This window comes from Mycobacterium sp. E787 (genome assembly GCF_001668725.1).
In the GTDB taxonomy this organism is placed as follows: domain Bacteria; phylum Actinomycetota; class Actinomycetes; order Mycobacteriales; family Mycobacteriaceae; genus Mycobacterium.
On record NZ_LZKL01000012.1, the window covers coordinates 1 to 55,854 of the forward strand.

Annotated in this window: 58 protein-coding genes, 2 tRNA genes and 1 pseudogene (1 of these 61 only partly in view); 29 read left to right on the plus strand and 32 right to left on the minus strand. The window is 69.0% G+C overall.

Going from position 1 to position 55,854, the window contains the following annotated elements:
• The 4 genes and pseudogenes from A5705_RS00605 to A5705_RS00620 form a co-directional block, all read right to left on the minus strand.
• Positions 1–1,012: pseudogene (locus A5705_RS00605) on the minus strand (ATP-binding cassette domain-containing protein); the annotation flags it as partial.
• A complete protein-coding gene (locus A5705_RS00610; RefSeq protein ID WP_068274542.1) occupies positions 1,009–1,884 on the minus strand; it encodes an ABC transporter permease in 876 nt (291 codons plus the stop codon). The gene A5705_RS00610 and the pseudogene A5705_RS00605, both read right to left, overlap by 4 nt.
• A complete protein-coding gene (locus tag A5705_RS00615) occupies positions 1,877–2,803 on the minus strand; it encodes an ABC transporter permease (RefSeq protein WP_068274545.1) in 927 nt (308 codons plus the stop codon). The genes A5705_RS00610 and A5705_RS00615 overlap by 8 nt, the downstream gene beginning before the upstream one ends.
• A gap of 1 nt (position 2,804) precedes the next feature.
• Positions 2,805–4,421, minus strand: coding sequence for an ABC transporter substrate-binding protein (locus tag A5705_RS00620; RefSeq protein ID WP_067884379.1), 1,617 nt, complete (start codon positions 4,419–4,421; stop codon positions 2,805–2,807).
• 426 nt (positions 4,422–4,847) lie between these two features.
• Here A5705_RS00620 and A5705_RS00625 point away from each other — a divergent pair, with 426 nt between their 5' ends.
• Positions 4,848–5,381 carry a hypothetical protein gene (locus A5705_RS00625; protein WP_156762984.1) on the plus strand — a complete coding sequence of 178 codons (534 nt, stop codon included), beginning with the start codon at positions 4,848–4,850 and terminating at the stop codon, positions 5,379–5,381.
• An 11-nt stretch (positions 5,382–5,392) separates the two neighbouring features.
• On the opposite strand, the gene A5705_RS00630 is transcribed toward A5705_RS00625, so the two are convergent.
• Positions 5,393–5,887: a DUF4232 domain-containing protein gene (locus A5705_RS00630; RefSeq protein ID WP_068274747.1), complete on the minus strand. Its 495-nt coding sequence runs from the start codon at positions 5,885–5,887 to the stop codon at positions 5,393–5,395.
• Positions 5,888–6,053: 166 nt separating this feature from the next.
• On the opposite strand from A5705_RS00630, the gene acs reads away from it, so the two are divergent.
• Positions 6,054–8,021, plus strand: a complete 1,968-nt coding sequence (acs, locus tag A5705_RS00635; protein ID WP_067884374.1) for an acetate--CoA ligase — start codon at positions 6,054–6,056, stop codon at positions 8,019–8,021.
• 13 nt (positions 8,022–8,034) lie between these two features.
• Here the strand turns inward: acs and A5705_RS00640 are convergent, their stop codons facing one another.
• On the minus strand, positions 8,035–8,730 hold the full coding sequence (locus tag A5705_RS00640; RefSeq protein ID WP_156738609.1) for a serine protease: 696 nt from the start codon (positions 8,728–8,730) through the stop codon (positions 8,035–8,037).
• A gap of 260 nt (positions 8,731–8,990) precedes the next feature.
• On the opposite strand from A5705_RS00640, the gene A5705_RS00645 reads away from it, so the two are divergent.
• Positions 8,991–9,521, plus strand: coding sequence for a phage holin family protein (locus tag A5705_RS00645; RefSeq protein ID WP_067884368.1), 531 nt, complete (start codon positions 8,991–8,993; stop codon positions 9,519–9,521).
• Entirely contained in the window at positions 9,522–10,499 is a 978-nt protein-coding gene (locus A5705_RS00650) for an alpha/beta fold hydrolase (RefSeq protein WP_067884365.1), read from the plus strand.
• On the opposite strand, the gene marP is transcribed toward A5705_RS00650, so the two are convergent.
• The 4 genes from marP to nth are packed head-to-tail and all read right to left on the minus strand — an operon-like array spanning position 10,492 to position 13,871.
• Positions 10,492–11,685, minus strand: coding sequence for an acid resistance serine protease MarP (gene marP, locus A5705_RS00655; protein WP_156738608.1), 1,194 nt, complete (start codon positions 11,683–11,685; stop codon positions 10,492–10,494). The genes A5705_RS00650 and marP overlap by 8 nt on opposite strands.
• An 11-nt stretch (positions 11,686–11,696) precedes the next feature.
• Positions 11,697–12,518 (minus strand): CoA pyrophosphatase, encoded by an 822-nt coding sequence (locus A5705_RS00660; RefSeq protein WP_067884407.1) that lies wholly within the window; start codon positions 12,516–12,518, stop codon positions 11,697–11,699.
• Positions 12,519–12,535: 17 nt separating this feature from the next.
• Entirely contained in the window at positions 12,536–13,174 is a 639-nt protein-coding gene (locus tag A5705_RS00665; protein ID WP_068274549.1) for a TlpA disulfide reductase family protein, read from the minus strand.
• 16 nt (positions 13,175–13,190) lie between these two features.
• Positions 13,191–13,871, minus strand: a complete 681-nt coding sequence (nth, locus tag A5705_RS00670) for an endonuclease III (protein ID WP_068274552.1) — start codon at positions 13,869–13,871, stop codon at positions 13,191–13,193.
• Between the two features lie 161 nt (positions 13,872–14,032).
• On the opposite strand from nth, the gene A5705_RS00675 reads away from it, so the two are divergent.
• Both A5705_RS00675 and crp read left to right on the plus strand, forming a co-directional pair.
• Positions 14,033–14,428 (plus strand): hypothetical protein, encoded by a 396-nt coding sequence (locus A5705_RS00675; RefSeq protein ID WP_067884352.1) that lies wholly within the window; start codon positions 14,033–14,035, stop codon positions 14,426–14,428.
• A gap of 97 nt (positions 14,429–14,525) precedes the next feature.
• Positions 14,526–15,200 carry a cAMP-activated global transcriptional regulator CRP gene (gene crp, locus A5705_RS00680; protein ID WP_036465140.1) on the plus strand — a complete coding sequence of 225 codons (675 nt, stop codon included), beginning with the start codon at positions 14,526–14,528 and terminating at the stop codon, positions 15,198–15,200.
• 68 nt (positions 15,201–15,268) lie between these two features.
• Here the strand turns inward: crp and A5705_RS00685 are convergent, their stop codons facing one another.
• From A5705_RS00685 to A5705_RS27600, 3 genes are read right to left on the minus strand one after another with little or no spacing between them, the layout of a single operon-like run.
• Entirely contained in the window at positions 15,269–16,063 is a 795-nt protein-coding gene (locus A5705_RS00685; RefSeq protein ID WP_068274556.1) for an MBL fold metallo-hydrolase, read from the minus strand.
• Positions 16,060–16,524: a RidA family protein gene (locus A5705_RS00690; RefSeq protein ID WP_067884349.1), complete on the minus strand. Its 465-nt coding sequence runs from the start codon at positions 16,522–16,524 to the stop codon at positions 16,060–16,062. Before A5705_RS00690 ends, A5705_RS00685 begins: the two co-directional genes overlap by 4 nt.
• A 2-nt stretch (positions 16,525–16,526) precedes the next feature.
• Positions 16,527–16,688 carry a DUF4177 domain-containing protein gene (locus A5705_RS27600; protein ID WP_007166633.1) on the minus strand — a complete coding sequence of 54 codons (162 nt, stop codon included), beginning with the start codon at positions 16,686–16,688 and terminating at the stop codon, positions 16,527–16,529.
• Between the two features lie 74 nt (positions 16,689–16,762).
• Between A5705_RS27600 and A5705_RS00695 the strand changes: the two genes are divergently transcribed.
• Positions 16,763–17,788 (plus strand): ArsA family ATPase, encoded by a 1,026-nt coding sequence (locus tag A5705_RS00695; RefSeq protein ID WP_067884348.1) that lies wholly within the window; start codon positions 16,763–16,765, stop codon positions 17,786–17,788.
• A complete protein-coding gene (locus A5705_RS00700) occupies positions 17,785–18,939 on the plus strand; it encodes an ArsA family ATPase (protein WP_068274559.1) in 1,155 nt (384 codons plus the stop codon). Before A5705_RS00695 ends, A5705_RS00700 begins: the two co-directional genes overlap by 4 nt.
• Before the next feature lie 483 nt (positions 18,940–19,422).
• Here the strand turns inward: A5705_RS00700 and A5705_RS00705 are convergent, their stop codons facing one another.
• Positions 19,423–19,773 (minus strand): WhiB family transcriptional regulator, encoded by a 351-nt coding sequence (locus A5705_RS00705; protein ID WP_067884344.1) that lies wholly within the window; start codon positions 19,771–19,773, stop codon positions 19,423–19,425.
• Between the two features lie 387 nt (positions 19,774–20,160).
• On the opposite strand from A5705_RS00705, the gene ponA2 reads away from it, so the two are divergent.
• The 7 genes from ponA2 to A5705_RS00730 all read left to right on the plus strand — a co-directional run bounded on the left by ponA2 (position 20,161) and on the right by A5705_RS00730 (position 26,224).
• On the plus strand, positions 20,161–22,590 hold the full coding sequence (ponA2, locus tag A5705_RS00710) for a transglycosylase/D,D-transpeptidase PonA2 (protein ID WP_067884342.1): 2,430 nt from the start codon (positions 20,161–20,163) through the stop codon (positions 22,588–22,590).
• 86 nt (positions 22,591–22,676) lie between these two features.
• Entirely contained in the window at positions 22,677–23,636 is a 960-nt protein-coding gene (locus tag A5705_RS00715; RefSeq protein ID WP_068274562.1) for a metallophosphoesterase, read from the plus strand.
• Positions 23,633–24,748 (plus strand): PLP-dependent cysteine synthase family protein, encoded by a 1,116-nt coding sequence (locus A5705_RS00720; RefSeq protein ID WP_068274564.1) that lies wholly within the window; start codon positions 23,633–23,635, stop codon positions 24,746–24,748. Before A5705_RS00715 ends, A5705_RS00720 begins: the two co-directional genes overlap by 4 nt.
• A gap of 60 nt (positions 24,749–24,808) precedes the next feature.
• Positions 24,809–24,882, plus strand: a tRNA-Pro gene (locus A5705_RS00725).
• Between the two features lie 169 nt (positions 24,883–25,051).
• The gene (locus A5705_RS26810; RefSeq protein WP_156762985.1) at positions 25,052–25,273 is read left to right on the plus strand and encodes a three-helix bundle dimerization domain-containing protein; all 222 of its coding nucleotides are present in this window, start codon (positions 25,052–25,054) and stop codon (positions 25,271–25,273) included.
• Between the two features lie 109 nt (positions 25,274–25,382).
• A complete protein-coding gene (locus A5705_RS28325; RefSeq protein WP_082956212.1) occupies positions 25,383–25,793 on the plus strand; it encodes a hypothetical protein in 411 nt (136 codons plus the stop codon).
• A gap of 26 nt (positions 25,794–25,819) precedes the next feature.
• The gene (locus tag A5705_RS00730; protein ID WP_067884336.1) at positions 25,820–26,224 is read left to right on the plus strand and encodes a YkvA family protein; all 405 of its coding nucleotides are present in this window, start codon (positions 25,820–25,822) and stop codon (positions 26,222–26,224) included.
• A gap of 61 nt (positions 26,225–26,285) precedes the next feature.
• On the opposite strand, the gene A5705_RS00735 is transcribed toward A5705_RS00730, so the two are convergent.
• The 5 genes from A5705_RS00735 to A5705_RS00755 form a co-directional block, all read right to left on the minus strand.
• Positions 26,286–26,885 carry a restriction endonuclease gene (locus A5705_RS00735; protein WP_067884335.1) on the minus strand — a complete coding sequence of 200 codons (600 nt, stop codon included), beginning with the start codon at positions 26,883–26,885 and terminating at the stop codon, positions 26,286–26,288.
• A gap of 86 nt (positions 26,886–26,971) precedes the next feature.
• A complete protein-coding gene (locus A5705_RS00740) occupies positions 26,972–28,381 on the minus strand; it encodes a cytochrome P450 (RefSeq protein WP_156762986.1) in 1,410 nt (469 codons plus the stop codon).
• 34 nt (positions 28,382–28,415) lie between these two features.
• Positions 28,416–28,718 carry a DUF4193 domain-containing protein gene (locus tag A5705_RS00745; protein ID WP_067884334.1) on the minus strand — a complete coding sequence of 101 codons (303 nt, stop codon included), beginning with the start codon at positions 28,716–28,718 and terminating at the stop codon, positions 28,416–28,418.
• 140 nt (positions 28,719–28,858) lie between these two features.
• Complete coding sequence (locus A5705_RS00750) at positions 28,859–29,131, minus strand: hypothetical protein (protein ID WP_067884331.1); 273 nt, start codon at positions 29,129–29,131, stop codon at positions 28,859–28,861.
• Between the two features lie 54 nt (positions 29,132–29,185).
• Positions 29,186–29,497, minus strand: coding sequence for a hypothetical protein (locus A5705_RS00755; RefSeq protein ID WP_369803397.1), 312 nt, complete (start codon positions 29,495–29,497; stop codon positions 29,186–29,188).
• Between the two features lie 161 nt (positions 29,498–29,658).
• Between A5705_RS00755 and A5705_RS00760 the strand changes: the two genes are divergently transcribed.
• Positions 29,659–30,363 carry an HAD family hydrolase gene (locus tag A5705_RS00760; protein ID WP_068274567.1) on the plus strand — a complete coding sequence of 235 codons (705 nt, stop codon included), beginning with the start codon at positions 29,659–29,661 and terminating at the stop codon, positions 30,361–30,363.
• Here A5705_RS00760 and A5705_RS00765 read toward each other — a convergent pair.
• Both A5705_RS00765 and A5705_RS00770 read right to left on the minus strand, forming a co-directional pair.
• Entirely contained in the window at positions 30,337–30,837 is a 501-nt protein-coding gene (locus A5705_RS00765; RefSeq protein ID WP_067884401.1) for a DUF6328 family protein, read from the minus strand. The two genes, A5705_RS00760 and A5705_RS00765, sit on opposite strands and share 27 nt — an antisense overlap.
• A 58-nt stretch (positions 30,838–30,895) precedes the next feature.
• Positions 30,896–31,264: an STAS domain-containing protein gene (locus A5705_RS00770; RefSeq protein ID WP_231964598.1), complete on the minus strand. Its 369-nt coding sequence runs from the start codon at positions 31,262–31,264 to the stop codon at positions 30,896–30,898.
• 152 nt (positions 31,265–31,416) lie between these two features.
• On the opposite strand from A5705_RS00770, the gene A5705_RS00775 reads away from it, so the two are divergent.
• The 6 genes from A5705_RS00775 to A5705_RS00800 are packed head-to-tail and all read left to right on the plus strand — an operon-like array spanning position 31,417 to position 37,023.
• A complete protein-coding gene (locus A5705_RS00775; RefSeq protein ID WP_067884323.1) occupies positions 31,417–32,310 on the plus strand; it encodes an STAS domain-containing protein in 894 nt (297 codons plus the stop codon).
• 22 nt (positions 32,311–32,332) lie between these two features.
• Entirely contained in the window at positions 32,333–32,722 is a 390-nt protein-coding gene (locus tag A5705_RS00780) for an STAS domain-containing protein (RefSeq protein WP_067884322.1), read from the plus strand.
• Positions 32,712–33,122: an ATP-binding protein gene (locus tag A5705_RS00785; protein WP_067884320.1), complete on the plus strand. Its 411-nt coding sequence runs from the start codon at positions 32,712–32,714 to the stop codon at positions 33,120–33,122. The genes A5705_RS00780 and A5705_RS00785 overlap by 11 nt, the downstream gene beginning before the upstream one ends.
• 46 nt (positions 33,123–33,168) lie before the next feature.
• Positions 33,169–33,741 carry a SpoIIE family protein phosphatase gene (locus A5705_RS00790; protein WP_082956213.1) on the plus strand — a complete coding sequence of 191 codons (573 nt, stop codon included), beginning with the start codon at positions 33,169–33,171 and terminating at the stop codon, positions 33,739–33,741.
• Positions 33,738–35,954: a SpoIIE family protein phosphatase gene (locus tag A5705_RS00795; protein ID WP_068274573.1), complete on the plus strand. Its 2,217-nt coding sequence runs from the start codon at positions 33,738–33,740 to the stop codon at positions 35,952–35,954. Before A5705_RS00790 ends, A5705_RS00795 begins: the two co-directional genes overlap by 4 nt.
• 43 nt (positions 35,955–35,997) lie before the next feature.
• Positions 35,998–37,023, plus strand: a complete 1,026-nt coding sequence (locus A5705_RS00800; protein WP_068274576.1) for an iron-containing redox enzyme family protein — start codon at positions 35,998–36,000, stop codon at positions 37,021–37,023.
• Here the strand turns inward: A5705_RS00800 and A5705_RS26820 are convergent.
• The 10 genes from A5705_RS26820 to selD form a co-directional block, all read right to left on the minus strand.
• Positions 36,965–37,228 carry a CDGSH iron-sulfur domain-containing protein gene (locus A5705_RS26820; RefSeq protein WP_082956214.1) on the minus strand — a complete coding sequence of 88 codons (264 nt, stop codon included), beginning with the start codon at positions 37,226–37,228 and terminating at the stop codon, positions 36,965–36,967. The genes A5705_RS00800 and A5705_RS26820 overlap by 59 nt on opposite strands.
• A complete protein-coding gene (locus tag A5705_RS00805; protein WP_068274579.1) occupies positions 37,225–37,914 on the minus strand; it encodes a HemK2/MTQ2 family protein methyltransferase in 690 nt (229 codons plus the stop codon). The genes A5705_RS26820 and A5705_RS00805 overlap by 4 nt, the downstream gene beginning before the upstream one ends.
• 110 nt (positions 37,915–38,024) lie before the next feature.
• The gene (locus A5705_RS00810) at positions 38,025–38,579 is read right to left on the minus strand and encodes a type 1 glutamine amidotransferase domain-containing protein (RefSeq protein WP_068274752.1); all 555 of its coding nucleotides are present in this window, start codon (positions 38,577–38,579) and stop codon (positions 38,025–38,027) included.
• Positions 38,580–38,593: 14 nt separating this feature from the next.
• Positions 38,594–39,763 (minus strand): zinc-dependent alcohol dehydrogenase, encoded by a 1,170-nt coding sequence (locus A5705_RS00815; RefSeq protein WP_068274581.1) that lies wholly within the window; start codon positions 39,761–39,763, stop codon positions 38,594–38,596.
• A complete protein-coding gene (locus A5705_RS00820) occupies positions 39,760–40,704 on the minus strand; it encodes an SRPBCC family protein (RefSeq protein ID WP_068274584.1) in 945 nt (314 codons plus the stop codon). Before A5705_RS00820 ends, A5705_RS00815 begins: the two co-directional genes overlap by 4 nt.
• Before the next feature lie 179 nt (positions 40,705–40,883).
• Positions 40,884–41,870, minus strand: coding sequence for an LLM class F420-dependent oxidoreductase (locus A5705_RS00825; protein WP_068274588.1), 987 nt, complete (start codon positions 41,868–41,870; stop codon positions 40,884–40,886).
• A 140-nt stretch (positions 41,871–42,010) separates the two neighbouring features.
• On the minus strand, positions 42,011–43,096 hold the full coding sequence (gene nrfD, locus A5705_RS00830; RefSeq protein WP_067884297.1) for an NrfD/PsrC family molybdoenzyme membrane anchor subunit: 1,086 nt from the start codon (positions 43,094–43,096) through the stop codon (positions 42,011–42,013).
• A 7-nt stretch (positions 43,097–43,103) separates the two neighbouring features.
• The gene (locus A5705_RS00835; RefSeq protein ID WP_068274591.1) at positions 43,104–44,075 is read right to left on the minus strand and encodes a 4Fe-4S dicluster domain-containing protein; all 972 of its coding nucleotides are present in this window, start codon (positions 44,073–44,075) and stop codon (positions 43,104–43,106) included.
• On the minus strand, positions 44,038–47,355 hold the full coding sequence (gene fdh / locus A5705_RS00840) for a formate dehydrogenase (RefSeq protein WP_197521223.1): 3,318 nt from the start codon (positions 47,353–47,355) through the stop codon (positions 44,038–44,040). The genes A5705_RS00835 and fdh overlap by 38 nt, the downstream gene beginning before the upstream one ends.
• Before the next feature lie 39 nt (positions 47,356–47,394).
• On the minus strand, positions 47,395–48,387 hold the full coding sequence (gene selD, locus A5705_RS00850; RefSeq protein ID WP_067884289.1) for a selenide, water dikinase SelD: 993 nt from the start codon (positions 48,385–48,387) through the stop codon (positions 47,395–47,397).
• 27 nt (positions 48,388–48,414) lie between these two features.
• Here selD and A5705_RS00855 point away from each other — a divergent pair.
• The 3 genes from A5705_RS00855 (at position 48,415) to A5705_RS00865 (ending at position 51,502) form a co-directional block, all read left to right on the plus strand.
• Positions 48,415–48,509 (plus strand) — tRNA-Sec (locus A5705_RS00855).
• A gap of 18 nt (positions 48,510–48,527) precedes the next feature.
• The gene (selA, locus tag A5705_RS00860) at positions 48,528–49,820 is read left to right on the plus strand and encodes an L-seryl-tRNA(Sec) selenium transferase (protein ID WP_068274600.1); all 1,293 of its coding nucleotides are present in this window, start codon (positions 48,528–48,530) and stop codon (positions 49,818–49,820) included.
• A complete protein-coding gene (locus A5705_RS00865; protein WP_068274603.1) occupies positions 49,808–51,502 on the plus strand; it encodes a selenocysteine-specific translation elongation factor in 1,695 nt (564 codons plus the stop codon). Before selA ends, A5705_RS00865 begins: the two co-directional genes overlap by 13 nt.
• 21 nt (positions 51,503–51,523) lie before the next feature.
• Here the strand turns inward: A5705_RS00865 and A5705_RS00870 are convergent, their stop codons facing one another.
• A complete protein-coding gene (locus tag A5705_RS00870) occupies positions 51,524–51,988 on the minus strand; it encodes a GatB/YqeY domain-containing protein (protein WP_068274606.1) in 465 nt (154 codons plus the stop codon).
• Here A5705_RS00870 and A5705_RS00875 point away from each other — a divergent pair.
• The 4 genes in view from A5705_RS00875 to A5705_RS00890 are tightly spaced (at most 13 nt apart) and all read left to right on the plus strand, a layout consistent with a single transcriptional unit that may run on beyond the window.
• Positions 51,987–53,342, plus strand: coding sequence for a hypothetical protein (locus A5705_RS00875; protein ID WP_197517008.1), 1,356 nt, complete (start codon positions 51,987–51,989; stop codon positions 53,340–53,342). The genes A5705_RS00870 and A5705_RS00875 overlap by 2 nt on opposite strands.
• 13 nt (positions 53,343–53,355) lie before the next feature.
• Complete coding sequence (locus A5705_RS00880) at positions 53,356–54,009, plus strand: DUF4129 domain-containing protein (protein ID WP_068274609.1); 654 nt, start codon at positions 53,356–53,358, stop codon at positions 54,007–54,009.
• Positions 53,991–55,163: a DUF4350 domain-containing protein gene (locus A5705_RS00885; RefSeq protein ID WP_067881715.1), complete on the plus strand. Its 1,173-nt coding sequence runs from the start codon at positions 53,991–53,993 to the stop codon at positions 55,161–55,163. Before A5705_RS00880 ends, A5705_RS00885 begins: the two co-directional genes overlap by 19 nt.
• Positions 55,160–55,854: the 5' portion of a MoxR family ATPase gene (locus A5705_RS00890; RefSeq protein ID WP_156762987.1), read on the plus strand. Its footprint extends 376 nt past the window's final position; 695 of the gene's 1,071 nt are visible here — the first part of the coding sequence; the start codon lies at positions 55,160–55,162; the stop codon falls past the right edge of the window. The genes A5705_RS00885 and A5705_RS00890 overlap by 4 nt, the downstream gene beginning before the upstream one ends.

Consider the following 55,854-nt stretch of genomic DNA (forward strand, 5'->3'; position numbering starts at 1 on the left):
GGTGGGCGGCAACAGGCCCAGCACCATCCGGCGCCAGCGTCGATTTGCCCGAGCCCGACTCCCCGGCGATTGCCAACGTGCTCGCCCGACGCACGCGGAACGACACGGCGTCGACCGCGCGAAATTCCGTGTGCCGCCACGGCGCCCCGCGTGACTCCCGGTAGACCTTGGTGAGCTCGGAGGCGGCAAGAAGATCGTCGGTGGGCCGAGTCGGGATGTGCGCCCGGGTCCGGGGAGTCAGCGACGGCGCGGCCGCCACCAGGCGCTGGGTGTATTCGTGGCGCGGCTCCCGTAGAATCGATTGCGCCGCACCGGTTTCCACCACCAGGCCCCGATGGACGACCACCACGGTCTCCGCCCGCTCAGCGGCCAACGCCAGGTCGTGGGTGATCAGCAGCAACGCGGTCCCGAGTTCCGCGGTAAGCCCCTGGAGGTGGTCCAGCACCCGCCGCTGGACCGTGACGTCAAGCGCCGACGTCGGCTCGTCGGCGATGAGCAGCTTCGGCCGTCCGGCCAAGCCGATCGCGATCAGCGCGCGTTGACACATGCCGCCGGAAAGCTGATGGGGATACTTGGCGGCCTGCCGCACGGGATCCGGCATGCCCGCCTCGGCGAGCAGCTCGAGCGCGCGCCGTCGCGCATCGCGACCAGAAGCGTTGGTCCGCAACGCTTCCCGGACCTGAAGCCCCACCTTCCAGACCGGGTTGAGGTTGGTCATCGGATCCTGCGGGACGTAGCCGATGTCGCGGCCCCTGATCGACCGCAGCACCCGGCGGTCAGCAGCGGTGATGTCGAGCCCGTCGAAGACGATGCGACCGGCCGAGATTCGTCCGCCGGGTGGCAGCAGCCCGAGGATCGCGGCGGCCGTGGTGGATTTCCCGGACCCGGATTCGCCGACCACCGCGACGGTCTGACCGCGCCGCACCGTCAGATCCACGCCACACACCACGGCCCGATCCCCGAAACTGACCTCGAGGCCCTCGACCGACAGCAGCGGCTCGCCGGGATTCATGCGCGCCGCCCCCGCGAGGCCGGGTCCAACGCGTCACGCAGGGCGTCGCCCATCATCATGAAGGCGAGCACCGTAATGGCCAGCGCGCCGGCCGGATAGAACAGGATGGGCGAGCCCGACCGCAGGCGGCTCTGTGCCAGATTGATGTCGCCGCCCCAGGACACCACCGACGCCGGTAGGCCGACGCCAAGGTAGGACAGCGATGCCTCGGTGACGATGAACACGCCGAAGGCCAGGGTGCACACCGCGAAGACCGGACCCAGGGCGTTGGGCAGCACGTGCCGAATCAGCGTTTGAAAGTTGCTCATTCCCAACGCCTTCGCCGCAAGCACATAGTCGCCGGCCCGCGCCTCGAGCACCGCGCCGCGGGCGACCCTGGCCACCTGCGGCCAGCCGAACAAGGCCAGGATGACCACCACGGTCCACACCCTGCGGTGGTGCATGACGCCCATGATCACGATGGCCGCCAGCAGCAGGGGTAAGCCGAAGAACACGTCGGTGATGCGCGAGACGACGGCGTCGATCCAGCCCCCGTAGAAGCCGGCCAACGCGCCCAGGGCGCCGCCCACCGCGAACACCAGCAGGGTGGCGCCGAGACCGACGATGACCGAGGCCCGCGCCCCGTAAACCGTTCGCGCGTAGATGTCGTGGCCTTGCAGGTCGGTGCCGAACCAGTGCGCGGCCGACGGGGGCAGCAGGCTCTGGCCCGGATCGGCGTAGCCGGGATCGATGCCGGTGAACAACGCCGGGAACAGGGCGACGGCAACGATGAGCGCGATCAGCGCGGCGGCGACGATGAACTTCGGGCGCCGCCGCAGCCCGCGCCAGGTGTCGCGCCAGAAGCCGTGGCGATCGGGGCTGCGTTCAGCCATAGCGGATCCGGGGATCGAGGGCGGCGTACAGCAGGTCCACCGCCAGGTTGGTGATCAGGTAGATGACCACCAGCACCGTCACTATCGACACCACCGTCGGCGCCTCCTGCCGGGTGACGGCCTGATACAGGACGCCGCCGACGCCGTGGATGTTGAAGATGCCTTCCGTCACGATGGCCCCGCCCATCAGCGACCCGAGGTCGGCGCCGAGGAACGTCACCACGGGGATCAGCGAGTTCCGCAGGATGTGCACCGTCACGACCCGGCGCCGCGACAACCCCTTGGCGGTGGCGGTCCGGACATAGTCGGTGTGCGCGTTGGCGGCCACCGCGGACCGGGTCAACCGCACCACGTACGCGAACGACACCGCGCCCAAGACGATTCCGGGCAGCAGCAACCGCCCGAAGGTCGCCCGCTCGCCCACCGTGACGGGCGCGATTCCCAGCCGCACACCGAACACGAATTGCGCCACGAAGCCCAGGACGAATATCGGGATCGCGATGATGACTAGGCCGGCGATCAGCACCGTCGAATCGAAAACTCCGCCCTCGCGCAGGCCCGCGACCACCCCGAAGCCGATCCCGAACACCGTCTCCACCGCCACCGCGATCAGCGCCAGCCGCAGGGTCACCGGAAAGGCATGGGCCAGAACGGCACTGACCGGCAACCCGGAATAGGAGCGCCCCAAGTCGCCGCGCAGGATGCCGCCCAGGTAGCGCAGGTACTGCACAGCGAACGGATCGTCGAGGTGGTAGCGCGCGCGCAGCGCGGCCGCCACCGCGGGAGTGAGCGGCCGGTCCCCGGCCATCGCCGCCACCGGATCGCCGGGCAGCAAGAACACCATGCCGTAGATCAGCAGGGTGGCGCCGAGGAAGACCGGCACCATGACGGCGATCCGCCGCGCGATGTACCAGCCCATCTCAGGCCTTCACGATGTTCTCGTAGTCGGGCAGGCCGTTCCAGGTGACGTGCACGTCCCTGACCTCCGCCGACCAGCCCACCACGCCGATGTTGTCCCACAGGGGAACGACGGGCATGTCGTGGAACAGGATTCGCTGCGCGGCGTTGACCAGGTCGTCCGACTGCGCAATGGTCGGCGCGGCCTCGGCGGCCGCCAGCGCCGCGTCGAAGTCGGGGTTCGCGTAGCCGACGTCGTTGGAGCCCGCGCCGGTGGCGAACAGCGGGGCGAGGAATTCGATCATGGACGGATAGTCGCCCTGCCACGCGGCGCGGAACGCTGTCGCGATGGTGCGGTTGGTGATCTGGGTGCGAAAGCCGGCGAAGGTCGGCTGCGGCGCGCCGACGGCGTCGATTCCCAGCACGTTCTTGATGCTGTTGGCCACCGCGTCCACCCATTCCTGATTACCGGCGTCGGCGTTGTAGGCGATGGCGTACTGGCCGGCCCACCCCGAGATCGCGTTGGCTTGCGCCCAGAGTTGCCGCGCGCGATCGGGATCGAAGTTCAACACGTCGTTGCCCGGCAGGTTCGGGTCGAAGCCCGGCAACGACCGGGCGGTGAAATCACGCGACGGCGTGCGGGTGCCCAGGAAGATCCGCTGGCAGATCTGCTCGCGGTTGACGGCGGCCGACAGCGCAAGCCGGCGCAGGCGCCCTTCCTCGCCGCCGAAGTGCGGCAGCCGCAGCGGGGTGTCGAGGCTGTGCTTGACCGCCACCGGGCCGCTGGTCACGTTGTCACCGAGGTCGCGTTTGTAGACCGGCAGCGCGCTCGGCGGAAGCGTGTCCAGCACATCGAGATTCCCGGACAGGAGGTCGGCGTAGGCGGTGTCGAGGTTCGCGTAGAACTCGAACCGCAAGCCCTTGTTGCGCGGTGTCCGGTTGCCGTGGTAGCCGGGATTGGGCCGCAGGTCGATCTTGACGTTGTGCTCCCAGGCCGGCCCGTCGGGACCGCCCGCGAGCTGGTACGGGCCGTTGCCAAAAGGGTTGCGGCCGAAGGCGGCCATGTCGCGGAATGCGGCGTCCGGCAGCGGGTAGAACGCGCTGTGGCCCAGCCGCAACACGAAGTCGATTGTCGGCGCCGTCAGGCGCACGGTGAACTCGAGATCGTTGACCACCCGCAGCCCGGACATGGTGGTGCGCTTGGCATCACGCCCGGCCACTTCGTCGAACCCGTCGATCGGGCTGAAAAAGCTTTGCTGCAGTTGGGCATTGGAGCTCAGGGCGCCGTAGTTCCACGCGTCGACGAACGAGTGGGCCGTCACCGGCGAGCCATCGGTGAATTTCCAGCCGGGCTTGAGGACCACGCGATAGTTGACGTTGTCGGTGGTCTCGATCGACTGGGCCACCTCGTTTGCCGGGTGCCCCGCGGCGTCATAGGACACCAGGCCGGCGAAGAGCCGGTCGATGATCCGCCCGCCGTTGCTGTCGTTGGTGCTGGTGGGAACCAGCGGGTAGGGCGGTTCCCCGCCGTTGACCAGCACCAGATCGGGAGTCAGGACGCCGCCACCGCAGCCGCCCAGGGACCCGGCCGCCAGCATCCCGGCGGCGATCACGGCCAGCGCGGCCCGCATCCGACGCATGCCAGCGACCCTAGTGACGGTCGCAAGCGCGGCGCAGCCGGGCGCAGCGGGCCGTCACCAACAGACCTAGTGACGGTCGCAAGCGCGGCGCAGCCGGGCGCAGCGGGCCGTCACCAACAGACCTAGTGACGGTCGCAAGCGCGGCGCAGCCGGGCGCAGCGGGCCGTCACCAAACGACCTAGTGACGGTCGCAAGCGCGGCGCAGCCGGGCGCAGCGGGCCGTCACCAAACGACCTAAAGCCTCCGGCGCCGATGGCCGAACGTGGCGCTCGCCGTGACTAGGATTGCGCTGTGACAGCGCAGGACGTCGGCGTTCAGGTCGGGTATCTGGCGGCGATGTTCGTGATTATCGCGATCGGATTCGCCTGTCTGTTGATCGGGTCACGCTCACGCAGTCGAGCGGCCCCGGGACGGCCGCGCCAACCCTTGAAGTCGGGCAACACGCTGATCGTCACCGGTGCCGTGCTGCTGGCAGCGGGTGCACTGGGAATCGCCGGAATTCTGCTGCGACCACACTTCCGGAGCCCGTTCGACACCGACAAGTCCATCCGGGTGGGTGAGTGCGTCGACCAAACCGCCTTTCTCACAATGCGTTTCAGTTCCAATCCGGGAAACGACTGTGCCAACCGGGCCAACATCTACGAACTCGCCTTCAAAGGTGGTGGCGAGGCCTGCCCGGACGGCAAACGCGGTGACTCCGTTTACAGCCGGTACACCGATGGGGTCACGCTGCTGTGCTTCGCGCTCAACCTCAGGCAGGGTCAGTGTTACCAGCCGGCCAGCGGCGCCGGGAACCTGACAATGCGGCCCGGCGACTGCGGAGAGCCGCAGCCGTCGCAAACCATGGTTGTGCAGCGCATCGACGGCAGCACGGACACGACGCGCTGCCCGCCCGGCGATAAGACGATCGTCTATCCCTCGCCGGCCCGCGTCTACTGCCTGGCGCCGGCCGGTTCCTGACCGCGCGCCGTTCAGCCGGCCGTAACGGGGTGGACCTGCAGGCGGCAGGCGTCGATGGTGGCCGGCACGTTGAACACCTCGATGATGCCGGGCGGGCTGACTGCCAGGTCGGTGTAGGTGGGACATGCGTTGCCCTGGTCGTCGTAGCCCACGCCCTCCACGATGGCTTGCGCTGAAGTCGACAGCGAGAGGACGGCGCTGGGCGGCACGTCCACCCCGGCCGGCAGGCCGCCCATGTACCCGCGCGGAGTGGGCTGGGCATGGATCGCCGGGCCGCCGGCGCCGGAGTCGACGACCGGGTAACCGGTGAGCGTGCACGGGTCCGCTCCGCCGGCGAGCGTGAACATCAACGTCAGCCCGCGGTGGCCCGCGGCACCCTGGGTGGGGGATGCGCTGACGGCGACCTGTTCGGACCAGCACGGCGTCGGTTGGTCGACGCTGTCGGCCGGTTCGGCCCAGGCGAGTGGCCCAGCCGGGGCGGTGGCCACGTAACTCGTTGCGGCCACGGCGAAGCTGGGCACCCATCGGCGAAGCCGCCGCCCGTGCGGTCTCGGCACATCGGTGATTATGCGCCTTGGGGGCGCAATTGAACCCCGATTGGGGAACCGCTTTTCACCTCGAAGGTCTAGGCTCACTGACGGTTGACGCGCCTGAAACATTAGGAGGAAACCAGTGACCGCCACGCGCACCGAGGGCCCGCCGTATCCGTCGTCGTATCCGCCGCCGGCGGAGTTCGCCGAGCAGGCCAACGCCGGTGAGGAGCTGTACCGCGAGGCCGACCTGGATCGGCTGGCCTTCTGGGCCAAACAGGCCCGTCGCCTCTCGTGGTCGACGCCGTTCACCGAGATCCTGGACTGGTCGGAAGCGCCGTTCGCCAAGTGGTTCGCCGACGGCGAGCTCAACGTCGCCTACAACTGCGTTGACCGCCACGTGGAGGCGGGGCTCGGCGATCGGGTGGCGATCCACTGGGAGGGTGAACCGGGCGACAGTCGCAGCCTGACGTATTCCGATCTGCAGGCGGAGGTGTGCAGGGCGGCCAATGCGCTGACCGAGCTCGGGCTGGTCGCCGGCGACCGGGTCGCCATCTACATGCCGTTGATTCCGGAAGCCGTGATATCGATGCTCGCCTGCGCGCGCTTGGGCATCATGCACAGCGTCGTGTTCGCCGGATTCACCGCGAAGGCGCTGCGCGCCCGAATCGCCGACGCCGAGGCCAAGTTGCTCATCACCAGCGATGGGCAGTTCCGCCGGGGCAAGCCCTCACCGCTGAAGGAAGCGGCCGACGAGGCGGTCGCGCCCGGCCCCGACGGCCCCAGCTCCATCCAGCGCGTTCTGGTGGTGCGCCGCACGGGGATTGACGTGTCCTGGAACGACGAGCGAGACCTGTGGTGGCACGACGTCGTCGACGCCGCGTCGTCCGAGCACGTCCCGCAGCCGTTCGGCGCCGAGCAGCCGTTGTTCCTGCTGTACACCTCGGGCACCACCGGCAAGCCCAAAGGGATCGTGCACACCAGCGGGGGGTACCTGACCCAGTGTTCCTACACGCACTACTACGTCTTCGACATCAAACCCGAGACCGACGTGTTCTGGTGCACCGCCGACATCGGCTGGGTCACCGGACACAGCTACGGTGTCTACGGTCCCCTCTCGAACGGCGTCACCGAGGTCCTGTACGAGGGCACGCCCGACTCGCCCACCCAGCACCGGCATTTCGAGATCATCGAAAAGTACGGCGTGACAATCTATTACACCGCGCCCACCCTCGTCCGCACGTTCATGAAGTGGGGCCGCGAGATTCCCGACGCGCACGACCTGTCCAGCCTGCGGCTGCTGGGGACGGTCGGTGAACCGATCAACCCGGAGGCATGGCGCTGGTACCGCAACGTGATCGGCGCCGAGCGCCTCCCGATCGTCGACACCTGGTGGCAGACCGAGACGGGTGCCGCGATGATCTCCCCGCTGCCCGGCGTGGCCGCGGCCAAACCGGGTTCGGCGATGCGGCCGCTGCCGGGCATCTCGGCCAAGATCGTCGACGACCACGGCGATCAGATCCCGCCGGGCAACGACAAGGGCGAGCACGCCAGCGGCTACCTTGTCCTGGACCAGCCCTGGCCGTCGATGCTGCGCGGCATCTGGGGCGACCCGGAACGGTACGTCGAGACCTACTGGTCCCGGTTCGCCGAGCAGGGCTGGTACTTCGCCGGCGACAGCGCCTACTACGACTCCGACGGCGCCATCTGGGTGGTCGGCCGCATCGACGACGTGATGAACGTGTCGGGCCATCGCCTGTCGACCGCCGAGGTGGAGTCGGCGCTGGTCGGCCACGTCGCGGTGGCCGAGGCGGCCGTGGTCGGGATGACGGACGAGACCACCGGGCAGGCCATCTGCGCGTTCGTCGTCTTGTGCGCCGACTTCGAGGTGCACGACGGGATCGTCGACGAGTTGCGCGTCGAGGTGGCGCGGGAGATCTCGCCGATAGCCAAGCCACGGGAGGTCCACGTGGTGCCCGAGCTGCCGAAGACCCGCAGCGGCAAGATCATGCGCAGGCTGTTGCGCGACGTCGCCGAGAACCGGGAGTTGGGTGACACGTCGACGCTGTTGGATCCCGGAGTCTTCGACGCGATCAAGGCCGGAAAGTAGGGCGGCGAGCGGATCAGGCCGGCAGCGGCACGAACCCCGCGCCGGGGCGGTGCTTGGCGTTGATATCGGCGAGGTCGGCGTTGATCGACATCACCACCGCGGGCGTGTGCAACGGGATGTATTTGATGATGCACGTCGGCAGGTTGTCGCTGAACGCGCCGTGAATCATGCCGACCAGCAGGTTGTTGACGGTCACCGGCGCCCCGGAGTCACCGGGTTGGCCGCACACCTGCATGACGATGGTGCCCGGGTCCTGGCCCGGCCCCCAGGTGACCCCGCATGAGTTGCCGGTCGTTCGGCCCTGCTTGCAGGCGATCTGGCCGAAGGCCGGATCCGGGCCGATGCCGCTGATCAGGAAGCCGTTGTAGTTGGCCACCGGCGCCACCTTGGCCGGATCGAATTTGATCACCGCGTAGTCGAGGACGTCGTTGCCGGCGACCATGACGCCCAGCGGGCCCCTGTTCTGCGCTCCCTCGGCGGCGACCTGCGCGCCGGGACCGCCGCAGTGCGCGGAGGTGAAGCCGATCATGTCGCCGGCGGTATCGGTGCCGATCGTCGTCAGGGTGCACATGGTGTCGCCGTTGATGACGATGCCGGCCCCACCGCCCATCGGAACCCTGTCGTCGGCGGCCGCACGGGCGGGCACACCCATAAGTGCGACCAGTACGGCCACGATCGCCGCCCGGTAGCAACGGTAGGCCGTCTGCAAAGCAACACTCCCATCGCGCGGTCGGGCATCCCCAGTGGCCCGGTCAGTCTAGTCGGCTATGGTGTCCGGTTCGCCATGGTCGGTGTCGTCGCCACGCCGCTTTCCCTATTCCTTTCCCGCTCAAGGGGATCCATCAGCTTATTTCCCGGCGTCCGGCTTCGCTGCGGGGACGCCGGGCGGGAGTGGGCTTCGGCTGCCCTCGTCTGGCATGCCGCCGCATGGCAACATAAGCCGCGACGAGAACACCGAGAGGACGGCCTGTGAGCAAAGTCGATCGCAACAACGGCGTGCCCAGCACGCTGACCACGATTCCGTTGGCCGACCCGCACGCCAGGCCCGCCGAACCGTCGATCGGGGACCTGATCAAGGACGCCTCAGCCCAGGTGTCGACCCTGGTGCGCGCCGAGGTCGAACTGGCCCGCTCCGAGATCACCCGGGACGTCAAGAAGGGCCTGACCGGCAGCGTCTATTTCATCGCCGCGCTGGTGGTGCTGTTCTACTCCACGTTCTTCTTCTTTTTCTTCATCGCCGAACTGCTCGACACCTGGCTGTGGCGCTGGGTGGCCTACCTGATCGTGTTCGGGATCATGGTGGTGTTCGGCGCCCTGCTGGGGCTGCTGGGCTTCCTGAAGGTCCGCCGCATCCGCGGGCCGCGGGAGACGATCGAATCGGTCAGGGAGACGCGCACCGCGCTCACACCCGGCCACGACAAGCCCGCCGGGGAACCCAGGGAACTTCCCGAGTCCTCCGGCGGCAGGCACGAAAAACCCGCGGATCCCTCGGGTTGGTAGATGCCGGCACCAGATCCGTCGGTCACTCGCATCGACGGGCCGTGGCGCCACTTCGACGTGCACGCCAACGGCATCCGATTCCACGTCGTCGAAGCCCTGCCGGACCGACAGGATCATGCGGTTCCGCCCTCGGAGCCGGCGACGGCGCGGCCGCTGGTGATGCTGCTGCACGGTTTCGGATCGTTCTGGTGGTCCTGGCGCCATCAGCTGCGCGGGCTGACCGGTGCGCGGGTGGTCGCGGTCGACCTGCGCGGCTACGGCGGCAGCGACAAGCCGCCCCGCGGCTACGACGGCTGGACGCTCGCCGGCGACACGGCGGGGCTGATCCGCGCGCTCGGGCATTCGTCGGCGACGCTGGTTGGCCATGCCGACGGCGGGCTGGCCTGCTGGGCCACCGCGCTGCTGCATTCGCGGCTGGTGCTCGCCATCGCGCTGATCAGCTCGCCGCATCCGGCGGCGCTGCGCCGATCCACGCTGACGCGCCGCGACCAAAGTTACGCGCTGCTGCCTACATTGCTGCGATATCAATTGCCCGTCTGGCCGGAGCACCTGCTGACCCGGGACAACGCGGCGGAGATCGAACGCCTCGTCCGGATTCGAAGCTGCGCCAAATGGGTTGCTTCCGAGGACTTTTCGCAGACCATTGGCCACCTGCGGACGGCAATCCAGATCCCCGGCGCGGCGCACTGCGCGCTGGAGTACCAGCGGTGGGCGGTGCGAAGCCAGCTACGCGGCGAGGGCCGGCGATTCATCCGGTCGATGTCCCAACAGCTCGGCATGCCGCTGCTGCACCTGCGCGGTGACGCCGATCCCTACGTGCTCGCCGACCCGGTGGACCACACCCAGCGCTACGCGCCGCAGGGCCGCTACCTATCCATCGCGGGCGCAGGCCATTTCAGCCACGAGGAGGCGCCCGAGGAGGTCAACAGGCACCTGTTGAAGTTCCTCGAGCAGGTGCACCGGCGCGGCGTCAGCTGACGCAGGCCCCGGTAGCCACCTGTTGGGTGTCGCCGATCTTGGAAAGCTGGGAGGCCACCTCGTCGGCCGTCAGCACGAACCCGGTGTCGGGATCGTCGACGGCCGCGCCGAACACCACGCCGAGCACGTGACCGTTCAAGTCGATCAACGGCCCGCCCGAATTGCCTTGCTCAACATTGGCTCTGATGGTGTACACGTCGCGGGTGACCGGCGCCGGGTCCCGGTAGATGTCCGGGCCGCTGAGCCTGATCGCCTCCCGAATCCTGGCCGGCGTCGCGGTGAAGTTGCCGCCGCCCGGATAACCCAGCACCACAACGCTTTCGCCGCTCTTCGCCTCGCCCTGGGCGAAGGCCAGGGGCGGCGGCGGCAGGTTCGGGACGGCCAGGATCGCGATGTCCACCGACGGGTCATAGGACACCACGGTCGCGTCGAGGGGATTGCCGCTGGCGTAGATCTGCACGTTGTTGGATCCGGCCACCACGTGCGCGTTGGTCATCACCCGGTCGGGAGCGATCACAAATCCGCTGCCCTCCAACACTTTCTGACAGCTCGGCGCCAGGCTACGCACCTTGACGACGCTGGGCGCGGCGGTCGTCACCACCGGATTGGCGGCCAGGGCCGGGTCCGGAGACGCCACCGGGATCACCGGGGTGCGGCTGAACGGCTCGAGCACCGCCGGCAGCCCGGAAGTGTTCAGCAGTGCCGAGAGCCGCTTGGGCACCGTCTTGAGCCAGGGCGGTGCCAGCTCGTTGACTTGGGCCAGCACCCGCGAGCCCTTGACCGCGGAAGCCAGCTCTGGCTGGTCCTTGGACTGCGTCAGCGGCGTGGCCAACAGCCACGCCGCGGTCAGCACCACGACGAGCTGGACACCGACGCCGATGACCGAGTCGATCGTTCTTATTGCGCGACTGCGGATTGCGCCGCGAACGGCGCGCCCCAGCACCACGCCGGCGACCTCACCGACGACGACCAGCGCGAGGATCAGAAACAGCGCGGTGAACAGTTTGGCGCGCGGTGCGGCGATATGGCTGACGATGTGCGGCGCCAGCAGCACGCCCGCGATGGCGCCCAGCAGCACCCCGACGAACGACAGCAGCGAGCCCAGCGCACCCGAGCGCCAGCCCGAGATCGCCGCGATGAACGCGACCGCCAGGACGGCGATGTCCAGCCACTGCGACGGGGTCATCGAATTGATGTTCATCGGCGGGGCCCGCCCTCGTTGCCGACCAGCACCATCGCCTCGTCCAGCTCGCGGATGTCGGTGGTGTCCCAGGGCTCGGACCAGCCGGCCACATCGAGCACCGCGGAAATCACCTGACCGGTGAATCCCCAGACCAACATCTGGTTCAACAGAAACGCCGGCCCGGCCCACCGGCGGCCGAGGTTGCCCCGGTACACCATCAGCCGGTTCTCCGGATTGATGAAGGCGCGCACCGGAACTCGCGACACGATGGCCGTTTCCGTCTCGTCGATGACGCCCACCGGCCCGGGATCCGGCGAATAGGCGAGCACCGGGACGACGTGAAACCGCGACGGCGCGATGAAAGTGCGCTCCATGGTGGCCAGCGGATGCAGCCGATTCACGTCGAGCCCGGTTTCCTCGCGCGCCTCGCGCAGCGCGGTCGCGACCGGGCCCTCGTCGCCGGGATCGGAGGCGCCGCCGGGGAAGGCCGCCTGCCCGGCGTGATGGCGCAGCGTCGAGGCCCGCACGGTCAGCAGGAGATCGGCGTCGTCGGGCAGCCCGCCGCCGGATGGCCCGGACTCCGGACCCGAGAACAACACCAAAACAGCCGCCTCGCGATCGTCACCGAGCAGCGTTGCCATCGAGGACGCGGCCTTGGCGGCGGTCACCATCGCCAGCACGCCTGCCGGCAGCCGGTGCCGGTACGCCTCGGGGATCTGGCCCACGTTGTCCACCAGCGGACGCAACCAGGACGGTGACGCGTCGGGTCTGAGCGAAACCGGCGCCCGCCGATGGGTTTGGCCCCCGTCAGGCGGGGGTGTGCCCCCAGCGCTCACCGGCACCTCCCTCGGCCTCAACCCGCGTCGTTTCCGACGGCAGCCGCGATCTCGTCGGCATTGGCAAAAGGCCGCGGCAGCATTTGGGCAACGCTACCGTCCGGCCGGAGGACGACCGTCGCGGGCATCACATTTACCACACGCAGCGCGGCCGCGACCCGACGACGGCCGTCCTGCAGGGTCGGGAGCCGAACGCCCAACTCCGCCAACCGCAGTAGCGCAGCCGTCTCGTTCTCGTCCTGGTGCACCGTCACCACCATCACGTCCGAGCCGACCCGTCGCTGATACTCGGCCATCGCGGGAAGCTCGGCGGCGCAGGGACCGCACCAATAGGCCCACAGGTTGAGGACCACCCGGTGTCCGGCCACCGCGCGCGCGACGTCGACGGCCGAACCGTCGGCGGCGCATTCCACCGTGACACCGCGCAGCGCCGCCGGGCCGGCGCCATCCCCGGCGGCCGGACACGGCGGCAGGTCGGCGCGCCGCCGGGGACCCGCCAGCGCGGACGGGGTGTCGGCGTCGCGGTGTTCCCGCAGCGCCGGCGTCTGGGTGGTGGCGGTCGGTGCGGAATCATCGTGCAACTGGGCCACCAGGGCCACCACCAAAGCCGCCACCACCGCGAGGATCGCGACGGTCCAGCGCGTCGTGCGGGTCACGGCCTCGCGCCCGGTATCAGAGCCCCACCAGGGCCAGCAAGTGCTCGGTCTCGGGACCCTGCACGAGGGGCGCGGCGAGCAGCGGTTCCGTCGGCCCGAGGCCAAACGAAGGGCAGTCCTTGGCAAGGACGCAGGCGCCGCAGGCGGGTTTGCGGGCATGGCACACGCGGCGGCCGTGGAAGATCACCCGGTGGCTCAGCATCGTCCACTCCCGGCGTTCGATCAGGTCGCCGACCGCGTGCTCGATCTTCACCGGGTCCTTTTCAGCGGTCCAGCGCCACCTGTGTACCAGCCGCGAGAAATGGGTGTCGACGGTGATTCCCGGGATGTCGAAGGCGTTGCCCAGGATGACGTTGGCGGTCTTGCGGCCCACCCCGGGCAGGGTGACCAGCTCCGCCATCGTCGACGGCACCTCGCCGTCGAACCGTTCGACCAGGGCCTGTCCGAGACCCATGAGCGACGCCGCCTTGTTGCGGAAGAAGCCGGTGGGGCGGATGAGGTTCTCGAGTTCGTCGCGGTCGGCCTGCGCATAATCCAGCGCCGTGCGATACCGCTTGAACAATGCGGGTGTCGTCAGGTTGACCCGTTTGTCGGTGCTCTGCGCCGAAAGGATGGTGGCCACCGTCAGCTCCAACGGCGTCGTGAAATCGAGTTCGCAATGCGCATGCGGAAAAGCTTGCGCCAGTGCCCGATTCATTCGGCGCGCGCGACGAACCAGCCCGACGCGCGTTTCTTTGGACCAGCGGTCGGCGGAGGCACCGTCGGGCGAGGATGGCGTTGACTTCGTGCGCCCGGATGCCTTTGCCGCTGTCACCTACGACAGAGTACTGATTTCGTGATCTCACTGAGACCTAAGCCATGTTTACTCTCCTTGTGTCATGGTTGCTGGTGGCGTGCGTTCCCGGGCTGCTGATGCTCGTGGCGCTCGGCTTGGGGCGGCTGGAATCCGACCTTGCCCGCGACGCCGTCACGGCGATCGACGTCGACGATTTCCTCGACCATGCCGAGCCCGTCGACGTGCACACGTTGGCCCGCGAAGGCATGCCCGAGGCGCTGGAATACCTGCATCGGCGCCAGGCGCTGCGGCTGGCCGAGTCGCCGCAGTCCGGCCGGCACGGGGGGCCGCGGCACGCCGCGCCGGAGTTTGCCATCGCTTTCGGTGAGCGCGACGAGCCCGGATTACCGACGCGACTGGGAGCCCACTCCCACGTCAATCCGCAATTTAGGGGGACCGGACACGTCAATCGTGTGTAGCGTGGCAGGTTGGACACACTTCGCCTACCTCTAGACTTACGTCACACGAGCAGGGTTGGCCTGCCCGCACACATAATTGGAAAGCTGAAGAGGCAACGTGGACGAGATCCTGGCAAGGGCCGGAATCTTCCAAGGGGTTGAGCCCGGCGCGGTCACCGCGCTGACCAAGCAATTGCAACCCGTCGACTTCCCGCGCGGGCACACGGTTTTCGCCGAGGGCGAGCCGGGCGATCGGCTCTACATCATCGTCTCGGGGAAGGTCAAGATCGGGCGACGTTCGCCGGACGGCCGGGAAAATCTGCTGACGATCATGGGCCCGTCGGACATGTTCGGCGAATTGTCGATCTTTGACCCGGGCCCACGGACGTCCAGCGCGACCACGATCACCGAGGTGCGGGCGGTGTCGATGGACCGCGACGCGCTGCGGGCCTGGATCGCCGATCGGCCCGAGATCGCCGAACAGTTGCTGCGGGTACTGGCCCGGCGGCTGCGGCGGACCAACAACAACCTGGCCGACCTCATCTTCACCGACGTCCCCGGTCGGGTGGCCAAGCAGCTGCTGCAGCTTGCGCAGCGCTTCGGCACCCAGGAGGGCGGCGCGATGCGGGTCACCCACGACCTGACGCAGGAGGAGATCGCCCAGCTGGTGGGCGCTTCCCGGGAGACGGTGAACAAGGCCCTGGCCGATTTCGCCCACCGCGGCTGGATTCGCCTGGAGGGCAAGAGCGTGCTGATTTCGGACTCCGAGCGGCTGGCCCGGCGGGCTCGCTAGCGTTCCTCGGCCACCAGACACAAAAGCACCCGACACGCCGAGAAAACGGGAGCCTTTGCGTCTGCTCGCTACTGAGTGCGCAGGTAGTCCAACTGCGCCTGCACCGACCACTCCGCCGCGTCCCAGAGTTTCTCGTCGACGTCGACGTAGACGTGTTCGACGACCTGGCGGGTGGTGGCGTCGTCGCCGAGGTCCCGCACCGCCGCGCGCACCTGTTCCAGGCGTTCGCGCCGGTGTGTCAGGTAGCCGGCCGCGACGGCTTCCAGGTTCGGCAGGTCCGGGCCGTGGCCGGGCAGCACCCGGCGGCGCCCCAGGCCGCGCAGCCGCCGCAGGGATTCCAGGTAGTCGGCCAGGCCGCCGTCCTCCTTGTCGATGACGGTGGTGCCACGGCCCAGCACGGTGTCGGCCGTGAGCACGGCGTCGTCGAGGACGAACGACAGCGAGTCGGCGGTGTGCCCGGGCGTGGCCATCACCTTGATCTTGAGGCCGGCCGCATCGATCACCTCGCCGTCGGTCAGGTGACCGCCGAGGCCGCGCAGAAACCCGCTACCGGCGGAACGGACCGTCGCGCCCGTGCGTTCGACCAGCTTGTCGATGCCGTCGGTGTGATCGCCGTGGCGGTGGCTGATCAGCACCAGGGAGATGCGACCGACCGCGGCGACCCGGGCGATGTGCTCGTCGTCCTCGGGGCCGGGATCGACGACGACCATCTCGTCGCTGCCCGGGCCGCGGAGCACCCAGGTGTTGGTCCCGTCCAGCGTCAGCAGGCCGGGGTTGTCGGCCAGCAGGACCGAGACGGTCTCGGTGACCGCCCGCAACCTGCCGTACGCGGGATGGGTCGGCGACTCGGCAATCTCGGTCACGGGCCCGCGCCGACCTCCACGATCAGCTCCACCTCCACCGGCGCGTCCAGCGGCAGCTCGGAGACGCCGACCGCCGAACGCGCGTGCGCCCCCGCGTCGCCGAACACCTCGGCGAGCAGCTCGGATGCCCCGTTGACGACGCCCGGCTGGCCGTTGAACCCCGGGGCCGACGCGACGAAGCCGACCACCTTGACCACCCGGGTGACGTCGTCGATGCCCACCAGCGAATCCACCGCCGCGAGCGCGTTGAGCGCGCACATCCGCGCCAGCGCCTTGCCGTCGTCGGGGCTGACCTCGGCGCCGACCTTGCCGGTTGCCGCCAGCCGTCCGGCCTCCATCGGCAGCTGGCCCGAGGTGTAGACCAGGTTGCCGGTTCGTACCGCGGGCACGTATGAGGCCAGCGGCGCCGCCACCTCCGGAAGGTTGACCCCGAGCTGCCCCAGCCGGGCGGAGGCACTCATCTTTATTTGGGGCGCTTCAGATACGCGACATGCTGTTCGCCGGTGGGCCCGGGCAGCACGGACACCAGCTCCCAGCCGTCGGCCCCCCACTGATCGAGGATCTGCTTGGTCGCGTGCGTGAGCAGGGGGACCGTGACGTATTCCCATGCGGTGGGTTGGCTCATGACGCGAGCTTATCGGTCGGCGCTGAACGGCTCTGGCCAGCCCGAGCGGCCTGCGGCGGCCGGGCTAGCATGCGATGGTGGCATCCACTCCTGGCGGCGGCAACTCGGTCGGCTGGCCAACGCGCCTGTCGAAGGCCCGCTTGCATTTCGTGACCGGCAAGGGCGGGACGGGTAAGTCGACGGTGGCGGCCGCGCTGGCACTGACGTTGGCGGCGGGCGGCCGCAAGGTCCTGCTCATCGAAGTCGAAGGCCGCCAAGGGATTGCGCAGCTTTTCGACGTCCCGCCCCTGCCCTACCAGGAACTCAAGATCGCCACCGCCGAGCGCGGCGGCGAGGTCAACGCCCTGGCGATCGACATCGAGGCCGCGTTCCTCGAATACCTGGACATGTTCTACAACCTCGGCATCGCGGGCCGGGCGATGCGCCGCATCGGTGCCATCGAGTTCGCGACGACGATCGCGCCCGGCCTGCGCGACGTGCTGCTGACCGGCAAGATCAAGGAGTCGGTGGTGCGCCTGAACAAGGGGTCCAAGGATCCGGTCTACGACGCGGTCGTCGTCGACGCGCCGCCGACGGGGCGGATCGCCCGGTTCCTGGATGTCACCAAGGCGGTGAAAGACCTGGCCAAGGGCGGCCCGGTGTTCTCGCAAGCCGAGGGCGTGGTGCGCCTGCTGCACTCCGAGGCGACCGCCATCCATCTGGTCACGCTGCTGGAAGCGCTGCCCGTGCAGGAAACGCTGGAAGCCATCGAGGAGCTCGCGGAGATGGAGCTGCCGATCGGCAGCGTGATCGTGAACCGCAACATCCCGTCGTTCCTCGAGCCACGCGATCTGGCGAAGGCCGCCGAGGGCGATGTGGACGCCGACTCGGTGCGGGCGGGGCTGGAGATGGCCGGAATCAAGCTCGACGACACCGACTTCGCCGGCCTGCTGACCGAGACGATCCAGCACGCGACCCGGATCACCGCGCGGGCGGAGACCGCGCAGCAGCTCGATGCCTTGAAGGTGCCGCGCCTGGAGCTCCCCGCGATTTCCGACGGCGTCGACCTCGGCAGCCTCTATGAGCTGTCGGAATCGCTTGCACAGCAGGGAGTTCGATGAGTATCGCCCCGACAACCCTTGACATGGCGGCGATCCTGGCCGATCGGACCAACCGCGTGGTCGTGTGCTGTGGCGCCGGCGGCGTGGGCAAAACCACCACCGCGGCGGCAATGGCGCTGCGCGCTGCCGAATACGGCCGAACGGTATGCGTTTTGACGATCGATCCGGCCAAGCGGCTGGCGCAAGCGCTCGGAGTCAACGATCTCGGCAACACCCCGCAGCGGGTGCCATTGGCGCCCGAGGTCTCCGGCGAGCTGCACGCGATGATGCTCGACATGCGCCGCACCTTCGACGAAATGGTGGTCCAGTATTCGGGACCCGGTCGGGCACAAGGGATTCTGGACAACCAGTTCTATCAGACCGTGGCGACTTCGCTGGCCGGCACGCAAGAGTACATGGCGATGGAGAAGCTCGGTCAACTGCTGGGCCAGGATCGCTGGGACCTGGTGGTGGTGGACACTCCCCCGTCGCGCAACGCGCTGGATTTCCTGGATGCGCCGAAACGACTGGGCAGCTTCATGGATAGCCGATTATGGCGGCTACTCCTCGCGCCCGGCCGAGGCATTGGCCGATTGGTCACCGGCGCAATGGGTTTGGCGATGAAGGCGCTGTCGACGGTGCTCGGTTCGCAGATGCTGGGCGACGCGGCGGCATTCGTGCAGTCGCTGGACGCCACCTTCGGCGGCTTCCGCGAGAAGGCCGATCGCACCTACGCGCTGCTGAAAAGGCGCGGCACCCAATTCGTGGTGGTGTCGGCCGCCGAGCCGGACGCGCTGCGCGAGGCGGCCTTCTTCGTCGACCGCCTGTCGCAGGAGGCCATGCCCCTCGCGGGGCTGGTCTTGAACCGCACCCACCCGACGCTGTGTTCCCTACCGGTCGAGCGGGCGATCGATGGAAGCGAGACGTTGGACGCCTCGGATTCCGAGGCCGCCGCGCTGGCCGCCGCGGTGCTGCGCATCCACGCCGACCGCGCGCAGACCGCCAAGCGGGAGGTCAGGCTGCTATCCCGCTTCACCGGGGCCCACCCGCACGTGCCGGTCATCGGGGTGCCGTCGCTGCCGTTCGACGTCTCGGACCTGGACGCGCTGCGCGCGCTCGCCGACCAGATCACCGCCGCCGGCGACGAGGCGGCTCGCGCAACGAGCCGCTGAGGAGCGGCGAATCCCGGCCCCGCCGGCGACGAGGCGGCACGCGCAGCGAGCCGCTGAGGAGCGGCGAATCCGAAAACCGCCGGCGACGAGGCGGCTCGCGCAACGAGCCGCTGAGTAGCGGGGAATCCCGGCGCGAAATTCACGGCGGGCACACCACCGGAAATGCGTCGCAGCATTCACGCTCGGCAATTATTGGCCGGGTCCGCTGAATTAAAGCCCCTATTGCGCACACGCCAATTAGGGCCCGCTCGGAGCTATTTGACACGGGCCAGTCTTTTTTGGAACGACTGTTTTCGTTGCTGCCGAATCCCTATTGGGCACAAGCTAGCTCGTATTGAACACGCGTCAGCCCGCTATTGGACGCCTACCAGCCAGGACGGCACAGGAGAGCCGTAACAAAAAAGTAATGATGAAAACCCAAGTTTTCAGGACCAGGGGACGGATTAATCGCGCGGTAGCGAGATACGCGCTCGAACCACTATGTCAGCCAGCGGTGCGGCCGCGGCGCTTTTCGAAGAAGTCCGACCACGAGACGACCTCGGGGTGCTGCTTCAGCAAGGCCCTGCGCTGGCGCTCGGTCATGCCGCCCCACACGCCGAACTCGACCTTGTTGTCCAACGCGTCCGCGCCGCACTCCTGCATCACCGGGCAGTGCCGGCAGATCACCGCCGCCTTGCGTTGGGCGGCGCCTCGAACGAACAGTTCATCGGGGTCAGTGGTCCGACACAGCGCTTGCGAGACCCAGGCGATCCGATCTTCGGCGTCAACACTGCGGAGTACCCCCTGTGCAGCCGCAATGTTTGTTCTACGCGCGGCCGGCCGTGAACCTGACACGAGCTGTTCCCTTCCTTCCGGCCACTCGTCGCGGCCGCCCTCCTCAGGTGCAGACCCACTGCTTGCGATCTACGCCACACCATGCATTTCGGTGTTACCTGAATCTCACCGTGTGTCTAAGTTAGGTGGTCAGGTGGCAATTGCGCAACAGTCTGATAACGGTTTTTTTGGGACGAGCGTGCAGTCTTTCGAAAGCAGGATAAATCCGGCCACGGGAGCGCGCACTTCGTCCCGGTTGACCACCAATGACGGAGTCGCAAATTTTCTGTCCAGTCCGATCGTAAGTTCGCTGGTCATGGTGCGGCAGGGTCTGTGGTCACGCCATGTGAGGGCCTTTGGTCAACTCGCGGCGTGGCCTGGTCACCGGGGGCCGCTAACCTAGTACGCATGTCAGACCGCCCCCCGGCCGCTCTCACCATTCTCAAGCTCGCGGGGTGCTGCTTGCTGGCCAGCGTCGTCGCCACGGCACTGATGTTTCCGCTCGCCGGCGGAGTCGGGCTGATGTCCAATCGGGCCTCCGAAGTCGTCGCCAACGGGTCGGCGCAGCTGCTGCAGGGCGAGGTGCCGGCCGTGTCGACGATGGTCGACAAGAAGGGCAACGTCATCGCCTGGCTGTATTCGCAGCGCCGGTTCGAGGTGCCCACCGACAAGATCGCCAACACCATGAAGCTGGCGATCGTCTCGATAGAGGACAAGCGGTTCGCCGACCACAACGGGGTGGACTGGAAGGGCACCCTGACGGGCCTCGCGGGGTACGCGTCCGGCGACGTCGACACGCGCGGCGGCTCGACCATCGAGCAGCAGTACGTGAAGAACTATCAACTGCTGGTGACCGCTCAGACCGACGCCGAGAAACGCGCGGCCGTCGAAACCACGCCGGCGCGCAAGCTCCGCGAGATCCGGATGGCGCTCACGCTGGACAAGACCTTCAGCAAGCCCGAGATCTTGACCCGGTACCTCAACCTCGTCTCGTTCGGAAACGGCTCGTTCGGCGTGCAGGACGCGGCGCAGACCTACTTCGGCATCAACGCGTCCGACCTGAACTGGCAGCAGGCGGCGCTGCTGGCGGGCATGGTGCAGTCCACCAGCGCGCTGAACCCGTACACGAACCCCGACGGCGCCCTGGCCCGGCGGAACCTGGTCCTGGACACCATGATCGAGAACCTGCCGCAGGAGGCCGACGCCCTGCGCGCCGCGAAGGCCACGCCGCTGGGCGTGCTGCCGCAGCCCAACGAGCTGCCGCGCGGCTGCATCGCGGCAGGCGACCGCGCGTTCTTCTGCGACTACGTCCAGGAATACCTCTCGCGCGCGGGGATCAGTAAGGAACAGGTGGCCAGGGGCGGCTACCTGATCCGCACGACGCTGGACCCCGACGTGCAGATCCCGGTCAAGGCGGCCATCGACAAATTCGCCAGCCCGACCCTGCCGGGCATCTCGAGCGTGATGAGCGTGATCGAGCCCGGCAAGACCTCCCACCACGTGATGGCCATGGCCAGTAACCGCAAGTACGGGCTCGACACCGAGGCCGGCGAAACCATGCGACCGCAGCCGTTCTCCCTGGTCGGCGACGGTGCCGGGTCAATCTTCAAGATCTTCACGACGGCCGCGGCGCTGGACATGGGCATGGGCATCAACGCCACGCTCGAAGCGCCGCCGCGGTTTCAGGCCAAGGGCTTCGGCAGCGGCGGGGCGAAGGGCTGCCCCAAGGACACCTGGTGCGTGGTCAACGCGGGTAACTACCGCGGCTCCATGAGCGTGACCGACGCGCTGGCCACCTCGCCCAACACCGCGTTCGCCAAGCTGATCACCCAGATCGGAGTCGGGCGCGCGGTCGACATGGCGATCAAGCTCGGGCTGCGCTCCTATGCGAATCCCGGCACCGCCCGCGACTACAACCGCGACAGCAACGAGAGCCTGGCCGATTTCGTCAAACGGCAGAACATCGGCTCGTTCACTCTCGGCCCGATCGAGGTAAACGCCCTGGAGTTGTCCAACGTCGCGGCCACGCTGGCCTCGGGCGGTGTGTGGTGCCCGCCGAACCCGATCGACAAGCTGATCGACCGCAACGGCAATGAGGTCGCCGTGACCACCGAGACCTGCGATCAGGTGGTCCCCGAGGGTCTGGCGAACACCATGGCCAACGCGATGAGCAAGGACGCGGTGGGCAGTGGCACGGCGGCCGGTTCGGCCTCCGCGGCGGGCTGGGACCTCCCGGTGTCGGGTAAGACGGGAACCACCGAGGCCCACCGCTCGTCCGGCTTCGTGGGTTTCACCAGCCACTACGCGGCCGCCAACTACATCTACGACGACTCGACCAACCCGACCGATTTGTGCTCCTCCCCGCTTCGTCATTGCGGCGAGGGTGACCTGTACGGCGGTAACGAGCCCGCGCGCACCTGGTTCACCGCGATGAAGCCGATCGCCCTCAACTTCGGGCCGGTGGCATTGCCGCCGACGGACCCCCGTTACGTCGAGGGTTCACCCGCCGGCCGGGTGCCGGCCGTCACCGGCCTGGACGTCGACATGGCGCGCCAGCGCATCAAGGACGCCGGCTTCCAGGTCGCCGACCAGACGAACTCCGTGAACAGCAGCGCAAAGGCGGGCGAGGTCGTCGGAACGACGCCCAGCGGCCAAACGATCCCGGGCTCGATCATCACGATTCAAGTCAGCAACGGCATCCCGCCCGCGCCCCCGCCCCCGCCGGAGGGCGCGCCACCGGTGGTCGGGTCACAGGTGGTCGAGATTCCCGGCCTACCGCCGATTACCATTCCGCTGCTGGCCCCGCCACCGCCCCCGGGAGCGCCGCCGCCGCCATAGTATTGAGGCGCCGTGGCGCGAAAGATTGAAGCACCGTGGCGCGAGCTATACGCGACCAGAACCCAACCGGCAGTAGGCTGCCCTTCATGGCTGAAGTTACGCCCGTCCTGATGCGCACCGGCGCGGTCGCGGTTGCCTCGACCCTGGCCGGCATCGGCTATGCCGCCTTCGTGGAGCGCAATGCGTTCGTGCTGCGCGAGATCACCATGCCCGTGCTGTCCCCGGGATCCACGCCACTGCGGGTGCTGCACATCAGCGATCTGCACATGCTGCCCAGCCAGCGTCGCAAACAGGCGTGGCTGCGCGAGCTGGCCGCCTGGGAGCCCGACCTGGTGGTCAACACCGGCGACAACCTGGCGCACCCCAAGGCGGTGCCCGCGGTGGTGCAAACCCTGGGCGACCTGTTGTCGCGGCCGGGCGTCTTCGTCTTCGGCAGCAACGACTACTTCGGGCCGCGCCTGAAGAACCCGTTGAACTACCTGACCAACCCGTCGCACCGGGTCCGCGGCGAGCCGCTGCCCTGGCAGGACCTGCGGGCGGCGTTCACCGAGCGCGGCTGGCTCGACCTCACCCACACCCGCCGCGAGTTCGAGGTGGCCGGCCTGCACATCGCCGCCGCGGGCGTGGACGACCCGCACATCGACCGGGACCGCTACGACACGATCGCCGGCCCGGCCAGCCCGGCGGCCAACCTGCGGCTCGGCTTGACCCACTCGCCCGAGCCGCGGGTGCTGGACCGCTTCGCCGCCGACGGCTACCAGCTCGTCATGGCCGGGCATACCCACGGCGGCCAGCTCTGCCTGCCCTTCTACGGCGCTTTGGTGACCAACTGCGGCCTGGACCGCTCCCGGGCCAAGGGACCGTCCCGATGGGGCGCCAACATGCAGCTCCATGTCTCGGCCGGCATCGGCACCTCGCCGTTCGCACCCGTGCGATTCTGCTGCCGGCCGGAGGCGACGTTGCTGACACTGATCGCCACCCCGATGGGCGACCGCGACACCACCAGCGATCTGAGCCGTTCGCAGCCAACCGCTTCGGTGCGTTGAGCGATCGGACCCGGATCGCGGTCCGCACCCTGCCGCGAGGCTGGACGGACAACGCGATCCGGCTGATCCAGGCCGACGCCCGGCGCAGCGCCGACACCCACCTGCTGCGGTATCCCCTGCCGTCGGCCTGGGACACCGGCGGCCCCGATGCGCAGGTCGCGCTGTACCTCAAAGACGAGACGACGCACATCACCGGCAGCCTCAAGCATCGGTTGGCGCGTTCGCTGTTCCTGTACGCGCTGTGCAACGGGTGGATCGGCGAGGGCACCACGGTGGTCGAGGCGTCCTCGGGGTCGACGGCGGTGTCGGAGGCGTATTTCGCGGCCCTGCTGGGGCTGCCGTTCGTGGCCGTGATGCCGGCGTCAACCAGCGCGGCAAAGGTGGCACTGATCGAATCACAAGGCGGCCGTTGCCATTTCGTCGCCGACTCGAGTCAGGTGTATGCCGAGGCCGAGCGTATCGCCCATGACACCGGCGGGCACTACCTGGACCAGTTCACCAACGCCGAGCGCGCCACGGACTGGCGCGGCAACAACAACATTGCCGAGTCCATCTTCGAGCAGATGGGCGAGGAGCAATACCCGATTCCGGAGTGGATCGTCGTCGGGGCCGGCACCGGCGGCACCAGCGCGACGATCGGCCGCTACATCCGCTACCGGCGCCACGCTACGCGGCTGTGCGTCGTCGATCCGGAGAACTCCGCGTTCTTCCCCTCCTATTCCGAGGACCGCGACGATGTCGTGATGCCGATGTCCTCCCGGATCGAGGGCATCGGACGGCCACGCGTCGAGCCGTCGTTTCTGCCCGGCGTGGTCGACCGCATGGTCGCCGTGCCCGACGCGGCGTCGATCGCCGCCGCTCGACACGTCAGCGCCGTTCTGGGGCGCCGGGTGGGGCCGTCGACGGGCACCAACCTGTGGGGCGCGTTCGGGCTGCTGGCCGAGATGGTCGCCGAGGGCCGCGGCGGGTCGGTGGTCACGCTGCTCGCCGACAGCGGCGACCGCTACGCCGACACCTATTTCAGCGACGAATGGGTCAGCGCCCAGGGTCTCGACCCGACCGGCCCGGCCGAGGCGCTGGCGGAATTCGAGCGCACCTGCGCGTGGACCTAGCCCGTAGCCTGCGGTTTGGTCAGCCGGCGGGCCGGTGCGATAGGCTGTCGTGGCTTCAAGCGGGGTGTGGCGCAGCTTGGTAGCGCGCTTCGTTCGGGACGAAGAGGCCGTGGGTTCAAATCCCGCCACCCCGACCGTTAGGTCACGAGTGTGATCGGCCGCAGCACGTTTGCTGATCCCCGATATCAAGAGACTTATCGGTCACCGGTACCCGACCCGGGCGGCGACGGCACCTGCGGCAACGCGCAGCGGCTTGGTGAACTCCAGGTGTTGCTGCGGCGACTACTAGGTTAAGCTCCATAGGTGGATGGGGCTGCGGGTGTGCTCCAAGAAGAGCGGGCACAGATCGAGGCGGTTCAGCGTCGTCTTGCCCAGAAGTACGCGCAGCTTCCGCACGCTCACGTCGCGGCGGTAGTCGAGCAAACCTACGGGCGGTTCCAGCAGTGCACGCTACGCAATTTCGTTCCACTGCTGGTAGAGCGCCGCGCCGGAGAAGAACTGGCTAACTCCACTTTGGACCGCTAGGCGATGCCCGGACGCCGGCCCGGTGAGCAGCCGGAGACCATGCGGCGCTATGCGAGCAGCGAATCCCATTGGGGAGGCGCCGAATTGGAGTTTTGGCGAAGGAGCAACAATGAATATTTTGCGAGGCGCACTGCATGCGGCCAGCAGCACGGTTGACGCGAGCGTCGCGGCGGCAGGAGCGGTTGGAGGCGCGGCCGTCAATGGAGTGGTGGGCGGCGTCCGCGGAGCGGTCAGCGGCGTCCAAAGCGGATTGCGCACCGGCAGTCGGTCCCTTCCCGCGGCGGCGCTAGCGGTCGCTGCGGTCGGCGCGGCCGGCCTGGTGGAGTGGCCGCTGCTGTTACCGGTTGGCGGAACGCTTTTGGGCGTGCATTATCTGACGCACCGATCCGACGGCCAGCGCAAGCCAACCCCCGCTCGACGCGCCACCTCGCGCTCCAGAACCAGAGGGCGCTCGGGCTCGCCCAAGTCAACGCCACACACGGCGGCAAGGTCGCGCCCCGCTCGGTCGCCGCGACCCTAGCGGTTCCGAGCGACGGATAACGCGCGGTGTGGTCGATACTCGCCGGTGCCCTCAGCGGCATCATGCTCGCCTGGCTCATCCTGGCTGCCACCATCTGGGTGGCCAAACCCGACGACCTCAGCCTCGGCGACATAATCCGGTTGCTGCCCGACCTGCTGCGACTGCTCAAGCGCGTGGCCACCGACCGCGCGGTGCCGCGGATGGTCCGCATCGAACTGATGCTGGTGCTGGGCTATATCTTCTCGCCCATCCAACTGATACCGGATTTCGTCCCCGTCATCGGATTCCTCGACGACGCCGTCCTGGTCGCGATCATGCTGCGCGTCGTCGTGCGCACCGCCGGTCCGCAGATGCTGCAAAAACATTGGCCTGGCACGCCCGAGGGACTGCGGGCGTTGAGTCGCGTCTGTGGCGTGGCCCAACAGGGCTGAATGACGCGCGGTCGGGTCATGTGCCGAATCATCTTGTGAGCACTCGATATCCGAAGCGGTCTTACGTGCGGTGTCGCTTTGCGAAGCCGCTTGTCGGCCCGGCGGCCCGCGCCCAGATGTGCAATTGCTCGCGCCCGACGAGACGGCATTGATGCGTGGCCGCCAACTGGCGAGCCGCCTTGGTGAACGCCCGGTTTGTCACGACGACCGGCTGGTTGCAGCCGTGGTGCCGGGCGCCGGAGACGACCTGCTGCACGGCGGCCACACCGACGGCCTTCGCCTGCCGCTTGCATTGGATCGCCATGCGGGCGCCGTCCCTGGTGGCGATCAGGTCCACGCCGTAGTCGCCCGTGGTGGCGGTGTGAGTGACGCCCCACCCCGCGGTGCGAAGCCGCGCGGCGACGAATTCCTCGAACTCGACGCCCGACATGTCATCGACGGCCGCCAGATCCGACATCGCGTACCGGAGGTCGCGCCTGCGCCGTCGCTCATCCCGGTAGCGGTCCCGTCGAACACCGAGCCACAACAGGGCCGGCACCGTCAGGACGAGGCCGCCGAGTCCCGCCGAGAATCCCGCGACCACGCTACCGGTCGCGTGCTGGGTGAAAAACCAAGGGAGAGCGAACCCCAACAGCAGGAAGGACCCGAGTATCTTCTCCATGACTCCCCACGGTGCCGACGCGGACTCGCCGATGAACCTAGTGGATGGGTACGACAATCACACGCAGGCGCACAGCGACGAGCCGGTTATCGCGCGCCCGCCTGAATGGGGCGCAGGCGCACCCTGGTGCCGCGGCGCGGCGCCAGCATGATGGAGCGGCGCACGATCCTCTCGGGCTCGTCGTCGACGGCGCTGAACTCGCCCTCGCGCAGCAGTGTGTGCAGCACGGTGACCAACTCGCGCAGCGAGAACGCTGCGCCCAGACAGCGTTTGACGCCGCCACCGAACGGCACCCACGCAAACGTCTCGGGCCGGCTGCCGAGGAATCGCTCCGGCCGGAACTCGTTCGGGTGCTCGTAGATCGCGGGATTGCGATTGATCGCGATGATGTGCACGACGATGCGGGTGCCGGCGTCGACGAGGTAGCCGCCGATCGGAAAGGGTTGCGCCGCAACGCGCGCCGTGAACGGCGCCGGCGGCCGTACCCGCAGCGTCTCGTGGATCACCGCGGTCGTGAACGCCTCCCCCCCGCTCTGTGCTTCGGCTTGCACCCGTCGCAGCGCATCGGGGTGGTGCAGCAGCAGATCGAAAACCCACGCCAACGTGGTCGCGGTGGTTTCGTGCCCCGCCAGCATCAGGGTGATCAGATCGTCACGAATCTCGCTGTCGGACAGGCCTTTCCCGTCTTCGCCGCGGGCGCGCATCAGCAACGCCAGGATGTCGAGTTGCTCGGTCAGGCGCGGATCGCTTCGCCGCCGCGCGATGAGCGGCAGCACCACGTCGTCGATCTCCCGGTTGGCGCGGGCGCGCCGGGGCCACACCCGCAGCGCGCCCAGGTGGCGCAGGGCGTAGCGGAGCGTCAACTGCTCGGAAACGCCGAGCTTCAACAGACTTTCGAAGGGCCTACCCACGCGCCGAACCTCGTCGGGTTCGTCAACGCCGAAGATGATCCGGACGATCACGTCGAGGGTCAGTGCCCGCGCCGCCGTGAGCATTTCGAACGGCCGGTCAACTGGCCAGCTGTGCATCGCGGCGCGGGCGCAGCTCTGCATGATCGGTACGTAACTGCTCAGCGCGGCGCCGTGCAGCGGGGGCGTCAAGAGTTTGCGCCGCCGTAGGTGCTCCGGCTCCTCCTGCACAAACATCGATCCGGATCCGTAGATGGCGGCCGCGGGCCCGACACCCTCGCCGCCCAGCAGCACGTCCGGGGCCGCGGTGAACACCTGCTTGACCAGTTCCGGGTCCGACACGATCGCGACGTTGCCCAGGCTGAGCACGGGCATCGTCATGATGGGCCCGTACCGACGGATCAGCCGCAGCATCCGGCGCTCGCCGCCGATTAGGTAGGCGACCGCATACGCGGCGGCGAACGCCGAGCGAAGCGCGCGCGGGGCGGGCAGGCCCGGCGGCCGGCTCAAGGCATCCGGCGTACCGTCCGGGCGAGTCGCGGATGCTGCCACGCTGACGACAGAAACACGGTGTCCCCGGTTGGTCAAGGTGCGACGATCGGTCCCCCGGTCGCGCCCGGTGCTATGCGCAGTCCGCGCAGACGGAAAGTCCCGAGCCCGACTTGCGCATGCGGCTCCGGTGCTGCACCAAAAAGCAGCTCGAACAAGTGAACTCGTCGGCCCGCTGGGGGATCACCGTCACCGACAGCTCCTCGCTCGACAGGTCCGCGCCGGGCAGCTCGAAGAAGAGCACATCGTTGGGGTCCTCGTCGACAACGGCCGTCGACGAGAGGGGCAGGGTGGGCGCCAGCTCGCGCAGTGCGGCGGGGTCCTGAGTCTCGACGTCGGATACACGGCGTGCGTCGTAATCGCTTGCGGTCGCCATGGGTGTTCCTTCCTGCTGAATGACGGGTTGACGCACTTGCCTGTACTCACCCGTGGCTGAGTCGGTACCCCGATCCGGCACCCGTCACACCTATCCGGTTCACAAAAATTGCGGCCACGACAATTGCGTTCTCGATGAGCTCAGCCGCGCAGGCGGATTGGGCCGCTGACCACCGGCGCTGAGCCGGTAGCCCAGGTCGAACCGGCGGCCCGACGTTGACTATGGGACACCCAGGCCAGCCCGCACCATGGCGACGCGACCGCCAATACCAGCCCCATGATTGCCAACGCGGCGTGCCCGGTCAGCAACGCCAGGACGCCGGCCAGGACGCCGACCGCCCAGAGTGCCGCCGCCACGCGGCCGGGGATCCCGAAATCGATCCCCGTGTGCACCCTGTTGGACGTGTCGAGCATCTCGACGTTTTACCCGGTCAGGCCCGAATTCAAACCTCTCGGCTGGCCGGCCGGTCAGCTTGCCGGCGGCGGCGCGGGCTCATCGGAATTCTCGGCGTGCCAGCGCAGCTCGGCGTCGCGGACCCGGCGATGGGAGTGCAGCAACCAGGCCGTCGCCACGGCGCCCAGCACGGCGGCCACTGTCACGGCCACGGCGCCGCCGGTGACGTGCCCTGTCGCGAACGCGCACAAGCCGATCACCAGGGCGACCACGGCGACAACGGCCCCGGCCACACCGACGGTGTGGGGGCCGTGCGTGAGCGTCTCGCCCGCGTGCTGACGAAATGTGCGTGCGTGGTCAACCGGGTCAGCCTTTTGGGTCCTCAAGTTCACTCCTTGTAAAATGCTTGCTGCCAAGGTTTTTCGGCGACACACCGATTCGCCGTTTCACAACGTGGTGCCGCTTACGGCCTCCCGCAACGCGTACCCGCCGACCGGAGCGTGAAACGATTGGTGTCAGCCCGGCGCGGCGTGGGTATGCCGCGCAGATGACAACCGCCGGGGCCGGTCACGGCACGCCCGCCGTCCTGTTCGATGTCGACGGAACTCTCGTCGATTCCAACTATCTGCACGTCTATGCCTGGCAGTGCGCGTTCGAAGACGAACACATGCCCGTAGCCGCCTGGAAGATCCACCGCTGCATCGGCATGGACGGCTCCAAGTTGGTGCGCACGCTGTCCGACGACGCGCCGGCTGATGTGCAGGGCCGGCTGAGCGATGGTCACAGCCGCTATTACCGCGGCCTCATACCGCTGCTCGCACCGTTGCCCGGCGCCCGCGACTTGCTCCGGCACGTCGCCGGCCTCGGCCTGCAAGTGGTGCTGGCCAGCTCGGCGCCCGGTGACGAACTCGAGGCGCTGCGAAAGGTGCTCGACTGCGACGACGTCATCGCCGAAACGACCTCGTCACGGGACGTCGACACCGCCAAACCCGAGCCCGGCATCGTGCAGGTCGCGCTGGACCGCGCCGGTGTGGGCGCCGATGACGCGGTGTTCGTGGGCGACGCCGTCTGGGACGCACACGCCGCGGCGGCCGCGGGGCTGCCGTGCATCGGACTGTTGAGCGGCGGCATTTCGGGTGCCGAACTGCAGGCGGCCGGGGCGACACCCATTTTCGCGGATCCGCAGGATCTGCTCGATCAACTGGGATCCACCCGCATCGCGGCGCTACATACCGCGGGTGCGAAGCACTAGGGGCAGCACCCACCAAAAGAACGTAAACAACGCCAGCGCACAAATTCCCGCTATCAACGCCGGCCGGTTTCCGGCCACAGAGGCGAAAACAATGACGGTCACACCGGTCAGCGCCGCGCCCAGCAGCGCCAGCCCGGCGTAGGCGCACCGGTGCGCGGCCGACACCAGGACTTGGAGACGGTGCCGCCGGAACAGCAGCCGGTGAATGCCGACCGGGGCGATCAGCAGCACCGTCGCTCCCACCGAACACCCGACCGTCGCCAGGTACACGATCCGCATCGGCTGGCTGAGAATGTCGAAGCGTTGCTGGAACGGCAACGTCAACAGGAAGCCGGTGAGCAGCTGCACCCCGGTCTGCACCACGCGCAGCTCCTGTAGCAGGCTGGTCCAATTGCGGTCCAGCCGTTCAATTTCGGTCTCACCACGCTTATCGCGGTCCCACCGCTGGTCGTCCTCGGGATGATCGACGTCCATGGTGGTGATCATCGCACCGGCGGCCGCGAACCGATACGAAGGCTCGCGGTGGCTGCCTTCAGCGGTTGAGGTTGCCGTCCCGGACCGCGGTCAACGCGTCGTCCAGCGTCGGGTAGAGCGGGAAGGTTTTGTCCAGCCCGGTCAGATGAATCGGTCTCCTCGTCGCGGGTCCGCGCGCAACCACGCCGAACTCGGTGGATTTACCGAGCTTTTCATACGTCGCGGCCAGGATCTTCAAGCCGACCGAGCCGAGAAACTCCACTGCGGAGAGGTCGATGACCAGTGCTGCCGGGCCGTCCGCGACCACAGCGCCGATGGCTTGTTCGAGCGCCGGCGCGGTGACCAGATCGATTTCGCCGCTGACGCTGACCACCGACACGCCATCGTGGTCGGTAACCAGCGTGGTAATCGAATCAGGAGCTGACAATGGCGATCCTTTGTCCCGGGCGTAAGCGTGCTGCAAGCGTAACCTGCCGTGCGAACTGCGAGAAGAATATGCCCTCGACACTTGCGACGCGACAACTCAGACTAGTCTCCCCTTTAGGCACTGCGGAGCGTGACGCGGCAACGGGAGGCCAGATGTCAGATTCGTCGTCGGATTTCGGGAGCACGACCACCGCCGCGCAGACGGTCAGCGAGGGCCTGTTGCCCCAACTGGTCCAGCACCTGCGTCAGAATCGCACCGTCCTGCGGGAGGAATGGGCCCGCAGGATCACCGAGGCGCAACTGCTGACCGCGATGACCCCCGAGGAGCTGTTCTCGGAGGCCACCGCCGTCTACGACAACTACGTCGAGGTGCTCGAGACCGGTAGCGTCGAGGCGCTGCAGGCCTACGCGCGCGACCTGTCGGAACGCATCATCCCACGGGGCGTGGAGACCGACGAGGTCCTCGGCATCGTGTTGCTGCTGCGCGACGTGCTGGCCCGCTCGCTGTTCGAGAAGTACCAGACCGACTTCGAGATGCTCAACCGGGTGCTCGACGCCTACGAGCCGGCTGCCAACCGCATCGCCAACACCGTGGGCGTCAGCTTCGTGCAGGAACGCGAGCGCATCATCCGGCAGCAGCAGGAGGCGATCCGTGAGCTGTCCACCCCGGTGCTGCAGGTGCGCGAGCAGCTGCTGATTCTGCCGATCATCGGGGTCCTCGACAGCCAGCGCGCCCGCCAGGTGACCGAACAGTTGCTGAGAGCGATCCGCGCCAACCGCGCGAAGGTCGTCGTCATCGACATCACCGGTGTGCCGACCATCGACTCCACGGTGGCCAACCACCTGGTGCAGACGGTCGACGCGTCGGGCCTGATGGGCGCGAGCGTCATCATCACCGGCCTGTCCTCGGAGATCGCCCTGACGCTGGTGACGATCGGGCTGGACCTGTCCAAGATGAACGCCGTCGGCGACCTGCAGGGCGGCATCGAAGAAGCCGAACGCCTGCTGGGCTACGAGGTCACCCGCACCGGCGAGACCACCGGGTAGACATCATCAGCGCGAGCACCCCATGCCAGTCCCCATCCTGAAACAGGGCGCGATCCTGATCGCAACGGTGCAGTCCGCCCTGACCGACTCCGAGACCGAGCGGCTGCGGCTCGACCTCATGGAGCGGGTCAGCAGGTTTCGCGCGCAGGGCATCATCGTCGACGTCACCGCCATCGACGTGATGGATTCCTTCGCGGCCCGGTCGCTGCGGACCATCGCGCACATGACCCGGCTGCGGGGCGCGGACACCGTCATCGTGGGCCTGCAGCCAGAGGTCGCCTTCGCGATGGTCCAACTCGGGCTGGCGTTCGACGACATGAACACCGCGCTGGACCTGGAAGAGGGCCTGGCCCTGCTGAACCGGCAACTGGGACTGCGGAAATCGACGATCGGGCGCGATAGTGGCGGCTGACGTTGTCGTCGACATCAACAATTCCGACGACATCGTCGCCGCCCGCAGAGCCGGACACGAGCTCGCCCTGGATCTCGGATTCTCGCTGACCGACGTCACCATGATCGCCACGGCGATCTCCGAAGTCGCCCGCAACATCACCAGCTACGCGGGTCGGGGCACGGTTCATCTCTGGGTGACCGACCGGGACGGCCGCAAGGCCCTGGTGGTGCGCGCCGAGGACGACGGCCCGGGCATCGCCGACATCGAGCGCGCGCTGGAGGACGGCTACTCGACCGGTCGCGGGTTGGGGCTGGGGCTCCCCGGAGCGCGACGGCTGATGGACCGGTTGGTCATCGACTCGACGCTGGGCCGCGGGACCGTCATCGAGATGTGGAAGTGGGTTCCCGCCCGTGCATGAGAATGGGCGCTTCGGGCCGATCGAGTGGGCAAGGGCGGGTCGCCCGATGCCCAGCGAGTATCTGTCCGGCGACCAGGGCATCGCGGTCGACCTCGGCGGTGAGGCCGCACTGTTCGGCGTGGTGGACGGGCTCGGTCACGGCCCGGAAGCCGCCACGGCCGCGCTGCGCGCCGTCGACGCGGTCAAGCGCGCGAGTTCCGAGCGGCTCGAGGTTCTGGTCCAGCTCTGCCATCGCATGCTGGGCGGCACCCGGGGTGTCGCCATGACCTTGGCGCGAGTGGATTTCGCGGCCAACACGCTGACGTGGACGGGCGTCGGCAACGTCACCGCCGATCTGGTGGCCAAGGCCCCGACCGGCATCGAGATCCGGGCCAGCGCGCGGCTGACGGCCGGGATCGTCGGCTACCGCATCCCGGAAATCAAGCCCGCCCAGACGCTTTCGATCCGTCCCGGCGACCTGCTGGTTATCAGCACCGACGGCATCGCGGAGGATTACTTGGACCACATCGACTTTGCGGCGCATGCCGTGGTCATCGCCGAAGACCTGCTCGGTAAGCACGCCAAGGAAACCGACGATGCCATGATACTGACCGCGCGTCATCGCGGAGTTTCGACATGAGCGGTAACCACGAGTTCCACGCCGAGTACGCGGCCGCGCTGCGCGCCTATCTGGACGCGCGCGACGAGGACCGCCTGTCCGTCGGCCATGAGCTCGGACGCCGTGCCTTGGAACAGCAGATCAGCATGCTCGACATCATCGAGCAGCACGTGCGGCTGGTTCTCGAGATCGCCAGGGACTACCCGGTCGAGGCGCCGGTCGCCCTCGAATTCCTCTTGCAGACGTTGGCGCCGCTCGACGTCGCAACCCGGGGATTCCTCGACGGCACCAGGCTATACGCGCGGGAGCGGGCCCGTGCCGAGGGCCTGGCCGATCGCGACAAATTCCGCACCGCCCTGGTGAATTCGCTGCAGGAGGGCTTCTTCGTCGCCGATCACGAAGGCTCGGTGGTCGAGATGAACAACGCCCTCATCGAGATCCTGGGCTACCCCGCGGCGGGCCTGCCCTACCGATGGCCGCACCCGTGGCTGGTCGACAAGAAGACCGCCCGTGAACAGCAGTCCCTGGTCCGCAGCAACGGCAGCGCCGAGTACGAAACCCCGATCCGGCATCGGGACGGCCATCTCGCGTGGGTGATGGTCAGCATCAACGCGGTCACCGAGGCCGGCAGCGATCGAGACGTCTACGTGGGAACGATCCGGGACGTCACCGCGGAACGGGCGTTCGCCGCGCGGGAGAGCGCGGTCCTGCGGCTGGCCACGGCCGTGGCCGTGGCCAAGAGCGTCGCCGAACTGCTGTCGATCACTCTCGACGAGTGCCGGACGGCGATCGACGTTCACCGCGTGATCGCCGTTTCGTGGCCCGCAGGCGGCGGCGATCCGACCGTCCAGGTGGCCGGAGAAGCTTCCGGAACGTCTTGGCGCGCAATCGATCCCTGGTTGCGCGGCACGTTCGAGGACGCGCGCCACCAGCTGCCGCTGACGGCCAAGACCGTCGACCGGCCCGAAAACCCCGGCAAGGCGCAGGGATTGGTCGCGGTGCTGTCCAACACCGGGGACCTCGCGCTGTGGTTGGAGCTCCGGTCCCCCCGCTGGGTCAGCGCCGAGGATCGGCTGCTGGTCACGGTCCTCATCGGCCATCTCAGTCTGGCGATGCAGCACGTGCGCCAATTCGAAAGTGCCCGCGAAACTTCGCTGACCCTGCAGCGCGCCATGCTGCCCACCGTGCAGACGCCTTCCGGCTTCGCGGTGTGCTACGAACCCGCGGTCCCGCCCCTGGAGATCGGGGGCGACTGGTACGACGTGCTGCCCATCGGCGACAACCGCATCGGCATCGTCGTCGGCGACTGCGTCGGCCGTGGTCTGCAGGCGGCCGCCACCATGGGCCAGCTCCGCAGCTCGGCACGCGCGCTGTTGATCAACGGCGCCCAGCCGGCTCTCCTGCTCGAGCAACTTGACCTGGCGGCCTCCCTCATCCCGAATGCGTACTGCACCACGGTGTTTCTCGCGATCCTCAACACCGAGACCGGGGTGCTGGAATACAGCAACGCGGGACACATGCCCGCGATGATCGCCGGCCCGCCGCCCGCGAACACGACCGTCCTGACCGACGCCGCGTCGGTGCCGCTCGCGGTCCGCCGGCGGGAACCGCGGCCGCAGGCCTCCCGGGTGCTGCCACCGGGCTCGACGCTGATGCTGTACACCGACGGCCTGGTCGAGCGGAAGCACGAGTCGATCGACATCGGAATCGCCCGCGCCGCAGACGTTTTGCTCGGAACGACGAAGCTGCCGCTGGAAAGCGTGCCGGAGGCGGTGGTCCGCGCGCTGGCTCCGGCGGCGGGCTACGACGACGACGTCGCGATGGTGATCTATCGGCACCTGCCGACGCAGCTCCGGATCGAAAGCGAGGCCTTCGCAGGGCAATTGGCCAATATCCGGCATCGGCTGGCGGCCTGGCTGCGCACCGCCGACGTGCCCGAAGCGACGGCCGCCGACATCGTGCTGGTGGTCAACGAAGCCTGCACCAACTGCGTCGAGCATGCCTACCGCGGACACCGCATCGGGACGATGCTGCTCGAAGCGGAAATCGCGGACGGCCAGGTCCGGACCAGGATCACCGACGCCGGCTCCTGGAAGACCACGCCGGCCAAGCCAAGTAACGGCGGCCGCGGGCTGGTGTTGATGAGGGCCCTGAGCGACGGGGTGGAACTGCACAACACCCCGACCGGAACCACCGTCGACATCACCTTCCGCGTCCCCGCAGCGGGGCAGTGACGACCCATCGTTTGCCCCACCCGATTGACGGGTAGTCATCGGCGTGACCCGCACATCAATCCCGGTGGAGCCCGCGCTCCCGGCGGCACATGGACCGCTGTCGACCGCCGTCCGGCATGCGCTGGTCGGGCCACCCTCCCACGACCATCTGGCGCGTATCGGCGCGTCCGTCCGGGACTCCGATCCCTATGGCCTGGACCTTCAGCTCGCCTTGTGCATGTGCTATGAGCTGCACTACCGGGGCTTCGCCGGCGTCGATCCGGCCTGGGAGTGGAATCCCGCGCTGCTGCAGTTGCGCGCGGAACTGGAACGGGTGTTCCTCGCGGGCGTGCGACGCGACGTCGGCCCCATCGAGCCCGACCGCACGGCGGCGGCCGAAATGGAGGCCATCTCCGTCGAACCCGCTGACGGCACCGGACCGTCGTATTACCTGCGCGACACGGGAACCTGGCAGCACATGCGCGAATACTTCGCGCACCGGTCGCTGTATCACCTGAAAGAGGGCGACCCGCACGCATTCGCCATTCCGCGGCTGACGGGTACCGCCAAGGCGGCGTTCGTGGCCATCGAGTTCGACGAATACGGCGCCGGTCGCGGTGCGCGCCTGCATCAGCAACTCTTCGCCGACCTGATGGTGGCCGCGGAGCTGGATGCGACGTACCTCGGTTACCTCGACGCCGTCCCGGCCGAGTCGTTGGCGGCGGTGAATCTCATGTCCCTGTTCGGGCTGCACCGCTCGTTGCGGGGCGCGGCGATCGGGCATTTCGCGTCGACCGAGATCACCTCGCCCCCGGGGTCGCGCCGGATGGTGCAGGCCCTGGAGAGGATGGGGGCACCGTCGGCCTGCATCGGCTTCTACAGCGAGCACGTCGAGGCCGACGCGGTGCACGAACAGGTGGTGCGCATCGATGTCGTCGGGGATCTCGTCGCCCGGGAACCGCACCTCGACGCCGACGTGGTGTTCGGGATCAGGGCCCACGCCGCGGTGGAAAACCGCTTGGCGGAGAGACTTATGGAGTCGTGGCAGCGGGGTCAGACGTCGTTGCGCCTGCCGCTGGACTGGCCTTAGAATTCCGGGCCGCCCGCTTTGCCGCGCCGCGGCAACGTCGATGGCTGGTGTCGCACAACGGATAGTCGGCGCTGCGCCGGCAGGTACAGATCGCCACCATGAATCGGTCGGACTCGACGACGTCGCCGTCGGGCATCTCGATGCGTACCGGTCCGGACACCAAAACGGGTCCGCCGGCCACCACCTGTACCCGGGTGGCCGTCATGGCTTGTCCGCCCGGATCACGACGAGTTCCTCTTCGCGGCGGCCACGCGGGATCCGGCCGGTGTCCTCCAGCCACAGCGCCCGCGCCGACATCACGGGGCCGAATGGAATCCACTTGGAGGCAATGACTTCGGCCGCCATGCCGGCCCACTTCAGGCGCTCCAGCGACTGCTGCACCCCGGCGATCGCGGAGTGCACGAGCAGCAACGATCCCCCGTCGCACAGCAGCTTGGGCGCCACCTCGCACAGCGGATCGAGAATCAGACGGCCGTCGGCCCCGGCGTTCCAGGCCAAGGACGGGCCGGCGCTGGCGCTGATCGATGCCGAGTCATCACCGGGAGGTGTTGGAACGTAAGGCGGATTGGCCATCACCACGTCGAATGGCGCGAGCTCTACCGCGTCCATCCACGATCCCTCACGGACGTCGACCGCGACGCCCGCCAGCGCGGCATTGGTCGCGCAGCAACCGACCGCGTGCGAGCAGATGTCGAAGGCGGTGACGCTGGCGCAACCCATTTCGGCCGCGGCGATCGCGACGAATCCACTGCCCGTGCAAAGGTCGAGAACCCGTCGTCCCCGGATCAGCGCGGAATGGTGCATCGCGTCGACCAGCAACCTGGAATCTTCTTGCGGCTGATAAACGTTGTGCGTAACCGAAATGGCGGGTTCGGGATAGGTGGTGGTCAATGTTGGCCTTTCGGTCAGCCTTATCAGCGATCGCCGTGGCGATCACGGCCCCGGCCTGTGTAATGCCCCCAATTTCGGGGGTTAAAACGGTGTGAACGATTTGGTTTCAGCTATTCCGCAGCGGCGCGGGCGAATTGCTTGATGATCGTCTCGCAAAACGCCGGAAGGTCCGACGGTGAGCGGCTGGTGATCAGATTGCCGTCGACCGCGACCTCTTCGTCCACCACGTGTGCGCCCGCATTGCGCAGGTCCGTGCGAATGCTCGGATACGACGTCAGCGTGCGCCCCACCACCACGCCCGCTTCCACCAGCGTCCACGGGCCGTGGCAGATCGCGGCAACGGGCTTGCCGGAGACCACGAAGTCGCGCACGAACGAAACCGCGGCCCGATCCAGGCGTAGTTTGTCCGGGTTCACCGTGCCGCCGGGCAGCACGAGCCCGTCGAATTCGCCCACCGACGCGTCCGACACCGCGCGGTCGACCGCGAACGTTCCGGCCGGCTCGAGATCGTGGTTGCGCGCCTGGATTTCGCCGGTCTTCAGCGACAGCAGCTCGACCTGGGCGCCGGCCTGTTCGAGTGCCTCCCGGGGCTGTTCGAGCTCCACCTTCTCTACACCGTCGGCCGCTAAGACGGCAATCTTCGTGCCTTGCAATTCATTTGACATCGCGGGTACCTCCTTCACGGGTGCAGAACGACTTTGGTGCAGCCGTCCTGCTTGTGTTTGAAGATCTCGTAGCCGTGCGGCGCCTGATCGAGTCCCAGGTGATGGGTGATGATCACGGTCGGGTCGATGTCCCCGCCGCGAATTCGCTCCAGCAGGGGCCGCATGTAGCGCTGCACGTGGCATTGCCCGGTCTTGATGGTCAACGAGCGATTCATGATCGCGCCGATGGGAAACTTGTCCATCAGCCCGCCGTAGACCCCGACGATCGAGATGGTGCCGCCGTTGCGGCAGCTCATCGCCGCTTCCCGAAGTGCGTGCGGGCGTTCGCTTTCCAGGCGCATCGCCTGCTTGACGCGATCGTAGGCGTCTACCGGGGTCGCACCGTTGCGGGCTTCCATGCCGGCCGCGTCGATGCAATGGTCCGGGCCCCGCCCGGCGGTGATGTCCTGAAGCTCGCCCAGTACCGACGTTTCTTCGAAGTTGATCGGCGTCGCGCCGATCTTTTCGGCCAGCTCCAGCCGATACGGCACGCGGTCGATGGCAATGACTTTGGACGCGCCCAGCAGGTACGCGCTCATGATCGCGAACAGCCCGACCGGACCGGCCCCCCAGACCGCCACGACCTGGCCCGGCCGGATGTCGCACATCTCCGCGCCCATGTAACCGGTGGGCAGGATGTCCGACAGGAACAACACCTGGTCGTCGGTGAGGTCGTCGTCGACCTTGAGGGGTCCCACATCGGCGAACGGCACCCGCGCGTATTCGGCTTGGCCGCCGGCGAATCCACCGAGCATGTGCGAATAGCCGAACAGCCCCGCCGGGGAGTGCCCCATGAACTTCTCGGCGATGCCGGCGTTGGGGTTGGAGTTCTCGCACAGCGAGTACAGGTCGCGTTCGCAGGCCGAGCACGCCCCGCACGCGATCGGGAACGGCACCACCACCCGGTTGCCGACGGCCAGGTTGTTCACCGCCTTGCCGACCTCGACGACCTCGCCCATGAATTCGTGACCCAGCACGTCGCCGCGCTTGACCGTCGGGATGTAGCCGTCGTAGAGGTGCAAATCGGACCCGCAGATCGCCGTAGAGGTGACGCGCACGATGACGTCGCGATCGTTGAGGATCTGCGGGTCCGGAACCGATTGCACCTCAACGCTGTTGCGTCCCGCCCACACGGTGGCTCTCATACGGTGGCTCCTTCGCTGGTGTGCCCGTTGGGCTGGGCGGGTTGCTGGCGCAGCTGGCGGGCCGCGGCGGTGCCTTCCGGCGACCCGTCCGACCGCAGCACCTGTCCCGTCTCCAGGATTTGCTTGAAACGCCGGAGGTCGTCGTTGACCTGTTGGTCGGGCGACTCGCCGAACAGGGTCGCCGCGGCCTTGCCGACGACGCCGCCCGGCATCTGGTAGCCGATCCGAACCCGCACCTCGGTCCCGTCGCCGTCGCGCGCGGGCGTGAATTCGACGCTGCCGCCGTTGTGGATCGCCGACCCGGGCAGTGACTGCCAGGCGATGCGCTTGTTGGGCCGGTCTTCGGTGATTTGCGCGTCCCACTGCACCGGCTGGCCGACCGGCGCGCTGGCGACCCAGTGCGAGCGGCCGTCGGAGCCGGCGGTGACGGACTGCAGGTGGTGCATGAAGCTGGGCAGGTTCTCCAGGTCGCGCCAGAAGCGGTAGACGTCCTCGGGCGAACGCCGGACGGTGACCGCGGCCCGCAGGGTGCGGTGCCGCGCGCCGTTGGCGTGCCGGGCCCCGCCGTCGCGGCCGGCGCTCAACGCCGCGTAGAGGTCGACCGCCCCGATGCCGCCGAGGAGGGCGGCCGACACGGCTCCCCGGCGCCGGCGCCCCGCGCCGCGGGCGGCCACCCCGGCCGCCAGCAGCGCCACGTCCAACACGTCGCCCGCGACCCGCGTCCAGACCAGCTTGTCGGAACCACCCAGCAGGGCGGCTCCGTGACCGCATTCACGCGCACCGAGGGCGCGGATCACCCGGCGGGACCGGCGCGTGTCGTCCACGCCCGCCATGGCAGCAACTTTCTGCGGCGCCACCAACTCGGCCAAGCCGAGCCCGAAGCTGGCACCCGCGAGCGCCTTCACCAATGGCGCGGTGGGGTTGCCGGATTGATCATTCATCGTCTGCTCCCTTGCCCTGCCGAACGCGGATGTCAGCGCAATGCGGCTGCTGGACAGCGCTTTTGCGGGGCGTCCGCCCGCCCGGTGCTAGGCCTTGGTCGGTATGTCAAACTGCCGGTGGTGGCCCGATGCCCACGATGGCACTCGGATACCCCTGCAGAATCGGCCCAAACTTGTGATCAACCGGACGCGTCGCGCAACGCGTCGAGCAAAGGCTGAGCCGCCTCCTTGAGGAAGAGGTCCTGCGTCTCGCCCCCGATCTGGACGAGCGCGATGTCGGTGAACCCCGCCTCCCAATACGGCCGGACCGCCTCGACGATCGCGTCCAGGTCCGGACCGCACGGGATGGAATCGGCGACGTCTTCCGGCCGCACGAATTGGGTCGCGCCCGCGAAGCCGGCCGGCGTAGGCAGGTCCGCGTTGACCTTCCAGCCGCCGCCGAACCAGCGGAACTGGTCGTGCGCGCGCCTGATGGCGGCGTCGCGGTCGGGATCCCAGGACACCGGGATCTGGCCGACCACCCGTCCGCCCCCGGCGAGGTTCGCGGCCTGACGCGCCGCGTGCCACTCGCGGACGAGGTCTCCGTCGGGCTCCACGGCGATCAGGTGCTCGGCCAGCTTGGCAAACCTGTCGACGCCCTTTGCCCCGGACATCGCCACGCCGATGGCGACCGGGACGTCGGGGACGTCCCACAGCCGGGCGGAGTCGACCTGGAAGTACTCGCCGCGCCAGTTCACCAGCTGGCCGCCGAAGAGGTCGCGGATGATCTTGATGGCTTCGCGCAGCATGTCCTGCCGGCGCTCGACGGTGGGCCAGCCCCCGCCGACGACGTGTTCGTTGAGGTTCTCACCGCTGCCCAGGCCCAGGGTGAACCGGCCGTCGGACAGGATCTGCACGGTGGCGGCCTGCTGCGCGACGATCGCGGGGTGGTACCGCATCGTCGGGCAGGTCACGTAGGTGTACAGGTCGACCCGCTCCGTGGCGTGCGCCACCGCGCCCAGCACCGCCCAGGCGTTGGGCGCGTGCCCCTGCGAGGTGAGCCAGGGCGAGAAGTGGTCGCTGCAGACCTCGAAGTCGAAACCGCGCTCTTCTGCCGAGATTGCGTGGCGGACAAGGTCTTTGGGTCCACTCTGTTCGGTCATCAGAGTGTAGCCAAAATTCGTCATGCCCTATACGTACCCCGGTCCGTGGGGCGCAAACCGCCGCGAGCGGCGGGCGCCGCCCGCGAGCGTGACCGCAGCACGAAAAAGCGGGCCGGAAATCGCGGTGGGGTTACGGTCGCGGCGATGCAGGACAGGAGCCGCCGTCAATCCGCGGTGGTGATGGAGTCCCCGGTGACACCGGCTGCCCGGCGGGCGGCGAGCCTGCGCTTCTGCGGCTCGATCGTGTAGCGGGGGTGGCGGGCCGACTCCAGGCCGGCCTCGAAGAAACCGAACCTCAGCAGCGCCGACGCCGCCAGCAGCGTCACGCCGGACGCGGCGGCGATGGCGCGGTGTCGCCCCCCGAGCAAGGCGCCCAAACCGCCCGCGGCGGCGAGCCGTTCGCTCCAGGCCAGCAGCCGGCCGGGACGGCCTTCGTGCAACGGCTCCCTGGTCACCGGGTCCATCCGGTACTCGGTGAACCTGGCGGAGATCAGATCGCTGACCGCGCCGATGACGGCCAGGCTGCGGGCGGGCCCCGCCTCGCAGACCGGCGTGGTGATCATCGCCAGGCCGGATGCGGCCAGGCTCGCCGAGCTGACGAACACGAACGGCAAATCTCGATACGCGGCGTTCCACGTCGGGGTCGCGGTGTCGGTGAGCAGCACCGCGGTGTAGACCGCCAGCGGTGCGGCGAACACACCGGCTTCCAGTCCGGCCGGTCCCTCCGCGGCGCGCAGCACGGGCCGCAACGGGCCCAACGGGATTCGTTCACCGGTCATCCGGTCGACCTCGGCGACCGCGGCCACCCCGATGCCGGCGCTGAACAGGCTGAGGATCCACGAGCCGATGCTCATCGGCGAGGTCAGTTTGACCGTCCGCAGCATGTTGACGAACCGCTCGGGGCGGCCCAGGTCCTTCACCAGCGCGACCGCGCCGATCATCACCGCGATCAGCGCGGACAGCCTTGTGTTGCGGCGCAACGTGTTTCGTCCGGTGAGCTGGGCGCCGGCCGCCAGCAGACCCGACCCGCCGGCGACACCGCCCAAAAACAGGTACGCCGCCACCTCGTGTCCCCAGGGCGCGGGCTTGACGACCGGCCGTCCGTAATACGACGTGAACTCGGCCTCGGGGACCATCGGCATCTCGCGGGAACCGTCGCCGCCGCCCCGACGGCCCGCCCGCTTGCCTTTCCGGCGCCTGCCCCCCGCGGGCTCCGGCGGACGGAAGCTGTCGAATTCCGAAGTGCTCAACGGTACTTCACCGGCCTTTCCAGAAAGCCCAGGCCGCCGCGCCGACCATGCCGGCCGCGGCCACGCCGGCGCGCTTGAACATGGTCATCAGGTCGGCCGTGCACACCCGCGGGTCGGGCGGCAGGCCGTAGACCTCCGGTTCGTCGAGCAGCAGGAAGACCGACCCGATGCCGCCGACGCCGTCGTGCTCATTGGCGCCGTAGAGCCGGGCCTCGGTGAGCCCCTGGGCGTGCAGCTGGGCGACCCGTTCGCGGGCCTTGACCACCAGGTCGTCGTGGTCGCCGAACTTGATCGAGGTCGTCGGGCAGGTCTTGGCGCACGCCGGGATCTGGTCCTCGACCAGGCGGTCGTAACACAGGGTGCACTTCTGGGCGACACCGGAGACGGGCTTCTCGGCGGGGCGGCCCGGTCGCTGCGCCGGCGTGGTGTACGTGCCGTCGTTGCGGCGTTCGACCACACCGAACGGGCATCCGGCCACGCAGGTGCCGCAGCCGTTGCAGACGTCGTCCTGCACGACGACGGTGCCGAACTCGGTGCGGAACAAGGCCCCCGTCGGGCAGACGTCGAGGCAGCCGGCGTGCGTGCAGTGCTTGCAGACGTCCGACGACATCAGCCAGCGGAACTCCGGGGTGTCCGGTGGCGTGACGTCCGGGCGGCGCGCGGCGGCGGAAATCTCGGGCATCCCCAAATCGATGAGGGCACGCCCGGATTCGCGCGCCTCCGCGATGCGGTCGCGGTCCTGCTCGACGAACGCCACGTGCCGCCACGTGCTCGCGCCCAGCGAGCCGGTGTTGTCGTAGGACGAGCCCAGCAGTTCGAGGTCGCCGTCCTGGGGGTTGCGGTTCCATTCCTTGCAGGCCACCTCGCAGGCCTTGCAGCCGATGCAGATGGAGGTGTCGGTGAAGAAGCCCTTGCGCGGCTTGGGATCTGACCAACCGGCGTTACTCGTCGGGTCGGTCGGCCCGCTCAGCTGACCCATCGGCTCCCCCTTCCCATACGCCGTCGCTGATTCGTACGTTGCCGGTTTCGGTGGTGGCGCCGGAACGGGATTGATACTCGGCGATCAGGCGCAGCAGCTGCTCGCCCTGCGGGCGGCGGCCCGGGCGGATGTCGCACGACCCGGCCTTGGACTCCTGAATCTGCACGTTCGGATCCAGCGTCACGCCGAGCAGATCGTTGGCCGCGTCCCCGCTGACCACGGCGTCGCTCCCTACTCCCCAGTGGTAGGGCAGCCCGATCTGGTGCACCGTGTGCCCGTTGATGACCAGCGGGGCAACGCGTTTGGTGACCAGCACCCGCGCCTCGATCGCCGCGCGGGCGGAGATGATGGTGGCCCACCCGTAGGGCTCGAGACCGCGTTCGGCGGCCAGCTCCGGGGAAACCTCGCAGAACATCTCCGGTTGCAGCTCCGAGAGGTAGGGCAGCCACCGGCTCATGCCGCCGGCGGTGTGATGTTCGGTGAGCCGGTAGGTGGTGAACACATACGGGTAGACGTCGGCACCCGGTTCGCCGGCGCTGGGCGCGCTCAGATTGTCCTTGCGCGGGAAGGTGATTCGCGCCGGATTCCGCTGCTGGGGATACAGCGCGTTGGTAACCGGTGACTCCTGCGGTTCGTAGTGTGTGGGCAGCGGCCCGTCGACCATGCCCTTCGGCGCGAACAGCCAACCCTTGCCGTCGGCCTGCATGATGAACGGATCGTCGCCGGCCAGGGAGTCGGGGCCGCCGACGTCCGGATCCGGCCGGCTGCCCGGCGCACGGTCGGCGACGAAGTCGGGCACGTCGTATCCCACCCAGCGCTGCTTTTCCGCGTCCCACCAGACGTATTTCTTGCGCTCGCTCCACGGCTTGCCGTCCGGGTCGGCGGAGGCACGGTTGTACAGGATGCGGCGGTCGGCCGGCCACGCCCACCCCCACTCCGACTGGCTGGGACTGGGACCGCCCAGCGGCGCTCGGCGGGCGGCCTGGTTGACGCCTTCGGCGTACACGCCCGAGTAGATCCAGCATCCGCATGACGTCGATCCGTCGGCACCCAACTCGGTGTATCCCGGAACCGGCTGGCCGGCTTTGGGACCGGTCAGATAACAGCCGCTGATCTCGGCGAGCACCGCGGTGGGGTCAGGCTCGCCATGCTCGTCGGTGGGATAGTCCCACGTCAGATCGAGCAGCGGCCGGTCACGTTCGTCGGTGGACCCGGCCAGCCGCTGGCGGATTCGCTTGCCCAACTCGACGAAGAACTGCAGCTCGCTCTGGCAGTCGCCGGGTGGATCGATCGCCTTGTGCCGCCACTGCACCAGGCGCTGGGTCTGGGTGAACGAACCGGCCTTCTCGACGTGCGTCGCCGCCGGGAAGAAGAACACCTCCGTCTCGATTTCCTCGGTCTTCAGCTCGCCGGATGCGATCTCCGGGCCGTCCTTCCAGAACGTGGCCGACTCGATGAGGTTGAGATCGCGCACCACCAACCACTTCAGGTGCGACATACCCATGCGCTGCATCCGGCCGTGCGCCGATCCCACCGCCGGGTTCTGGCCAAGCAAGAAGTACCCGTCGACCTCGTCGTCGAGCATCGACGTAACCGTCTGATACGTGCCGTGCGGGCCGGAAAGTCGTGGCAGGTAGTCGTAGGCCCAGTCGTTGTCGGCACGGGCGGCGTCTCCCCACCACGCCTTGAGCAGGCTGACGATGTAGGTGTCCGCGTCGGCCCAGAAACCCTTCTGGTTCTTCGGCCCGACCGCTTCGATGTACTCGCGGAACGTGTCGTGCACACCGGCCTTCGGCATCGACAGGTAACCGGGCAACAGGTTGAACAACGTCGGGATATCGGTCGACCCTTGGATCGTGGCGTGCCCGCGCAGCGCCATGATGCCGCCGCCCGGGCGACCGACGTTGCCCAGCAGCAACTGCAGAATCGTTGCGGTGCGGATGAACTGGGCACCCAGCGTGTGCTGCGTCCAGCCGACGGCGTACGCGAAGCAGGTGGTGCGCTCACGCCCGGAGTTCTCCACAATGGCGCGGGCCAGGTAGTCGAAGTCCGCGCGGCTGATGCCGCACACGTCGGTGACCATCTCCGGCGTGTAACGCGCGTAATGCCGCTTGACGATCTGAAACACCGTTCGGGGATGCTGCAGGGTCTCGTCTCGCATGACGCGGGCGTGGGGCAGCGGCGGACCGCCGCTGCCATGCACATCGCCGGCCGCGCGGGCCGATGCGCTGGCGCCGTGCTCTTGACGGCTTTCGTCCTCTTCTTGGCCCGCGTACGCCCAGGTCGACGAGTCGTATTGGCCGGTCTCGGGATCATAACCGGAGAACAGACCGCCCAAATCCTCGGTGTCGCGGTAGTTTTCGTTGATCAGGGTGGCCGCGTTGGTGTAGGCGACGACGTACTCTTTGAACCACAGGTCATTGGTGAGGATGTGGTTGATCAGCGCGCCGAGCAGCACCACGTCCGAGCCGGCCCTGATCGGGATGTGCCTGTCCGAGACCGCCGAGGTGCGAGTAAAGCGCGGATCGACGTGAATCACCTTGGCGCCGCGCGCTTTCGCCTCCTCGACCCATTGAAAGCCGACGGGATGACACTCGGCCATGTTGGAGCCCTGGATGACGATGCAGTCGGCGTTGGCCATGTCCTGCAGTGTTTGGGTGGCGCCACCGCGCCCGAAGGAGGTTCCCAGACCGGGAACCGTGGAACTGTGTCAAATACGAGCTTGGTTCTCGATCTGGATGGCGCCGGCGGCGGTGAAGAGCTTCTTGATGACGTAATTCTCTTCGTTGTCCAGCGTGGCGCCGCCGAGCGCGGCGATCTTCATGGTGCGCCGCAGCGGGTGGCCCTTCTTGTCGATGTCCTGCCAGGAGTGGCGACGGGCTTCCACGAAGCGGTCGGCCACCATGTCGATGGCGGTGTCGAGATCCAGCGGCTGCCACTCGGTCGCGCGCGGCGGGCGGTAGAGCACGTGCAGCTGCCGGCCCGGCGAGTTGACCAGCTGCTCGCTGGCAGCGCCCTTGGGGCACAGGCGGCCTCGCGAGATCGGCGAGTCGGGGTCGCCCTCGATCTGGACCACCCGCTCGTCCTTGACGTACACCCGCTGCCCGCAACCCACCGCGCAGTAGGGGCAGATGCTCTGCACCACCCGGTCGGCCGTCGTCGTGCGCGGCGTGATGGCCCGGGTGCGCTTGGAGGTCACCGCCGGCCCGCGGCCGAGCTTGTCCGGTGAACGCAACTGCCGCAGGACGGGCCACTCCAGGAAAAGCTTGCGCATAGCCATGACAACCACCCTAGTGCGCGACGCCGAAACCCCGCTCGCTCAGCGCACCACGATGGTGTGCTCGCCGCGCGGCACCAGCTCCCCGATCACGGGCGCGCCCGGGATCTCGCCGGCGAGCAGCAGGCCGCCCGAGGTCTGCGCGTCGGCGAGCAGCAGGGCCTCGTCCTCGCCGACCGCCGACAGGTCGGCGTGCGGCGCCACCCAGTCGAGGTTGCGCCGCGTGCCGCCGCTGACGTAGCCGGCCGCCAGTGCCGCGCGCGCACCCGCGAGGTAGGGCACGGCCGCCGCGTCGACGATCGCGGTGACGCCGCTGGCGCGGGCCAGCTTGTGCAGGTGCCCGAGCAGGCCGAACCCGGTGACGTCGGTCGCGCATTCGATACCGGCGGCCAGCGCCGCGGCGGCCGCCCCGGCGTTGAGCGTGGTCATCGCCTCGATCGCGTCCTCGAAGCGCTCGCCCGTGGCCTTGTGCCTGCTGTTGAGCACGCCGATGCCGAGCGGCTTGGTCAGGGACAGGGGCGTGCCCGGTTTGCCGGAGTCGTTGCGCAGCAAGCGGTTCGGATCGGCGATCCCGGTGACGGCCAGCCCGTATTTGGGTTCGGGGTCGTCGACGCTGTGGCCGCCGGCGAGATGGCAGCCGGCCAGGCCGCACACGTCCAGCCCGCCGCGCAGCGTCTCGGCCGCCAGCTCGAAGGGCAGCACCTCGCGCGGCCAGCCCAGCAGGTTCACCGCCACCACCGGGCGGCCGCCCATCGCGTAGACGTCGGACAGCGCGTTGGTGGCCGCGATGCGGCCCCAGTCGTACGCGTCGTCCACCACCGGGGTGAAGAAGTCCGTCGTCGCGATCAGCGCCGTGCCGCCGTCGATACTCACCGCGGCCGCGTCGTCGCCGTGATCCAGGCCGACCAGCAGCTCCCCGACCGGGTTGCGCGGCGCGCCCGCCCCCAGCCCGCGGACGACCTCCTCCAGCTCGCCGGGCGGGATCTTGCACGCGCAACCGCCGCCGTGGGCGTACTGAGTCAGTCGGTAGGCCACGCGTCCATAATTGTCTGCGTGGCTCGAGGAGGTGTGCCCGGTCTGGTGACCGGCGCGGTCTTCAAAACTGTCGAGCGGCAGTCGCTGCCGTTGGCGGGTTCGATTCCCGTCCGCCTCCGCCATCCTCCAGCGGACCCGACATGACCGACCCGCGCCGGCGGGTGCCCCGCACCGATACGCTGCTCGCCGATCCGCGGCTGGCCGAGGCCGAGCGGGTGCTGGGCCGTGCGCTGGTGAAGTCGGTGATCGCCGACGCCCAGCAGCGGGCGCGCGCCGGCGAGATCGACCCCGAGCGGGTCGCCGAATGCGCCGTCGCCGCGCTTCCCGCCACCGCGTCGAGCCTGCGGCCCGTCCTCAACGCCACCGGTGTGGTGGTGCACACCAACCTGGGCCGGGCGCCGCTGTCGCGGGCGGCCGTCGACGCGGTGGTCGCCGCCGCGGGAACCACCGACGTCGAGCTGGACCTGGCGACGGGGCGACGCGGCCGCCGGGGCCGGGCCGCGCTGGCCGCGCTGGCCCGGGCGGTGCCGACGGCCGGTGGCGTGCACGTCGTCAACAACAACGCCGCGGCGCTGCTGCTGACGGCCCTCACGCTGGCCGGGGGCCCGTCGGGGGGCAAGGAGATCGTGCTCAGCCGCGGCGAGCTGGTCGAGATCGGCGACGGGTTCCGCATCCCCGAGCTGCTGGCCTCGACCGGAGCGCGGCTGCGCGAGGTCGGCACCACCAACCGCACCAGCCTGCGCGACTACGCGGAGGCGATCGGGCCGGAGACCGGTTTCGTGCTCAAGGTGCACCCGTCGAACTTCCACGTCACCGGGTTCACCTCGGCGGCGAGCGTGGCCGAGTTGGCGGGCCTGGGCGTGCCGCTGGTCGTCGACATCGGCTCCGGGCTGCTGGCCCCGCATCCCGCGCTGCCCGACGAACCGGACGCGACGTCGACGCTGGCCGACGGCGCGGACCTGGTGACCGCGAGCGGCGACAAACTGCTGGGCGGCCCCCAGGCCGGCCTGCTGCTCGGCCGTGCCGAACTCATCGAGCGGCTGCGCCGCCACCCGTCGGCGCGCGCCCTGCGCGTGGACAAACTGACCCTGGCCGCGCTGGAGGCGACCCTCACCGGGCCGCCGCCGCCCGTGCAGCAGGCGCTGGCCGCGGACGCGGCACGGCTGCGGGCCCGCGCCGAATCTCTTGCCGCCCAGTTGCCCGGGGCGGTGGCGGTGGAATGCGTTGCGGCCGTGGGCGGCGGCGGGGCGCCGGGCGTCGAGCTGCCCAGCGCGGCCGTCAGCCTGCCCGAGTCCTACGCCGCGGCGCTGCGCGCCGGCACCCCGCCGGTCGTCGGGCGCATCGAGTCCGGCCGGTGCCTGCTGGACCTGCGCACCGTGGCGCCGGAGGACGACGCGCTGCTGGCGGCGGCGGTGCTGGCATGTTCGTCCTAGCCACCGCCGGGCACGTCGACCACGGCAAGTCGACCCTGCTGCACCGGCTCACCGGCATGTGGCCGGACCGGCTGGCCGAGGAGCAGCGCCGCGGCCTGACCATCGACCTCGGCTTCGCCTGGACCGAGCTCGCCGGCCGGCAGCTGGCATTCGTCGACGTACCGGGCCACGAGCGGTTCGTGGCCAACATGCTGGCCGGATTGGGGCCGGTTCCGGCGGTCGTGTTCGTCGTCGCGGCCACCGAGGGTTGGATGCCACAGTCGGAGGAGCATCTCGCCGCGCTGGACGCCCTCGGGGTGCGCCATGGGCTCGTCGTCATCAGCAAGGCCGACCTCGCCGACCCGGGCCCGGCCGTCGCTCAGGTGTCCGAGCGCCTGGCCGCCACCTCGCTGGCCGGGGCCCCCGTCGTGCCCGGCACCGACCTGGTCGGGGTGCGCGCCGAATTGCTGGCGCTGACCGACCGGCTCCCGCCCCCGGATCCCGGCGCCGACGTCCGGCTGTGGGTCGACCGTTGTTTCACCGTCCGGGGTTCGGGCACGGTCGTGACCGGCACGCTGGCCGCGGGCACGGTCCGGGTGGGCGACGAACTGGAGGTCGCCGGTCGGCGCGTCACCGTCCGCGGGTTGCAATCGCTGGGCCGCGACCAGCCCGCCGTCGGCGCGGTGGCCCGGGTCGCGCTCAACCTGCGCGGCGTGGACCGCCACGACGTCGCCCGTGGCGATGCCGTTCGGGCGCCGGGCGTCTGGCTGGACACCGCGGAGATCGACGTCGCCCTGCGGTCGGCGGACGCTTTGCACCGCCAGCTCGTCCTGCACATCGGATCCGCCGCCGTTCCGGTGCAGGTCCGTCGACTGGGAGCGGGTGCGGCCCGGCTGCGGCTGGCGAGGCCACTGCCGCTGCGGGTTTCGGACGTCGGGTTGCTGCGCGATCCCGGGGAGCACCGGATCGCGGCGGGCATCGAAGTGCTCGACGTCCGCCCGCCGGGGCTGCGCCGCCGGGGCGCGGCCCGCGACCGCGCGACGGAACTGGCCACCGGCCGCGCCCGTCCGCCCGACTGCGCGCGGGCGGTCGAACTGCGCGCCATGGGCCTACCGCTTGCCGGGCTTCGGGTGGGTGACTGGGTGGTGGACCCGCAGTGGTGGGCCGCGCGCCGCGACTTCGCGACCGCGGCGGTGCGGCGCTGGGCCGACGAGCACGACGTCGCGGCGGGGATGCCGCTGGAGGCGCTGCGCCAGCGCGCCGGGCTGCCCGCCGCGGAACTCGTGGCGCCGCTGCTCGACGGCACCGGGCTACAGGTGGCCGACGGGTTGGTCCGCGCGCCGGGCGCCGGCCTCCCGCCCCGCGTCGACAAGGCAGTGCGCGCGATCGAGGAGTGGCTGGCCGCCGAGCCCTTCCGCGCACCCGAGGCCGACGAACTGGCCGACCTCAAGCTCGGCCCGCGCGAGCTGGCCGCGGCGGTCCGAGCCGGGCGGCTGACCCGGGTCGCCGACGGCATCGTGCTCGGGCCCGACGCGTTCGATCGCGCCGCCGGGATCCTCGCTCAGCTGGTGCAGCCGTTCACCGTGAGCGAGGCGCGCCGCGCGCTGGGCACTACCCGGCGGGTCGCCGTGCCGTTGCTCGAGCAGCTCGACGCGCGACGGGTGACGCGGCGCGGGGGCGACGGCACCCGCACGGTCGTCTGATCACTCGGCCAGCGGGCCGCGCTACAGCCGCTCCCTGACCGCTGCCGACAACCGCGCGCCGTCGGCCTTTCCGGCCGCGATCGCGGTGGCCGCCTTCATCACCAGTCCCATCTGCTTCGTCCCCGGCCGCTCGCCGATCTCCTCGGCGACCTGTGCGATCGCGGTGTCGGCGACGTCGGCGAGCTCGGCCTCGGTGAGCGGCGTGGGCAGGTACTCGTCGATGATCCGCGCCTCGGCGTGCTCGTTCGCCGCAAGCTCACCGCGACCGTTTTGGGTGTAGATCTCGGCCGCCTCGCCGCGCTTCCGCGATTCCCTGGCCAGCACCTTGAGGACTTCGTCGTCGGAGAGCTCGCGGGCCTGCTTGCCGGAGACCTCCTCGGTCTGGATCGCGGCCAGCAGCATGCGCAGGGTTGCCGTTCGCAACTTGTCCTGCGCCTTCATCGCCTGGGTCAGGTCGGTCCGCAGCCGGGATTTGAGTTCCGCCATGCCTGGGACCCTACGCGCCGGCGCGTCGGTCAAGATTGTGAAATGCCCGGACCGCCGACAGGATGGAGCCCATGACCAACGACGCGCCCGGCCGCAGGGCAGATTTCAGGCCTGGTTTCAAAGGCCGCCGCCCACGGTGAACGCGTCGCCGCCTGGTTATCCGGTTGTTCCCCCGCCCGGGGCGTACGCGCCGCCCGGCTACGGCCCGCCACCGGGCTACGGTCCACCACCCGGCTACGGCCCGCCACCCGGCTACGGCCCGACATACGGCTACGGTCCACCACCGGGATACGGGCCGGCACCGGGATACGGCCCGGCATACGGATACGGTCCGGCGCCGGGGTACGCGCCGCCATACAGTCCGCCGCAATTCGCTCCCGGCGCGATCAAACCCGGAATCATCCCGCTGCGCCCCCTGACGCTCAGCGACATCTTCAACGGCGCGGTCGGCTACGTCCGCGCCAACCCCAAGGCGACGCTGGGGCTGACCGCGATGGTGGTCGTGGTCATGCAGCTGATCTCGCTGGTCGCCACGTTCGGCCCGTTGGCCGCGTACGGCCGGATCACGATCGCGCGCTCGAACGAGCTGAGCGGCGGGATCGTGGGCGCCTGGATGGCGTCGATGGCCGCCGGGATGCTGGTCACCTGGCTGGGCGGCATGCTGCTGTCCGGCATGCTGACCGTCATCGTGGGGCGCGCGGTGTTCGGCTCCCCGATCACCATCGGCGAGACCTGGGCCAAGATCCGGGGCCGGCTGTTGCCGCTGCTCGGGCTGGCGCTGCTCGAAGCCGCCGTGGTGGCGGCGCTTTTCGGGCTGGTGGCGGTGGTGATCGCGCTGTTGGCCGTGGCCGGCGGCCCGGGGCCGGCGGTGCTGTTGGGCCTGCCGATGGTGCTCGTGACGATCGCTTTGCTGGTCTACCTCTACACCGTGGTGTTGTTCGCGCCCGTACTGATCGTCCTCGAAAGGCTGCCCGTCTTCGAGGCGATCGCCAGATCGTTCGCGCTGGTCCGCAACGGCTTCTGGCGGGTGCTGGGGATCCGGACGCTGACCTTCATCGTGGCGTCCTTCATCGGCAACGCCGTCGCGGCACCGTTCAGCATCGGCGGCGAGATCCTGGTGGCGACCATGACCCCGTCCACCGGAGCGTTCCTGCTGAGCACCGCGATCGCGTCCGTGGGTTCGGCGATCGGCCAAATCATCACCGCGCCGTTCAACGCCGGTGTCATCGTGCTGCTCTACACCGACCGCCGCATGCGGGCCGAGGCGTTCGACCTGGTGCTGCAGAGCGGGGCCGCCGGCGGGCCTCCCACGGCCGAGTCCACCGACAACCTCTGGCTGACCCGGCCGGTTTAGGGACCCACGAACCGTGCCTTCGATCGACATCGACCGCGATGCGGCCCATCAGGCCGCGCAGATCGAACTTAACAAGCCGATCTATTCCAAGGACTCCGCGGCCCGCCAATTCGCCGAGTGGGTCAACGAGCAGCTGTACCGGCTCCTCGAGAAGACCGCGAAGATACCGGGCGGATGGTTCACCACCACCGTGCTCCTGGTCCTGATGGCCGTCGCGGTGGTGGTCGCCATCCACGTCGCACGACGCACCATGCGGACCAACCGCGGCGGCGACTACCGGTTGTTCGAGGCCGCCCAGCTCACCGCCGCCCAGCATCGCGCCACCGCCGAAAGCTTTGCGGCAGAGGGCAACTGGTCGGCCGCGATTCGGCACCGGCTGCGCGCCGTCGCGCGTCAGCTCGAGGAGAGCGGCGTCCTGGAACCGGCCCTGGGCCGCACCGCCAACGAGCTGGCCCGGGACGCCGGCGCCGCGCTCCCCCACCTGTCGAGCGAATTATCCGAGGCCGCAACGGCTTTCAATGACGTGACCTACGGTGAGCGGCCCGGCACCGAGGCCGCTTACCGGATGATCGCGGCCCTCGACGACCACCTGCGGTCACGCGGGCCGGCCGCCCCCGCGACGGCGGGGCAGCCCGCGGCGACCGAAGCATGGGCCCAGGTCCGGTGACGGCAAGCATCGGGACCCCTCGGGCAGCCGGGACCGGGTCGGCGGCGCGGCGGTGGCGGCCGTGGGCCGGGGTGCTTCTCACCATTGTGGTGCTGGCGGTCATCGCCGGCGTGGGCGCCTACCTCAGCGCACCGCGGCCCGGGGCCCGGATGGATGCGGAATCGACCTCCCCCGACGGGGCGCACGCGCTGGTGACGCTGCTGCGCGACGGCGGGGTCGAGGTGGTGGTCGCCGGCACCGTCGGCGACGTCGAGCAAGCGGCCCGGCCCGGCACGCAAATCCTGGTGGCGCAGAGCCAGTTCCTCACCGACCCCGCGCTGCTGGACCGGCTGGCGAAGGTCCCCGGTGATCTGCTGCTGGTGGAACCGACGGCGCGAACCCGCGAAGCGCTGATGCCGGGGGTGCGAATGGCGGTGGGCAGCATCTCCTTTGACAGCAACCCGAATTGCACTCTGCGCGAGGCGAATCGCGCCGGATCGGTTCGGTTCGGGCCGAGCGACACCTATAAGGCCACCGATGCGCGGACGATGACCAGCTGCTACGACGGGGTGCTGATCCGGTATCGCGAGAACGGGCGGACCGTCACGGCGGTCGGCAACACCGACTTCATGACCAACGGGAGCCTGTTGCAGTCCGGCAACGCCGCCCTGGCGATGAACCTCGCGGGCGACCGGCCCCGCCTCATCTGGTACGCACCCCACCGCGTTGAGGGCGAAACAGCGTCGCCCTCATCAGTTTTCGACTTGATCCCGGAGAACGTCATTTGGATCGTCTGGCAGCTGTGCCTGGTCGTGCTGCTGGTCGCATTGTGGAAGGGCCGGCGGCCCGGCCCGCTGGTGGCCGAGGAATTGCCCGTGGTGGTCCGCGCGTCGGAGACCGTCGAGGGCCGCGCCCGGCTCTACCGGTCCCGGCGGGCACGGGATCGCGCCGCCGCGGCTTTGCGCACCGCCACCGTGCAGCGGCTGCTGCCCCGCCTGGGCCTGGGCCCGGGTGCGCCCGCGCCGGTGGTGGTGACCACCGTGGCCCAACGCTGCGGCGCCGACGCGGGATTCGTCTCCTACCACCTGTTCGGGCCGCCGCCGGCCACCGACCACGACCTGTTACACCTTGCCCGTGTGCTCGACGACATCGAAAGGCAGGTCACACACACGTGACGCAACCATCTCCCGCCCAGACGCCTGATCCTGAGTCGTCCGGCTCTCCCCCGCAAGCGGGTGGGGTCCCCGCACCGCAGGGGAGTAACCCCCCTTCGGGGCCGCATCGTTCCGGGACCGAAGCCGATTCGGCGCGCGAGGCGCTGCTGGCGTTGCGAACCGAGCTGGCCAAGGCCGTCGTCGGGCAGGAGGGCGTAGTCAGCGGCTTGGTGATCGCGCTGCTCTGCCGGGGCCACGTGCTGCTGGAAGGTGTTCCGGGAGTGGCGAAGACGCTGCTGGTGCGGTCGCTTGCGGCCGCCCTGCAACTGGAGTTCAAGCGGGTGCAGTTCACGCCCGACCTGATGCCCGGCGACGTGACGGGTTCGCTGGTCTATGACACCCGCACCGCCGCATTCGAATTCCGCCGCGGCCCGGTGTTCACCAACCTGCTGCTGGCCGACGAGATCAACCGCACCCCGCCCAAGACGCAGGCCGCGCTGCTCGAGGCGATGGAAGAGCGCCAGGTCAGCGTGGAAGGCGAGGCGAAGCCGCTGCCCGACCCGTTCATCGTCGCCGCGACGCAGAACCCGATCGAATACGAGGGCACCTATCAGCTGCCCGAAGCCCAATTGGATCGCTTTTTGCTCAAGCTGAACGTAACGCTGCCCGCGCGCGACGCGGAGATCGCCATCCTGGCCCGGCACGCGCACGG

Coding starts and splice junctions, on each gene's coding strand:
- A5705_RS00610 (WP_068274542.1), bottom strand. CDS start 1,884: ATGGCTGAACGCAGCCCCGATCGCCACGGCTTCTGGCGCGACACCTGG.
- A5705_RS00615 (WP_068274545.1), bottom strand. CDS start 2,803: ATGGGCTGGTACATCGCGCGGCGGATCGCCGTCATGGTGCCGGTCTTC.
- A5705_RS00620 (WP_067884379.1), bottom strand. CDS start 4,421: ATGCGTCGGATGCGGGCCGCGCTGGCCGTGATCGCCGCCGGGATGCTG.
- A5705_RS00650 (WP_067884365.1), top strand. CDS start 9,522: ATGCCGGCACCAGATCCGTCGGTCACTCGCATCGACGGGCCGTGGCGC.
- marP (WP_156738608.1), bottom strand. CDS start 11,685: ATGACCCCGTCGCAGTGGCTGGACATCGCCGTCCTGGCGGTCGCGTTC.
- nth (WP_068274552.1), bottom strand. CDS start 13,871: ATGAATCGGGCACTGGCGCAAGCTTTTCCGCATGCGCATTGCGAACTC.
- A5705_RS00675 (WP_067884352.1), top strand. CDS start 14,033: ATGTTTACTCTCCTTGTGTCATGGTTGCTGGTGGCGTGCGTTCCCGGG.
- A5705_RS00690 (WP_067884349.1), bottom strand. CDS start 16,524: ATGAGTGCCTCCGCCCGGCTGGGGCAGCTCGGGGTCAACCTTCCGGAG.
- A5705_RS27600 (WP_007166633.1), bottom strand. CDS start 16,688: ATGAGCCAACCCACCGCATGGGAATACGTCACGGTCCCCCTGCTCACG.
- A5705_RS00695 (WP_067884348.1), top strand. CDS start 16,763: ATGGTGGCATCCACTCCTGGCGGCGGCAACTCGGTCGGCTGGCCAACG.
- A5705_RS00700 (WP_068274559.1), top strand. CDS start 17,785: ATGAGTATCGCCCCGACAACCCTTGACATGGCGGCGATCCTGGCCGAT.
- ponA2 (WP_067884342.1), top strand. CDS start 20,161: ATGTCAGACCGCCCCCCGGCCGCTCTCACCATTCTCAAGCTCGCGGGG.
- A5705_RS00715 (WP_068274562.1), top strand. CDS start 22,677: ATGGCTGAAGTTACGCCCGTCCTGATGCGCACCGGCGCGGTCGCGGTT.
- A5705_RS28325 (WP_082956212.1), top strand. CDS start 25,383: ATGAATATTTTGCGAGGCGCACTGCATGCGGCCAGCAGCACGGTTGAC.
- A5705_RS00735 (WP_067884335.1), bottom strand. CDS start 26,885: ATGGAGAAGATACTCGGGTCCTTCCTGCTGTTGGGGTTCGCTCTCCCT.
- A5705_RS00745 (WP_067884334.1), bottom strand. CDS start 28,718: ATGGCGACCGCAAGCGATTACGACGCACGCCGTGTATCCGACGTCGAG.
- A5705_RS00750 (WP_067884331.1), bottom strand. CDS start 29,131: ATGCTCGACACGTCCAACAGGGTGCACACGGGGATCGATTTCGGGATC.
- A5705_RS00760 (WP_068274567.1), top strand. CDS start 29,659: ATGACAACCGCCGGGGCCGGTCACGGCACGCCCGCCGTCCTGTTCGAT.
- A5705_RS00765 (WP_067884401.1), bottom strand. CDS start 30,837: ATGGACGTCGATCATCCCGAGGACGACCAGCGGTGGGACCGCGATAAG.
- A5705_RS00775 (WP_067884323.1), top strand. CDS start 31,417: ATGTCAGATTCGTCGTCGGATTTCGGGAGCACGACCACCGCCGCGCAG.
- A5705_RS00780 (WP_067884322.1), top strand. CDS start 32,333: ATGCCAGTCCCCATCCTGAAACAGGGCGCGATCCTGATCGCAACGGTG.
- A5705_RS00790 (WP_082956213.1), top strand. CDS start 33,169: ATGCCCAGCGAGTATCTGTCCGGCGACCAGGGCATCGCGGTCGACCTC.
- A5705_RS00795 (WP_068274573.1), top strand. CDS start 33,738: ATGAGCGGTAACCACGAGTTCCACGCCGAGTACGCGGCCGCGCTGCGC.
- A5705_RS26820 (WP_082956214.1), bottom strand. CDS start 37,228: ATGACGGCCACCCGGGTACAGGTGGTGGCCGGCGGACCCGTTTTGGTG.
- A5705_RS00810 (WP_068274752.1), bottom strand. CDS start 38,579: ATGTCAAATGAATTGCAAGGCACGAAGATTGCCGTCTTAGCGGCCGAC.
- A5705_RS00815 (WP_068274581.1), bottom strand. CDS start 39,763: ATGAGAGCCACCGTGTGGGCGGGACGCAACAGCGTTGAGGTGCAATCG.
- A5705_RS00820 (WP_068274584.1), bottom strand. CDS start 40,704: ATGAATGATCAATCCGGCAACCCCACCGCGCCATTGGTGAAGGCGCTC.
- A5705_RS00825 (WP_068274588.1), bottom strand. CDS start 41,870: ATGACGAATTTTGGCTACACTCTGATGACCGAACAGAGTGGACCCAAA.
- A5705_RS00835 (WP_068274591.1), bottom strand. CDS start 44,075: ATGGGTCAGCTGAGCGGGCCGACCGACCCGACGAGTAACGCCGGTTGG.
- selA (WP_068274600.1), top strand. CDS start 48,528: ATGACCGACCCGCGCCGGCGGGTGCCCCGCACCGATACGCTGCTCGCC.
- A5705_RS00865 (WP_068274603.1), top strand. CDS start 49,808: ATGTTCGTCCTAGCCACCGCCGGGCACGTCGACCACGGCAAGTCGACC.
- A5705_RS00875 (WP_197517008.1), top strand. CDS start 51,987: ATGCCTGGGACCCTACGCGCCGGCGCGTCGGTCAAGATTGTGAAATGC.
- A5705_RS00870 (WP_068274606.1), bottom strand. CDS start 51,988: ATGGCGGAACTCAAATCCCGGCTGCGGACCGACCTGACCCAGGCGATG.
- A5705_RS00885 (WP_067881715.1), top strand. CDS start 53,991: ATGGGCCCAGGTCCGGTGACGGCAAGCATCGGGACCCCTCGGGCAGCC.